Raw genomic sequence first — 57671 nt, forward strand, 5'->3', positions numbered from 1 at the left:
CCGCCGCCCCCCCCCCCCCCCCCCCCCCCCCCGGTGGGGGGGGGGGGGCCCCCCCACCCCGGGGCCCCCCCCCCGCCGTCTCAGTTCGCGCCCCGAAAGCCCGTGAAGGCGTCCCGTACCGCCGCGTATTCGCGGGTCCACCACACCGCGAGGGCCGCGGAGGCCGGGAACTGCGGGTCGGTGCGGCGGTCGCCGAGGCGGTAGCGCCAGGTGAGCATCCAGAAGTCGTTCAGCCGCTCCCACCAGACGCGGTGCACGGCCGCGGCGAGCTCGTCGGCGCCCGCCCCGCAGGCGCTGCGGTAGGCGCCCGCGTATGCCGCCACCTTGGCGAGGTCGAGGGTGCCGCAGGGCCGGACGAAGAAGATCGCGGCGGCGCGTACCGCCTCCTCGGCGCGCGGCTGGACGCCCAGCCGGTCCCAGTCGACGATCGCGGCGGGCTCCGCGCCGCGGTAGAGGACGTTCAGCGGGTGGAAGTCGCCGTGCACCCAGCCCGCCGCGGGTTCGGCGCCCGGGGCGGGGCGCCGGTGGGCCTGCCGTTCCAGGAGGGCGCGGCGCTCCAGCAGCCGGTGTTCGGCGAGCTCGTCGAAGCTGGTGCGGGGGTGGGTGACGCGGGCCAGCGCGAGCAGCTCGTCGATCATCTCGAAGGTCTGCTCGGGGTCGGCGGCGGCGTCGGTGTGCGGGGGGCGCGGGGGGTGTACGGCGTCGGCCATGACCTGTTCCAGGGCGGTGTGCACCAGCCCGAGCAGGGCGCCGAGGCGGCGGGACTGGCCGTGGGTGAGCGCGGCGCCGCCGAGGTGCCGGCCCTCGACCCAGGGGTGCAGGGCGTAGCAGCGGCCGTCCAGGACGGTGACCGTGCGGCCGTCCGCGTCGGCGACCGGGGGCGCGACCGGCAGGCCGAGCGCGGCGAGCCGCAGGGTGGCGCGGTGCTGGCGGGCGAGGGCGGTGCGGTCGCCGTCGAGGTGGTGTTTGAGGAAGTAGCGGCCGTGGGTGGTGGCGAGGAAGTAGCCGTGGTTGAGCAGGCCCTCGGCGACCGGTTCGCAGGACAGTGGACGCCCGGCGCCGGTGTAGTGGCGCAGCAGGGAGGCGAGGGAGTGCCCGTCGGGCGTCGCCGCCATCCGGGCTACAGATGAGCGCAGCACGCGCCAGATGTTAGATCAACTGCGGGGGTCGAAGCGGGCTTACCGGAAGGAATTACGCAGAGTGCGCATACCGGAAGACCGGTACATCCGTGAGGTGGTGCCGTGTCACGAACTCGGGCTCGATGCGCAGGAACACCGCCTCGAACGGCACCCCGTCGGCCAGCCGCGGCGCGCGGCCGAACAGCTCGCGCTCGGCCGCGGTGGGCTCGATGACGCGGGCGGTGCCGGTGAACTGCACGGACCAGGCGTCGCTCTCGCCGCTGTTGATGTTGTCCGCCTCATACGCGACGACGCTGCCGTCCAGGGCCTGGTGGTAGCCGTAGCCGCGGTGCAGCCGCAGGACCAGCCGCCCGTCCAGCACGAGATGCCGGGTGATGGTGGTGAAGGGCAGCGCCCGCCGGCTGGCCGACACCCGTCCGTAGGGGGTGCGGCTCAGCAGCTCGATGGCGCGGTGGTCGTCGGTGGGCATGTGCTCACCCTGCCGGTGCGGCCCGTGGGGAAGTAGGGGCGGCGGCCCCGAGAAGAACGGGACGTTGGTCCCGGTCACCGAGCGTGCCAAGGGCGTGCCGAGCGTGCCGGTCAGCGCCTTTCGGCCTGCAGACGGGCGACGTACGCGGCGGCCTGGGAGCGGCGTTCCATGCCGAGCTTGGAGAGCAGGCTGGAGACGTAATTCTTGATCGTTTTCTCGGCGAGGTGGAGGCTTTCGCCGATGGCGCGGTTGGTCATGCCCTCGCCGATCAGGTCGAGGATCTTGCGCTCCTGCTCGGTGAGGTTCGCGAGCCGGTCGTCGCCCTTGGCGGCGTTCCCGTCGCGCAGCCGCTCCAGGACCCGGGCGGTGGCCACCGGGTCGAGCAGCGACTTGCCGGCCGCCACATCGCGTACGGCGGACAGCAGCTCATTGCCGCGAATGGCCTTGAGGACATAACCGGCCGCACCGGCCATGATGGCGTCGAAAAGGGCCTCGTCGTCCGCGTACGAGGTGAGCATCAGGCATTTGATGTCCTCGTTCTGCGAACGGATCTCGCGGCAGACCTCGACGCCGCTGCCGTCCGGTAGCCGGACATCGAGCACCGCTACGTCCGGATGCGTCGCCGGGATCCTGACCAGGGCGTCTGCGGCGGTGCCGGCCTCGCCGATCACCTCGATGTCCTCTTCGACCGACAGCATTTCGTGGACACCCCGCCGGACCACTTCATGGTCATCGAGCAGGAAAACCGTGATTTTTCCGTCTTCGCGCACCTCCCCACTCTTGCACACGAAGTCTTCCCGTGCTCCAGGTCAGCGATATAACGTGCCGTTGTCCCGGCGGCCTGCAACGCTGTGACCAGGAGTTGTTCCCAGCCCTCGCGATTTACTTGGAAATCCAATCAAAATCGCAGGTCAGCGCCGTTTCCACTTAAGCTTTGACAATGGGTAACGTGCAATGAAGCAGGCCACTGTCCGGGGCGCTTTGTTCCACCCGGATCCGGCCGCGTTCGCACACACCCCGTGCGCCGTATCGGATACCGGGTGAGCCGCAATACGGCCACCGGCGGACCCCGGGGGCCGGACAGACGGAGGAGCAGCACGTGACCGTGGAAGGCACTGCCCAGCGGAAAACCACCCGCGCCGGCAGCAAGCGCACCACCGCCAAAAAGGCGTCACCGGCGAAGTCGGCCGCGAAGACGTCATCGGCCGAGGCCACCGGCCTCGACGCCCCGGCGGAGCAGGATCAGCTCGTACAACTGCTGACCCCGGAGGGGAAGCGGGTCGAGCACCCGGATTACGCCATCGACCTGTCCCCCGAAGAGCTGCGCGGTCTCTACCGCGACATGGTGCTGACGCGGAAATTCGACGCCGAGGCGACGACTCTCCAGCGCCAGGGCGAGCTGGGCCTGTGGGCCTCGCTGCTGGGCCAGGAGGCGGCGCAGATCGGTTCGGGCCGCGCGCTGCGCGACGACGACTACGTCTTCCCGACCTACCGCGAGCACGGCGTGGCCTGGTGCCGCGGCGTCGACCCGACGAACCTGCTGGGCATGTTCCGCGGTGTCAACCACGGCGGCTGGGACCCCAACACCAACAACTTCCACCTCTACACGATCGTCATCGGCTCGCAGACGCTGCACGCGACCGGCTATGCGATGGGCGTGCAGAAGGACGGCGCGGATTCCGCGGTCATCGCGTATTTCGGTGACGGCGCCTCCAGCCAGGGAGATGTCGCGGAATCCTTCACCTTTTCCGCGGTCTACAACGCCCCGGTCGTGTTCTTCTGCCAGAACAACCAGTGGGCGATTTCGGAGCCCACCGAGAAGCAGACCCGGGTGCCGCTCTACCAGCGCGCCCGCGGCTACGGCTTCCCCGGTGTACGGGTCGACGGCAATGACGTCCTGGCCTGTCTCGCCGTGACCAAGGCGGCGCTGGAGCGGGCGCGCACCGGGCAGGGCCCGACCCTGGTCGAGGCGTTCACGTACCGCATGGGCGCGCACACCACCTCCGACGACCCGACGAAGTACCGGGCCGACGAGGAGACGCTGTCCTGGGAGGCCAAGGACCCGATCCTGCGGCTGCGGACGTACCTGGAGGCCGAGGGCATCGTCGACGACGCCTACCTCGCCTCGATCGACGAGGAGAGCGACGCCCTGGGCAAGCGGGTGCGCGATGTCGTGCGCTCGATGCCGGACCCGGACACCATGGCGATCTTCGAGAACGTCTATGCCGACGGGCATGCGCTCGTCGATGAGGAGCGCGCGCAGTTCGCCGCGTACCAGGCGTCGTTCGCCGACGCCGATGCCGCCGCGGAGGGGAACTGATCATGGCCGTCCACGAGAAGATCACCATCGCGAAGGCGATCAACGCCTCGCTGCGGGCCTCCATGGAGGCCGACCCGAAGGTCCTGATCATGGGTGAGGACGTCGGCAAGCTCGGCGGCGTCTTCCGCGTCACCGACGGGCTGCAGAAGGACTTCGGCGAGGACCGGGTGATCGACACCCCGCTGGCCGAGTCCGGCATCGTCGGCACCGCGATCGGTATGGCCCTGCGTGGCTACCGCCCGGTCGTGGAGATCCAGTTCGACGGGTTCGTCTTCCCCGCGTACGACCAGATCGTCACCCAGCTCGCGAAGATGCACGCCCGTGCGCTGGGCAAGGTCAAGGTGCCGGTCGTCATCCGCATCCCCTATGCGGGCGGCATCGGTGCGGTCGAGCACCACTCCGAGTCCCCCGAGGCGCTGTTCGCGCATGTCGCGGGCCTCAAGTGCGTCTCCCCCTCGAACTCCTCCGATGCCTACTGGATGCTTCAGCAGGCCATCGCGGGCGACGACCCGGTCATCTACTTCGAGCCCAAGCGGCGCTACCACGACAAGTCGCGGCTGGACACGGAGTCGATCCCGGATCCGCTGCACACGGCCCGGGTCGCGCACGCCGGCTCCGACCTCACGCTCGCCGCCTACGGGCCGATGGTGAAGGTCTGCCTGGACGTCGCGAAGGTCGCGGCCGAGGAGGGCAAGTCGATCGAGGTCGTCGACCTGCGCTCGCTCTCGCCGATCGACTTCGACACCGTGCAGGCCTCGGTGCAGAAGACTAGGCGGCTGGTCGTGGTCCACGAGGCCCCGGTCTTCCTCGGTACGGGCGCGGAGATCGCCGCCCGCATCACGGAGCGCTGCTTCTACCACCTGGAGGCCCCGGTCCTGCGGGTCGGCGGATTCCACTCGCCCTACCCGCCGTCCCGGCTGGAGGATGAGTACCTTCCGGGACTGGACCGGGTACTCGACGCCATTGACCGCGCGCTGGCGTACTGAGGGGTTTGAGGAGAGTCGTGACCATGACAGCTAGTACCGCCAACGACCAGCGCTTCCGCGAATTCAAGATGCCCGACGTGGGCGAGGGGCTCACCGAGGCCGAGATCCTCAAGTGGTACGTCCAGCCGGGTGACACCGTCAGCGACGGCCAGGTCGTCTGCGAGGTCGAGACCGCCAAGGCGGCCGTCGAGCTGCCCATTCCCTACGACGGGGTGGTGCACGAGCTGAACTTCGGCGAGGGCGTCACCGTCGACGTCGGCACCGTCATCATCTCGGTGGACACCGACCCCGGCGCCGGACCGGCATCCCCGGCCGCCGCCGCTCCGGCGGAGGCCGAGCCCGCGGCGCCCGCCGCCGAGGAGGACGCCGAGCCGCAGGGCCGCCAGGCCGTGCTCGTCGGCTACGGCGCCGCACCGTCCTCGACCAAGCGCCGCCCCCGCAAGGCCGCGAACGGTGTGCCGCCGCAGCAGGAGCCGGTGCGCGCGGGGCTCCAGGCGGAGCTGAACGGGCACCCTGCCCCGGTGGCTCCCGTGGCGGCCGCCCCGGCGGCGCCCGCGCCCGCCGTGACCGTCCCGTCGGCCGGCCGGCCGCTGGCCAAGCCGCCGGTGCGCAAGCTCGCCAAGGACCTCGGCATCGACCTCGCCTCGATCACCCCGACGGGTCCGGACGGGGTCATCACCCGCGACGATGTGCACGCGGCGGCCGCTCCGGCGGCGGCCCCGGCGCAGAGCGTGGCGGCGCCGTCCGTGCCCGCCGACCGGCCGGCCGCACCGGCCGCCGCCGAGGGCTTCGACCCGGTCACCCGCGAGCGTCGGGTGCCGGTCAAGGGCGTCCGCAAGGCCACCGCGCAGGCGATGGTGACCAGCGCCTTCACCGCGCCGCACGTCACGGAGTTCATCACCGTCGACGTGACGCGCACGATGAAGCTGGTCCAGGAGCTGAAGCAGGACCCGGACATGGCGGGCCTGCGCGTCAATCCGCTGCTGCTCGTCGCCAAGGCCTTCCTGGTCGCGATCAAGCGGCACCCGGAGGTCAACGCCGCCTGGGACGAGGCGAACCAGGAGATCGTCCACAAGGAGTACGTCAACCTCGGCATCGCGGCGGCGACCCCGCGCGGCCTGATCGTCCCGAACATCAAGGACGCCGGCGTGCGGACCCTGCCGCAGCTCGCCGCCGAACTGGGCGAGCTGGTCGCCACCGCACGGGAGGGCAAGACCTCCCCGGCGGCGATGTCCGGCGGCACGGTCACCATCACCAACGTCGGCGTCTTCGGCGTCGACACCGGCACCCCGATCCTCAACCCGGGGGAGTCGGCGATCCTCGCCTTCGGGGCCGTCAAGCTCCAGCCGTGGGTCCACAAGGGCAAGGTGAAGGCCCGCCAGGTCACCACCCTGGCGCTGTCCTTCGACCACCGCCTGATCGACGGCGAACTGGGCTCCAAGCTCCTCGCCGACATCGCGGCGGTGCTGGAGCGGCCCAAGCGGCTGATCACCTGGGGCTGAGCGGCCCGGCCGCTTCCGGCGGCACACGCGAAACACCGGTGGCCCGTCTGCGTCTCGCAGCCGGGCCACCGGTCGTCCGGGGTGGTCAGCCCCGGATGAGGTTCACCGCGCGGCTGAAGTGCGCCACCGGGCCGGTCGGAGTGGACTCGTCGGCGTGCGCGGCACCGCGGGCGAGGGCGGCGCCTGCCCACAGGGCGGTGACGATCAGGGCCACCACGGCGGCGTTCCGGGTGCGCCGGCCTGCGTTCGTCCTGGGCTGCATGGTCTTCTCCCCCTCGGCTGACGGCGCCTCCCCGGCACCGTGCCTCTATTGAGTCATGGCAATCGGGCCGATCCGTACGCGTCAGGTACGGACTCTCGTCAGCCTTGAGTCGTATGCGCCATCCCCCTTTGGGCAGAGGGCGGTTGGCCGCACCCCCCGGCCGGACGTGCCCGGAAAGCGTTTGCCGCTGCCGGGCGGGCTGTTTACGGTCGGCCGGGTGAGCGACGAAATGATCATCCGGCGGTATCGGTCGTCCGACGAGGACGCGGCGGTGGACCTCTGGTCCCGGGCGGCGCGGCAGGCGCACCCCTTCATCGAAGGGGAGGGCGTGGGCGAACGGGCCCGGGTGCTGCGCGAGGTGCATCTCGCCCGGGCGGAGAACTGGGTGGCCGAACGGGCCGGCACGGTCATCGGGCTGCTCGGCCTCCTCGGGGCCCGGCGGGGGTATGCGCAGGGGGCAGACACCGGCGGGCAGGCCGCGGAGATCGGCGGGCTGTTCGTGGCACCGGAGGCGCAAGGGGACGGTGTCGGGCGCGCGTTGGTGGAACATGCCGCGGCGTCCTGCGGCGCGCTCACGCTGGAGGTGTTCGAGCAGAACGCCCGCGCCCGCCGCTTCTACGACCGCCTCGGCTTCGCGGAGCGCGCACGGCGGGTGGACGAGGAGACCGGGCACGAGCTGATCGCCCTGGAGCGCGCCGCGCCGTTGCGGTCGGTGGCGTGGCTGCATGTGCGGGACGGCCGGCTGCTGAGCGTCCGGACGCGCGGCAACGACACCTTTTACCTGCCCGGTGGCAAGTACGAGCCGGGGGAGACCGCCGCCGAGGCGCTGTCGCGCGAGCTGTCCGAGGAGCTGGGCCTGGTGATCCCCGCCGGGCAGCTGTCCGAGGCGTTCGTGATCCATGACGTCGCCCACGGCAGGAACGGGCGGCGGCTGCACATGACCTGTTTCACCGGCGGCCCCCAGGACATCCTCCCGGTGCCCGGCCGGGAGATCGCCGCGTACGCGTGGTTCGGCCGCCAGGAGGCGCGCGAGCGCTGTGCGCCCGCCCACTCGCAGGTCGTGGACCGGTTGGTCGCCCAGGGGCGGATGGCGGCGGGCTGAGGGCCGGGCGGGCGGGTACCGGCCTGCCTCACCCGCGCCGTCGTCCGCATCGCGGAATGTCCTGACGGACGCATACCTGTTGTATCTATCCTGTGCGCATGCCACCCGTGCCGACCTCCACCGCCCCCGCCGATCACTCACCCGCCAAGCAGCCGCCGGCCGCCGAGCGGGTCTACGCCCACATCAAGGACGCCGTCCTGCAGCGCCGCTACGAGGGCGGCATGCTGCTCACCGAGGGTGAGCTGGCAGAGGCCGTGGGGGTCTCGCGCACTCCCGTACGCGAGGCGCTGCTGCGGCTGGAGGTCGAGGGCCTGATCAGGCTCTACCCGAAGAAGGGCGCCTTGGTGCTGCCGGTCTCCGCGCAGGAGATCGCCGACGTGGTCGAGACCCGGCTGCTGGTGGAGCAGCACGCGGCGGCCAAGGCCGTCCCCGCGACCGACGCCCTGGTCGCCGAGCTCACCGACCTGCTGGCGACCATGCAGGAACAGGCCGCGTCCGGCGACCTGGCCGCCGTCTCCGTGACCGACCGTGCCTTCCACGCCGCCATCGTGCGCAGTGCGGGCAACCAGATCCTGGACCGGCTCTACGAGCAGCTGCGCGACCGCCAGCTGCGGATGGGCGTCGCGGTGATGCACGCCCACCCGGACCGGATCGCCAAGAACATCACCGAGCACGCGGAGATCCTCGACGCACTGCGGGCCGGCGACGCGGACGCCGCCACCGCCGTCGTCCACCGGCACGTCAGTTGGGTCCGCCACCTCGCGCAGGGAGACGTGCGATGAGCGGCAGTACGGGTCCCGGAGGCGCCACCACCCACCTGCTGCCGTCGGACCCGCCCGGCGGCCGCAAGGCCATGGCGGTCTGGGGCATCGGCGTCGCGGTCTACTTCGTCGCGATCACCTACCGCACCAGCCTGGGCGTCGCCGGCCTGGACGCCGCCGAGCGCTTCCACATCAACGCCTCGGCGCTGTCCACCTTCTCGATCCTCCAGCTGCTCGTGTACGCGGGCATGCAGATACCCGTCGGCCTGATGGTCGACCGGCTCGGCGCGAAGAAGGTGCTGACCATCGGGGTGGTGCTCTACACCCTGGGCCAGTTCGGTTTCGCCCTCTCCGAGTCGTACGCCACCGCGCTCGGCTCACGCGCCCTGCTCGGCTGCGGCGACGCGATGACCTTCATCAGCGTGCTGCGGCTCGGCTCCCGGTGGTTCCCGGCCCGCCGCGGCCCGATGATCGCCCAGATCGCCGCACTCGTCGGTATGGCGGGCAACTTGATCTCCACCCTCGTGCTCGCCCGGCTGCTGCACAGCTTCGGCTGGACCCCGACATTCGCCGCCAGCGCGGTCGGCGGCATCGTCGTGCTGGCGCTGCTGCTGCTCTTCCTCAAGGACCACCCGAAGGGCTTCGAACCGCCGCCCCGGCCGGTCGAGCACACCGGGGCCGCGTTCATCCGGCGACAGATCGCGGACGCCTGGCGGGAGCCGGGCACCCGGCTGGGGATGTGGGTGCACTTCACCACGCAGTTCCCGGCGATGTTCTTCCTGCTGCTGTGGGGGCTGCCGTTCCTCGTCGAGGCGCAGGGCCTGTCCCGGGGCACCGCCGGTGAACTGCTCACCCTCGTGGTGCTCTCCAACATGGCCGTCGGCCTGGTCTACGGCCAGGTCATCGCCCGCCACCACGCGGCCCGCCTGCCGCTGGCGCTGGGCACCGCCGGCACCACCGCCCTGTTCTGGGCCCTGACGCTGGCCTGGCCGGCCCCGCACGCGCCCATGGGGCTGCTGATCACGCTGTGCCTGGTGCTGGGCGCCTGCGGCCCCGCGTCGATGATCGGCTTCGACTTCGCGCGGCCCGCGAACCCGCCGGAGCGGCAGGGCACCGCCTCCGGCATCGTCAACATGGGTGGCTTCACCGCCTCGATGACCACCCTGCTCGCCGTCGGCGTGCTGCTCGACGCGACCGGCGACAACTACCGGATCGCCTTCACCTCGGTCTTCGTCCTGGAGGCGGTCGGCGTCTCACAGATCCTGCGGCTGCGCCGCCGTGCGGTGCGCCGGGAGCGGGAGCGTCTGGTCGTGAGCCGGGTCGAGGCCGTGCACGTCCCCGTGTGAGTACGGAGTGACGGGTGACGGGTCTGCCTCGCCACCAACAGCCCGGCCGGGCCGCTGTTTCACGTGAAACAGCGGCCCGGCCGGATGCGTGAGTGATCCCGTACGCGCTCAGGGCGTGACGGCGAAGTGGTCCAGCACCGTCTCGGCGAGCTCGCGGTCGCCATCGATCTTGATCTGCCCGGCGACGGCCGCGGGGCGGGTCCGGCCGCAGGCCAGCCGCACGAAGACATCCCAGTCCAGTGCGATCGTCACGGTCGGGCCGAGCGAGACGCTGCCGTCGACCGTGCCCCTGCCCTCGGCGTCCACCCGGACCGTACGCATGAACTCCACCGGGCCGCTGACGTCGAAGACCACGGCGGAATCGGCGGGCGCCTGGGCCCTCTTGGCGACGATCGCGGGGAGCGCCTTCACCAGCAGATCGCGCGTCACCTGCGCACCCGGGGAGTCGAGATTGCCGGGCTTGTCGAGCACCCGGCGCAGGTCCTGCTCATGCACCCAGACGTCGAACGCCCGCTGCCGCAGCACGAATTCCAGCGTGCGTTCCTCGCCGAGCGGACTGCGCACGGGCGCGTCCGGCTCGCGGCTCTCGTTACGCAGCTGACGGGAGCGGCGGATGATGGTGTATTCGAGCTCGCTGAGCATCTCCGGCGCGGTGTGGTGCCGTCGGACGTCGACCTGCACCTCCATGCGGCGGGCGAACTCGCTGCGCACGTGGTAGAGATCGCGCGGAAGGGTGTGGATCGGCCGGGGATCGCCGAGCATCTCGCACTCCACGCCGATGATGTGCGAGACGACATCGCGGACGGACCACCCTGGCAGGTCGGTCGCCCTGCTCCACTCGCCTTCGACGAGCGGAGTCATCAGCTCGCCTATCGCTTCTATGGAGTGAGTCCAGGCATCGATGGCGGGCTGAAGGCTGGGATGGACGGTCACGGGACCCCTCGGACGGTTCGTACGCGGGCTGCTGTCTGGCAGTTAAGTTACGCTGCGCACGGGCACCCCGGCAGTGCTTTCGGGTGACCATCGTAGGCAGATGTTCGACGGCGGAACGGTTCAAAAGCTTAGGCGGTGGTACTGTGCGCGCCTCATTGATCCAGGTCTGTGTGGATCCGGCGGAACCGGTCAATTCCCGGCGGACGCGAGTCGCTTCGCTCGTCCGCGAGCAGGCGGACAGCGACCTCGTCGTCCTCCCCGAGCTGTGGCCGACCGGTGCTTTCGCCATCGATCTCTTCGCCGACGAGGCGGAGTCGGTGACCGGCCCGACGCATGACGCGATGGCGGCGGCCGCGCGGGACGCCGGGGTCTGGCTGCACGCCGGATCCGTCGTCGAGCGGGCCGCGGACGGCACCCTCTACAACACCTCGCTGGTCTTCTCCCCCGACGGACAGCTCGCCGCGACCTATCGCAAGATCCACCGCTTCGGCTTCGACCAGGGCGAGGCCGTTCTGATGGGCGCCGGCGACCGGCTCGTGACGGTCCCGCTGCCGCACACCACCCTCGGCCTGGCCACCTGCTACGACCTCCGCTTCCCGGAAATGTTCCGGCAGCTGGTCGCGGACGGCGCGCAGCTGCTGGTCGTCCCCGCCGGCTGGCCGGCCCGCCGCCGCGCGCACTGGTCGCTGCTGGCCCGCGCCCGCGCCGTGGAGAACCAGAGCTACGTCCTGGCCTGCGGCACCGCCGGTACCCACGCGGGCGTCGAGGAGGCCGGGTACAGCGTCGTCGTCGACCCCTGGGGCGAGGTGCTCGCGGAGGCCGGCCCGGACGAAGAGGTGCTGACCGTCGACCTCGACCCGTCGCGGGTCGCCAAGACCCGCGCGGAGTTCCCCGTCCTGCGTGACCGCGTCCTGGGCCTGGACCGGCCGTAGCACCGCCGCGCGCTCAGTCCTCGCCCCGCTCCCGCTCCGCCAGCCGGATCACGCACACCGCGATGGCGATCAGCAGCGGCGGATCGGCGTCGTCCCGTACGACATTGACCGCGTAGGTGTCGCGCACGGTCAGCCAGCGCCGGGAGATCTCGGCGAGGAGCTCCCCGTCGTACTCGATCGCGAACTCCCGGTCCAGGATCTTGCCGCTGACGTCCAGCTCCGTGCCGTCCACCAGCTCCACGCGGTAGTGGTTGCGCAGCAAAGACAGCCGCTTGCGCTTGATGGTGGCCAGCGTCTCGTCGTCCCGCTCGATGGTCATCGCGTCGCGCAGACTGAGCACCTTCTTGCGGATGGTGATCAGCACCCGCTTCTCGGTGTCCTTCAGCTCGAACGTCTCCCGCAGCCGCAGCGCCTTCCCGTCCACGAGGAAGACGTGGTGCCCGTGCTCGTCCTCGATCCAGTAGTCGTCACCGATGCCGAAGATCCGGTCGCGTACGAGATATTTCATGGCTGACGTGTTCCCCGGGGGCCCTGCGGAATGCGCATGCACCGGAGTGACGTTGCGCGGAACGCGCGTTCAGGCAGTCACCTCGGGCAGTCACCTCAGGCAGGTCACATCGGGCCGGTCAGATCAGTCCGGTGCGCAGGGCGTGGGAGACCGCGTGCGCCCGGTTGCGCAGGTTCAGACGCTTCATCAGGCCGTAGAGCACGTACTTCACGGTGCGCTCGGAATAGGCGAGCTGCTCCGCGATTTCCGACAGCTCCAGGCCCTCCGCGATGAGGCGCAGGACCTCCACCTCGCGGGGGCTGACACCGGAGGCGGTCAGCCCGCGCGGCGTGAGGACCTCGTGGTGGGTCCACTGGACCTGCCGCATGAGGGTGCCCTGGAGGGGCGGGGGGAAGCTGCCGCCGCCCCGTGCGACGGCCATCAGCGCCTGGGAGAAGGCCGCCGGGGTGAAGCTGTCGCGCCACAGCACGGCGCGTACCCCGCGGTCGACCGCGGCGAAGATGTCGGCCTGCCACTGCCGCCCGACGAGCAGCGCGAACCGCGTGCCGGCGGATGCGGACAGCGTGTGCAGCAGGCTGAGGGTGGAGGCGTCCGCGGTGTCCACCGCGACCACGGTCACGTCCGCCTGGTCCGCGGGTGTCTCGGAGAAGCGCCGGTCGAGCCGGAGGTGGCTGGTCAGGCCGGCGTGAGTGAGGGCGTCGTCGGCGTGGATCGCCACCCCCACTCTCTGCGTGGGCGTTTGCTGAGGCATGACACCTTCCGCGGACAAAGGAATTCGTTCTTCAGTCCGTCAAGACGCCGATCGTGTCACGTACGGTTCTGATCACCGCCGGGCGCGAACTGCTGATCACCAAAGGACAGGGAAACCTGGCACCAGCGACGATCGGCACTCGGCGGACACCGGGAAGCCGGATGGCACAGTTGGTTCAGCCGTCGACGAGGCCGGCCCCAGAGTTTCGGACCACCACCCGGCGATCACCTGCCGGGCCCGGAGTGAGGAGTCGTCGATGCAGCAGCGCAGTCTGTCTCTGCCGGGCAGGGAAGACGACGTCCGCGCGGTCGCCCGCGTGCTGGGCTCCACCGGCACCGCACGGACCGTGCTGGTCACCGGCGCGGCCGGAGTGGGCAAGACCAGTGTCGTGGAGTCCGGCCGCCTGGCGGCGGTGCGCGGCGGCGCCAAGGTGCTGCGGCTCGGGCTGTCGACGGCCGAGGGCGAGCCGGGCACGGCGGCGCTGGTCGACGCGGTCTGCCGGCTGCTGGGCAGGATCAACGACGGCCGGCTGCCGGTGCGCGTCACCGAGATCCGGCGGGTGGAGCGGCGGACCGCCGGCCGCGACGGGGGGCTCGCCCTGCTGTCCACGATCGGCGAGGTCCTCACCGACGCGGCGGAACATGTCCCGTTCTCCCTGGTGGCGGACGGCGTCGACGGCATACCGCCGGCCACCGCCTCCGCTCTGGGGCTACTGCTGCGCGTCTTCCGGCCTGCCGGCCTGCCCGTGGTGCTGGCGTCACGGCCGGCCGCGTCGGGACACGGCGGTGGGCATCTGCCGCTGGCCGCCGACGACGTGCTCGACCTGGGCCCGCTGGTGCCGGACGACGTGCGGGAACTGCTGTCGCGTCGGCTCGGCCATCCGGTCGAGCCCGACCTGGTGACGGCGGTGACCCACTCCCTCGGACCCCTCGGGGGCAACCCCGGCGCCCTGCTCTCGCTGGTCGCCGGCATCGAACAGGACGACGCGCTCGTCAAGTTGGACGGCCGCATCGCTCTCATCCAACCTGCGGGCGGCCTGCGCTTCGGCGGGGAGGCGGAGCAACTGTCCGCCCTCGGCTGGCCGGACCTCCCGCCGGACGCCGGACGCATCCGGATCGCGGCCGCGCTGGCCCGCCTGGTCGCCACCGCCGAGTTGCGCCTGGAGGACCTGCACCGCATGACGGTGCCGGACCCGGGGACCGGGCGCGACGCCGCCCGCGCGGTGGACCAGTTGCTCACCCAGGGCGTGCTGACCGCCGCCCCCGACGGACGGGTGGCCTTCGCCGTGCCGGCGCTGGCGGCGGCGCTGCGGACGCTGCCCGCCACCTGCGACGTGCGGGTGCTGCACGCCCGCATCGTGCGTGCGGTTCTCGACAAGCTCGACCCGGTGTCCGCGGGCACCGGCCACCCGCGGCTGGCCGGCCACGCGGTCGCCGTCGGGCCGGAGTTGGACGACACCGTCGCGGTGCCGCTGCTGCTGGCGGCGGCCCGCAGGTACGCGCGGTTCGCCGCGCCCCGGGCGGTCGGTGTCTACGGCGCGGCGCTGGACCGTATGCGGCCCGGACCGGAGGCGTCCGGCGTGCTGCGCCAGGCGCTGGGACTGGGCCTGCGCCACGCCGACCACGCGGGGGCGCTGGCGCTGGCGGGGCCGTTGTTCGCCTCCCTCGACGCCGCGCCCGCGGACGCCGGGGCGGACCTGGACTTCAGCGCCCGCGCCTGGTGCGTGGCGGCGCTGCACGAACACGGCCCCCGGCACAGCGAGGCGGAGGAGGTCCGGCGCTGCGCGGCGCTGCGGCGGATGCCGGCGGCGGCGGGGCTGGCGGCGCTGGGCGGTAGGTACGGGATCGGCCCGCTGATGCCCACGGTGCCGGACTGTGCGCCCGGGACGGACGAGCCCCCTCGCGGCCCGCTGCCCACGCCGGCGGAGGTCCGGCTGCTGGCGGCGGTGGTGGGCGGGCGGGCCGAGAGCGAACTGGCCCGGCGCGACCTGCCGGGGGCGGTCGAGGGAGCGGCCTGGGACCGGTTGCGCAATGCCGCCGCGTACGGCGACCTGGCCGGTGCTCTGGAGGCAGTGCTGGCGGACAGGTACGCCAAGGTCGGCGACAGCACCGCGGTGCGGTACCACGCGGTGGTCCGCGACTACCTCGCCGGCCGGTGGGACGAGGCACTGTCCGGGGCCCGCCGGATCGAACTGCGCGGCCGGTCCCGCGGTTCCTCCGGAGTCGCCCAGCTGGCCCGGGCCCTGGCGGGCGAGATCCACTGGATGCGCGGCGACAACGAGCGGGCCCGCGCATGGCTGGAGCTCATACCCGAAGACGCCTCCCACCCTCTGATCGGACGGGCATGGCTGGGCGTCCGCCACGCGTCGGGCGAGGCCGACGAGGCGTACGAGCGGGGGTGGCAGCAGGTCGAGGGCGCACGTAAGAGCGGCGTGCTCGCGGGCCTGGACCGGCTGCTGCTGCGGTTGGTCTCGTACGGCTCGCGGGACGGCCGGGAGCGGGACTGCGAACGGGCGCAGGCGGAACTGGAGTCCCTGCACCACGAGGTGGACTCCCCGATGACCCTGGAGTCGGTGCTCCTGGGGCGGGCGCTGCTCCACCGCGATGCCGACAGCGTGCGGACCGCCTTCCTTCTGGTGCGGCAGCGCGGTGACCGGCCGCTGGCGCTGCTCGCCCGGGAGTGCATGGTCCTGGTGGACGAAGACTCCCATGCCTGGTTGGACGAGGCCGTGCGGGAGGCGCAGTCACTCGGGGCGTCGACGTACCTGCGCACGATGCTCGCCGTCCGGGCGCGGCAGAAGGGCCTGAAGCTGAGTGTGCCCCGACGGCGGGCTGCGCCGGCCAGGCTGAGCGAGAGCGACATGCGCCTGATCGACCTGGTGAGCGACGGCGAGACCAACCGGCGGATAGCCGCCCTGATGGCGTGCAGCGAGAAGACCGTGGAGCAGCGGCTGACCCGGCTCTTCCAGCGCACCGGGTGCCGCAGCCGCGTGGAGTTGGCCGCGTCCCGGCTCGACGGGAGCCTGGCCCGGCTGGGCCTGCTGCCGGATGTTCCGGACCCGAGGGCCGACGCTCGTTCCGTGGCGCCGTCCGGCCACACGGATCCGCTGGGATGACGGAAGGGTGCGGCGCGGTGGCCGTCGAGTGAGGCCGGGGCGTCGCCCGGGACGCAGGCCGCCGGCCGCGAGGGCGAGGGTCCGTCCGGCTCATGAGCCGGACGGACCCCGCATCACACCGGGCGCTCGGGGAGCCCGGTGAACCTGGGGGAACTCACCAGGACCAGTCGGTGTCGGCCGGTCCGCAGGGCCGCAGTTCGAGGCGGGCGTCGGGGCCGGCGCCCGGCCCCCCGTTGACGCCCAGGCACAGGCCGCCGCTGCGGGAGTTGCGGAGCTGGTAGTGGTTGTCCTGCCCCGGTGCGAGGTACCAGGTCTGGTTGTCCCGGGTGCTGTTGTCGCACCGGAATTCGGAGACCCTGGTGCCCGCCGGCTTTCCGCCGAAGTCCGGCAGGTCCATGCACAGGCCGTCCTTGGTGTTGCCGATGACGAAGAGCCGCGCGCCGCCCGGCCCCTTGTCCTGGACCGTCTGGAGTTTCCACGTCTGGTTGTCGCTGTCCCCGGGCCGGCAGTGGAACTGGTTGACGGGACCGTTGGGGGACCCCTGCCCGAATTTCGGCAGGTCGGCGCAGAGGCCGGTGGCGCGGTTGTGCAGCAGCACCTGGGAAGCGCCCCCGAACAGCCGGGCGACGGTCGGTGCCTGCGAACCGCCTGAGCGCGTGCTCTTCGGCGAGGGCTGCTTCGTCGCGGTGCTGCCGGGCCCGGCCGAATGGCTGGTACCGGCCTTCGGCTTCGAGGTGTGGTGCCTCGCGGAGGCGGAGGGCGAGGGGGACGAGGCGGAGGAGGACGGCGCCGGGCTTCCGGGCGTGGTGTCCTGCGGAACGTCGGCCACGGCGACCTGACGGTCCGAGGACTTGCCGTGCGAACCCGACGTCATGAGCAGAAACGGCACCGACAGCAGGGCCGCGCTGCCGACCACTGCGGCGAGCAGTGTCCTGCGGGGATGGCGTTGCCGCGTCGGCGCCGGTGCGGGTGTCACCGGCTTCGACCCCGCTGCCCCCGTGGAGGCTGCCGCGCCTGCCGACGGGGTCGAACCCGCCGACGCTGTCGAGGGTTTCGGCTCCTCAGGTGGTGCCGTCGGTGTCGGTATCGGCGCTGGGGTGGGTGCGGCCTGTGCCGGTACTGCCGCCGACGAGGAGGTGGTGGGCGGTGACGCCGCCGGCGGTGCGGTCGACGGGGCGGCTTCCCCGTCCGCGCCCGGCGGCTTGCGGGTGCCCGGGTGCGGTTCCTCCGTGCGGGCCGCGTCCTGGTCCCAGAGCGCGGGCGAGCTGTCCGTGAGCGTCTGCAGACGCGCCGCGGCCCGCATGCGCTGCACCAGACGCCCCCGCAGCGGAGCGCCGGCCGCGCTCTTCGGGGCAGGGCTCGGCGAAGGGGGGCCGGAGGCGCCGGGGTCCGGCACCTCCGACTCGGCGGAGGGCGCCGGGGATCCCGGACTTTCCGCGTCACGGGGCTCCCGCCGCGAGGGGCGTGAGGACTGCGTAGCCAGGGCGTGCCTCCTTGACGGAGTGGCTGGGTGAGATGGGGGCCGGCGGTGGCCGGCCTCGCCTGCTCAGGATGCTAGTTGCTCTCCCGGAAGCCCCTCCCCCGCGTCCCCGCGGTTGGCGCGGACGTACAGGGGTGCGCGTACAAACGGGCAGTGCTGCGCGGGGCGTTGGGCGACCTGCGCGCGGCCGGGCGTGGTCTGTCGCACGCGGTCTGCCGTGTCATATCAGGGCTGCTCCGCCATCCAGCATCCCGCCGGCCGCCGTGGGCGCGGCCGGTCCGGTCGTGGGGCCGTGCGGGCCGGACCGTGGGGGAACGTAGCCTCGTTGTACGTGACACCTTGATGTGACGCCCGAGTCGTGAGTGACGACCGAGACCGCTCCGGACACCAGGCCCGTGCTCGTGCGGCGGGCCCGCCGAGCTGCCCGTTTCCGCCGACGGCGGCCCGGCAGGCGCACTCTGCTGGAGGAGACATGGGCAACCGAAGCGGACCGGCCGCGGCCGACTTCGCCGCGCAGCTGCCGCCCGCGGACCCGACGGCCGGCGCCGACCGGGACCCGGCGCAGCTGCCCGGACGTGAGCGGGCGCTCGATGACGCCAGGCAGCGTCTCTTCGCCTCCGACGGGCCGAACCTGCTGGTCGTCGAGGGGGAACGCGGCGCCGGCCGTTCCACGTTCGTCCACGCCCTCGCCACCGGGGCGCCTGCGCAGGGGATGGAGGTCTCGCTCCTGGTCTGCGGCTCCGAGGACGGCCCGCGCCCGCTGCTGCTGGCGTTGCGGCTGGTCAAGGCCCTCGAACGGCACCGGCAGGCCCCGCCCAGGTCGCGGTGGGCGGGCGGCGGGGCAGCGGACGCGCTGGCCGCCGTCGAGCGCGGGGATCGGGCCGCCATGGTCCAGGTGCTGACGGTCGCTCTGGCGCAGTCCGCCCCCCTGACCCTCGTGGTCGACGACGCCCAGAACGCCGACACCGAGTCGCTGGACCTGCTCGGCGGCGTCGACCTTGAGCGCGTCGCGCCCGATATACGGCTGGTCGTGTCGGCGGTCCGGCACGGCGGGGCTGCCGGACAGCACCCGCCCGGCGGTGGCCGGAGCGGCGGGGTGGAGCGCCTGGCGCACCGCCGCGGCGCGCACCGCACCGTCCTGCCGCGTCTTGAGCGGGCGGAGGTCGCCGCGGTCGTGAGCCGGCGGCTGCACGGGGTCGCGGACCCTGAACTGGTCCGCGAGATGTATGACTTGAGCGGGGGCGTGCCGGCGGCGGTCGACTTCCTGCTCACGGCGTGGGCCCGGGACGGCGCGATCCGGAGGATCGACAACCGCGTCCTGCTGATTCCGGGCTCGCCGCCGCCGGTGCTGCCGGACGAGGATCGGTTCGTCGCGGCCCTGCGCGCGCTGGGCGAGCCGAGCCGCACGGTGGCCGCGGCGCTGAGCGTCCTGTGGCCGCTGGGCCGGTCGGCTGCGGCACGCGCGGCGGAGGCGACCGGCTTGCCCGTGGCGCTTGTGGACGACGGCCTGCGCGCCCTGATCGCCGCGGGGGTCGTGGTGGAGCTGCCGGGGCCCGAGGGCGCTTCGGCGCGCGGTTGGACGTTCTCCGTCCCTCTGCTGGAGCACACGGTCCGTCACCGGCTGGGCCCCCTGGAACGCAACCGGCTCGCGGTCGCCGCGGTGCAGGCGGTCCGGGACGTGGCGGACGCGCGGACGGCGGGGGCGTGGGGGACGGTGCCGGAGCCCCTGGCCGAGTCCGCCTCCGACACCTACCTGCCGGACCGGCTCGCCGAGGTGGACTCCCGCTCCGATCACCGGCGTGCGGTGGCCGAGTTGGCGGCGGCGGCCGACCGGCTGCACCCCGACGCGGGCCGGCGCGGGATGCTGCGGTGGCTGCGGACCGCCGTCCGCTTCGCCGAGGAGCCGGAGGTGCGGGACGATCTGACCCGGCGGTACGTGGGGATGGCCTACACCGCGGGCGAGTACGAGGCCGCCCGGCCCGCCGCCGCCTCGATACTGCGCGATCCGGCCGGCTTCGGCGTCGTGGCGCTCCAGGAGACCGCGGCCCTGATGGTGGGGTCCACAGCGGCGGCCGGCGACCGGATGGGGCTGGACCGGCTGGCCTCGGGCCACTGGTGGCAGACGTTGCGGCTGCCCGTCGCGGCGGAGGTGACCGGGCGGGCCCTGGCGCTGTGCGGGCAGGGCCGGTGGGCGCAGGCGCTGGAGCTGCTCGCGGAGACCGAGCGGGAGTGGGGCGGCGCCCGGCCCACCCGGGTGCTCCCCGCGCTGTTCCGCGCCGTGGCCGAGCTCGTCACCGGCGAGCCGGAGCTGTTCGTCAGGTTCCTGACCTGGGCGGACGTGAACGAACTGTCGCGCTACGGACGCTATGCGGTGACCGTGGTGCAGGTGGACCAGCTGCTCGGCGCGGGGGACCTGCGGGAGGCCGGGGCGGTTCTGGCCCGCCGTGGGATGACCGAGAAGTCACTCCCTCCGTACAGCCTGTTTCTCTGGTACCACCTGGAGGGCCGGTGGGGTGAGGCGCTGGCGGTGGCGCGGCGGCTCCTGGTGAGCGGTCAGGCGGACCCGCCGGCGCCGGGGCACCACCTGCTGCCCGAGCGGGGGGCGGCGCTCCTGCTCGCCCGCGGCCGCACCAGGAGCGCCCAGCGTCTCCTCGACGATGCGCGCGGGCAGGCGACCGGGCCGGCCGAGTCCCTCCTGGACCGCGCCGAGGCGGAGCTGTTGCGGACGCTCGGCGACCTCTCCGGCGCCGAGCAGACGCTGCGGCGAGGCCTGAAGGCCGCCGAGGCCGGCGGATATGTCTACGGCACGGACGAGCTGTGGGCCGCGCTGGCCGACGTGTGCCTGGACACCGGGCAGGTCTCCTCGGCGGTGGAGTGCCTGCGGTCTCTGGAGCGGGTGGCCGAGCGGACCGGAGGGGCCCGCGCGCACCTGCTCCACCTGCGCGGCGCGGCCCGGCTCCCCGGGCAGGACACGACCGCGGTCCGGGACATCCTGCGGGAGGCGGTGAGCCTCGCCCGGTCCCGGAGCCAGCCGTTCGAGACCGCCGTGACGCTGCTGGACGCGGCGCCGACAAGCAGTGACCCGGCGCGCTCGCTGTACGAGGCGTACGAGTTGTTCGGCGAGGTCGGTGCGTCGCTGTGGCGGTTCCGCACCCGCGCCGCCATCCGGGAGAGCGGGAACCCGGTCCCCGGGCGCAAGCAGGCCACCGCGGAGAACGAGCAGCTGCTGGCCGTGCTGGTCGCCGAGGGACTGTCCAACCGTCAGATCTCCAGCGTCCTCAGACTCAGCGAGGACGCGGTGGCCAACCGGCTGACCCGGCTCTTCGCCCGCGCCGGCATGCGGTCGCGCGCGGAGATCGTGGCCGCGGTGCGCACCGGGCACCCCCTGGGCACCCTGGCGCGCTGAGCGGCGGTCCCCCACGCGTCGGCTCACCGCGAAGCGGCTCACTTCGCACGGAAGTCCTACCTGCCAGGTTTCCCCATGGCTTGCGCCGCGGGGCCACTTCGGGCGGTATGTCCCCTTCCGCCCGTGGCACGATCGCCCCGTTCGGTCCTCCGCACCGCATATCCCCAGGAGAGTGCGCGCATGCCGCAACAAATGCTCGTCGACACCGTGCGTGTGGCGATACACGCGCCCGAAGGCGTCGTCCGTGCCGGGCTGGTCAGCTACCTCCGGCACGACCGCGAACTGACCGAGGTACCCGTCAGCGACGTACGCGACGGCGACGTCGTGGTGGTGGCCACCGACGTCGCGGACGCCTCCGCGCTCGAATCCCTGCGCGGGCTCGGCGGTGGCGCGGACGTCCTGTTCGTCCTCGTGGTGGCCGGCAGACAGTGGCGCGCCGATGTCTCCTCGGCGGTCGACCTCGGGGTGCGGGCGGTGCTGTGGCACGACTCCTTCGCCCCGGCCGACTTCACCCGGACCCTGCTCACCGTCGCACAGGGCGGCGGCAGTTTCCCCGCCTCCCTCCAGGGGACGCTGATGGAGCAGGTCCAGGTCACCCAGCGCGAGGTCCTGGTGCCCCGGGGCCTGGCGGCCTTCGGGATCAGTTCCCGTGAGATGGACGTGCTGCGCCTCGTCGCCGAGGGGGAGGAGCTGTCGCAGATCGCCACGAGACTGTGCTACTCCGAGCGCACCATCAAGTACGTCCTGTACGGCGTGATGAAACGGCTTCAGCTGCGCAACCGCGCGCACGCCGTCTCCTACGCCATCCGCTCCGGCCTCATCTGACGGCGCGCCACGTCCCCCCGGACGGCTGCCACCGGGCGTCGGGACGGGCCCCGCACCACCGCGCGACCCGTCGCCGCGGGGACGGGCCGGGTAGCCGATGAACTGATAGGCAGAGTTCCGCTGTTCGGACGGACAACGTTCAACCGCTGGTTCCCGCCACCGCGCCGCCCCTCCCTAGTGTGGGGAAGGCAGCCGTGCTGCCACGCCGCGGCTCCGCCCGGGCCCACCACGATCCTGAAGGACAGACCGATGAGCACCGTGGTCGTCAAGCGCCCGCCTCGTGTCTCCGGCCCGGAGGCTCCGGAGGGACAGGTCGAGCTGGCCGAACCCCCCGCCCTCGGTGAACCGGCCTCCGTGGACTTCACCTCGGCACTGATCTACCTGCCGATGTTGCTGGGCGTGGGCGCCATGGCCATGATGTTCACCATGGGCGCGAGCTCGCCCACGACGTTCATGATGTCCGGAATGATGGGCACCGCGATGCTCAGCATGGCGGTCACCCAGATCGGCCGCCGCGGCGCCGAGCGCAAGCGCAAGATGCGCTCCGAGCGCCGCGACTACCTGCGCTACCTCGCCCAGCTGCGCCGCCAGGTGCGGCACGCGGCTGCCGAGCAGCGCGCCGCGGCCTACTGGAACAACCCGCACCCGCAGGACCTGTGGGCGATGGCATCCGGCCAGCGCCTGTGGGAGCGCAGGGGCGGGCACGAGGACTTCGCCGAGGTGCGCGTCGGCCTCGGCTCCCGCCGGGCGGGCCTGGTCCTGGCGCCGCCGGAGACCAAGCCGGTCGAGGACCTCGAACCGCTCTCTGCGATCTCGCTGCGGCGCTTCACCAAGGCGTACCAGAACGTCACCGGCCTGCCGGTCACGGTGCCGCTGCGCCGGTTCACCAGCGTGGAGCTGGCCGGCGACGGCGAGGCCGCGCTGGGACTGCTGCGTGCCCTGATCGGCCGGCTCGCGGTGGGGCACGCACCGGACGAGATGCGCATCGCCCTGCTCACCGACGCGGTGGGGCGCACCGAGTGGGACTGGCTGAAGTGGCTGCCCCACAACGCCCACCCGACCCTGGAGGACGAGACCGGCCCGCTGCGGCTGGCCTCCGACGACCACGACCTGCTGATGGACCTGCTCGGCCCCGAGGTGACCGAGCGCCCCGAGCACGACCCCGGCTCGTCGCCCCGTCCCGGCGAGCCCTTCGTCGTCGTGCTCGCCTACCGGGCATACCTGCCCGAGACCTCCCGGCTGCTGGCGGGCGGCCTGCGCAACGTCGTACTGCTGGACGCCACGGGCGCGATGACCGGCGGCCCCGACGTGCTGCGGCTGACCGCGCGGGACGGCGAGGTGGAGTTCCCCTCGGGGGACACCGTCGTCACCGCGCGCGCCGACACCCTGACTCCCTCGGCCGCCGAGGAACTCGCCCGCGTCCTGGCGCCGATGCGCACCGGCGGGGGCGGAGTCGAACTCGTCGAGCAGCCGCTGGAGACCGACTTCGACCTCGCCACGCTGCTCGGCGTCCGCGACCCGCGCTCCTTCGACGTGGCCTCCCTGTGGCGTACCCGGACGGCCCAGAGCACGCGACTGCGGGTGCCGATCGGCCTCACCGAGGACAACGAGGTTCTGGAGCTGGACCTCAAGGAGTCCGCCCAGGCCGGTATGGGCCCGCACGGCCTGCTGATCGGCGCGACCGGTTCCGGCAAGAGTGAACTGGTGCGCACCCTGGTCATCGGGCTCGCGGCGACGCACTCCTCGGACATCCTCAACTTCGTGCTGGTGGACTTCAAGGGCGGCGCGACCTTCCTCAACATGGACCGGTTGCCGCACACCTCAGCGGTGATCACCAACCTGGCCGACGAGCTCCATCTCGTGGACCGCATGCGCGACTCGCTCCAGGGCGAGATGACGCGCCGGCAGGAGCTCCTGCGGGAGAGCGGCCACTCCTCGCTGTACGACTACGAGAAGGCCCGGCTCGGCGGCGCGCCCCTGACACCCCTGCCGTCGCTGGTGATCGTCGTTGACGAGTTCTCCGAACTGCTGGCGAACAAGCCGGAGTTCGTGGACCTCTTCGTCTCCATCGGACGACTCGGCCGTTCGCTCGGCGTGCACCTGCTGCTGGCCTCCCAGCGTCTGGACGAGGGCCGCATCCACCGCGTCGAGGGCCACCTGTCGTACCGCATCGCGCTGCGCACCTTCTCCTCCATGGAGTCCCGCAGCGTCATCGGTGTCGGCTCCGCCTACGAGCTGCCGTCCGCACCGGGCAACGGCTTCCTGAAGGTCGACACCACCAACCTCGCCCGCTTCAAGGCCGCCTACGTCTCGGGCGCCGCACCGGAGTCGCCGGGCGTTTCCCGTCCGGCGGAGACGGCCGCCGGCTCGCAGGAGATCGTCGCCTTCGGCATGGAGCAGCGCCATCCGGTGGCGCTGGAGACAGCGGAGGGGGCTGAGCCCCAGGCCGCGCAGCAGACACCGCCGGCCGAGTCGGCCTCCGAGAACGAGAACGAGGAGAGCCTGCTGGAGGTCCTGGTGGACCGGCTGGAGGGCGCCGGCCCGCCGGCGCGCCAGGTGTGGCTGCCGCCGCTGGACCACTCGCCCAGCCTCGACCAGTTGCTGCCCGGCATCGTCCCCGACCCGGAGCGCGGCATGAGCGCCGCCGACTACCCGGCGCTCGGCGGCCTGCGCGTGCCGCTCGGCATGGTCGACCGGCCCTACGAGCAGCTGCGCGAACTGCTGGTCGCCGACCTGTCCGGCGCCGACGGGCACCTGGCCATCGCCGGCGCCCCGCAGAGCGGCAAGTCCACGACGCTGCGCACCCTGATGCTCGCCCTCGCCCTCACCCACACCCCCCGCGAGGTCCAGTTCTACTGCCTCGACTTCGGCGGCGGCGGCCTGCAGTCCACGGCGGGCCTGCCGCACGTCGGCTCGGTCGCCACCCGCATGGAGCGCGACCGGGTGACGCGCACCGTCGAGGAGCTCAGCCAGCTGCTGGAGACCCGCGAGCGCCGCTTCACCGAGAGCGGCCTGGAGTCGATGACGGCCTACCGGCAGATGCGGGACAGCGGTCAGATCGACGACCCCTACGGCGACGTGTTCCTCGTCATCGACAACTGGGGCACCCTCAAGCAGGACTTCGAGGACCTCGAACCGCGTATCACCGACCTCGCCGCCCGCGGCCTGTCCTTCGGCCTGCACGTGGTGGCCTCCGCGGTGCGCTGGTCGGAGATCCGGCCCCGCGCCCGCGACCTGTTCGGCACCAAGCTCGAACTCCGCCTCGGTGACACCGTGGAGTCCGAGCTCGGCTCCAAGCTCGCCGCGAGCGTGCCCCAGCAGCCGGGACGCGGCCTGACCAAGACCAAGTTCCACTTCCTGGCCGCGCTGCCCCGCCTGGACAGCTTCTCCGGGACCGATGACCTCACCGCGGCGACCAGGTCGGCCGTCGCCGAGATCGACACGTTCTGGACCGGACGGCAGGCCCCCGGCGTACGGATGCTGCCCGCGAAGCTGCCGCTGGACAAGCTCCCGGCGCCGGAGGGCGACCTGCGGGTCGCTCTCGGCTGGGACGAGCAACGACTCGCCCCCGTGTGGCACGACTTCGGGGTGGCCCCGCACCTGATGGTCTTCGGCGACGCCGAGACCGGCAAGACCAACGTCCTGCGCCTGACGATCGACGCCATCACCCGCCGCTACCAGCCGGACGAGGCCCGCATCCTGCTGGCCGACACCCGGCGCGACCTGCTCAGCCTCGTCCCCGAGGAGTACCGGGTGGGGTTCGCGGTGGACGGCGAGAGCCTCACCCAACTCGCGGGCAGTGCCGCGGTGTCCGTCGGCAAGCGCGTCCCCGGCCCCGACATCGCCCCCGAGCGCCTGCCCCGGCGCGACTGGTGGACCGGGCCGCAACTCTTCATGCTCATCGACGACTACGACCTCTACGGCGGTGGGCCGGGCAGTGGTTCGCCGCTCAACGCGCTCGCCCCGATGCTCGCCCACTCCGTGAACATCGGCCTGCACCTGGTGATCTCGCGTTCCACCTCCGGCGCCGGCCGCGCCATGATGGACCCGGTGATACGCCGGATCTGGGAACTGGGCAACCCGGCGCTGCTGCACTCCTACCCCAAGGAGGAAGGCAAGTTCATCGGTGAGGCCAGGCCGCGGACCCTGCCCCCCGGTCGTGCGCAGCTAGTCACCCGCCGCGGCGTACGTCTGATGCAGGTCGGTTACGCGGGCCCCTGACGTGAGGCCCGCCCCCGACCTTCAGGCCGCCGCGAACCCCCGCCCTCCAGGAGCACCATGACCACCGCCATCACCGCCCCCCGCACCCCGGGAGCGGTCAGTAACGAGGTGTGCCGGCTGACCATTGCCGGGCCGGCCGGCCGCGCAGACCTTGGCGTCCCCGTCACCACCTCCGTATCCGCCCTGCTGCCGGTGCTGTTGCGGCGGGTCTCCACCGACCCCGACAGGCCGGCCCTCACCTGGACCCTGCAACGCCTGGGTGATCCGCCCCTCGACCTGGACGCCACGCCGGAGACCGCGGGCCTGCGCCACGGCGACGTCCTCTATCTGCGGCCCGCCGACGACCCGATGCCGGAGCTGGAGTACGACGACGTCTCCGACGGCGTGAGCCAGGCCGTCGGCGCGCACACCGACCGGTGGCGCCCGGAGCTGACCCGCCGTCTCTTCCTCGGCCTGGCCTGCCTCGTGCTGACCACGCTGGCCGCGGCCGTCCCGGTGCTCGGGGACGGAGTGCTGGTCCCCGTGCTGTACGCCCTGTCCGCCCTGGTGCTCGGCACCGGCTGCTCGTTGGGCCATCAGTGGTCCGACGACCGCGGGATCGTGCTGGTCGCCGGCGTCGGCGCGTGCGTCAACGCGGCGCTGGCCGGTCTGACGGTTTTCGGCTCCACCGCCGCCCTGGCCGCTCCGAAACCCGGTGACGTCCTGCTCGGCGGGGCCGCCGCGGCCCTCGTGGCCGCCGTCGTCCTGGTGCCCATCCCCCGGGTACCGCTCGCGGTCACCGGCACCGTGCTCTCCACCGCGGTCCTCGTCGCGATCACCGCGGGGGTGGACATCCTGTTCGACTGGGACACGGCGCGCAGCGCAGGCACGGTGGCGGTCGTCGCGTTCTTCTTCGGGCACCTCGCGCCCCGTGCGTCGCTGCGGCTGGCCCGGCTGCGTGTGCCGCAACTGCCGCACAACGCCGAAGAGCTCCAGGAGGACCTCGACCCCCTGTCCGAGGACCAGGTCAAGCGCAGGACCAGCGTCGCCGACGCGTTCCTGACCGTGGTCACCGGCGCCACCGCCGCGCTCTGCTCGGGTGCCTTCGTGCTGATGGCGCAGGCCGACGGATGGATCGGCTGGGTCCTCCCGCTGGTGTTCGCCACCGCGGTGCTGCTGCGCTCCAAGCACTTCAACGCGACGTGGCAGCGGATACCGGCCGTCCTGTGCGGGGTGCTCGGCATGCTCGCCGGGGTGCTCGCCTGGACCGCGTCGCTCTCCTCCTCCGCCGGTCGCTGCGCGCTGCTGGTCGGACTGCTGCTCGGCGCACTGCTGGTGCTGGTCGGCGCGTGGCGGCTGCCCACCGCGCGCCTGCTGCCGGTGTGGGGGCGCATGGCGGACATCCTGGAGATGCTGACGGCGCTCGCCCTGCTGCCGCTGCTGCTGCAACTCCTCCACGTCTACGGGCACGTGCGTGCCGCGGTCAGTTGAGGAGGACCTGTGCAAACCCGTCGTGACCACCTGCACGCCTACCAGTTCGCCACGGGGCGACTGGCCTCCGCGCTGGTCTCCGGTGACTCCGGCAACGGCGAAGCGCCCATGCACAGCGCGGGGCTGGGCGCCATGTTCGGCGCCATGCTCGCCGCCGTGCTGGTGCTCGGCGCCGTTGTCTTCGGCTACCTCAAGCCCGCCGAGGACACTTCCTGGAAGCACAACGGTGCCCTGGTCGTACAGAAGGAGACCGGCACCCGCTACCTCTACGTCAAGGGCGAGCTCCACCCGACGCTGAACTACGCCTCCGCGCTCCTGGCAGCCGGCAGCAGTGCCCCTGTCACCGAGGTGTCCCGCGCGTCGCTGTCCCACCTGCGGCGCGGCTCGACCATCGGTATCGCCGGCGCCCCCGACGACATCGCGCAGCCGGGCTCCCTGCTGACCGGCGCCTGGGCCGACTGCCTGCGGCCCGGTCCGCGCGCCGTCGAGCGGCTGGACTTCGCCCCGAAGTCCGCCCGGCCCGTCCCGGACGACACCCGGGTACTGGTCGCGGGCGCGAAGGGCAGCCGCTACGTGGTGTGGAAGGACACCAAGTACCCCATCCAGGGGCGGTCCTCGCTGCTGGCCCTCGGCCTCGACACCGAGCGGCCGATCCAGTCCACCCCACAGTGGCTGAACGCGCTGCCCACCGGCGCCGCCGTCGGCCCCGCCACGATCCCCGGCGCGGGCCAGGGCGGCCGGACGGTGGCCGGCGTTCAGGCCCCCGTGGGCAGCCTCTTCCGTACCGTCGTCGGCAGCACCGACCACTACTACGTGCTCCGCAACGACGGTATGTCCCCGCTCAACCAGACCGAGGCCGCGCTCCTCGCCGCCCAGCCGGGCGGCCGGCAGCCGGTGCGGGTGAGCCCCACGGACATCGCCGCCGCCCCGTCCTCCGCCGACTCCTCCCTCCTGCACCGCCTCCCCGACCTGCTCGCCGGCAAGGACACGAGCTCGGACAGCGACGGCGCGCTGTGCCTGCGGCGGTCCACGTCCCACAACAAGGTGCGCAGCACCGTGGTGCGGCTGAGCGGCAGGGTCATGACGGCGGGGACGGCGGCCGTGCTCCCCACGGAGCACGCGGTGCTCGCCGCGCCGCCCAAGCAGCCCGGCGCCACCAAGGACCCGACCCCGTTCCTGATCACCGACCGGGGCGTGAAGTACGAGCTGGTCGGACAGGCCGTCCAGGCGCTCGGCTTCGGCAGCGCCACCCCCCGGACGCTGCCTGCGACCACACTCGACCAGATCCCCAACGGCCCGAAGCTCAGTCGCTCCCGGGCCGTCACGGTGGCGGGAGCCGGCTGACGATGGCACGTGCCTTCGAGGAGAACTCCGCGGCCCGCCGCGATCTCAGCCATCGGCTCTCCACCCGGCTGGCGCGGGCCGCGCTGCGCGCCGTCGGCCCGACGCTGGAGTCCCGGAGCATCGGCAACGTGCTCCTGATCCATCCGCGCGGTTTCGTCGACAACCGCGCGCTGGCCTTCTCCCAGCGTCTGGCCGCCGACCCGCAGCACACCCTGGTCGTGCTCGACCTGCCGGCCCGGCCGGAGGAAGACGTGTGGGAGAACGTGGCCCGCGCCCTGGACCGCGAGGGCCACAGTTTCCGCCTCGTCCCCGGCCGCGGCACCCGCGAGGACGTCCAACACGCCGCCCAGTGGCTCGCCGACCGTCTGCAACGCATGGTGCTGGCCCCCGACGGGCCGCTGATCCCCGCGGCCGGCGGCGCGCTGTTCGTGCCCGCCCACCACGGTCCGGGCTGGCTGCGCTACCGGCCCAACATGCCCTCCGCTCCGGACTCGCGGCGGTTCCCCAAGCCGCAGTGGGAGTACTCCGTCCCCGACCAGCCGTGGCAGACCGGCACCGGCGGGACGGCCGAACCGCTGCCCGGTGGCGTGTGGATACGGGGCTCCTGGGAGGACGCCGCCACCCCCGACCACCGTCGGCGCCTGATCGACCTGCTCGCCACCGATCCGGCGCTGCTCGGCGTCGCGCTCGGCACCCCGGGCGCCTCCGCCGCGCTGCCGCTGCAGGAGGTCGCCGCGTTCTGGGACACCCTGCCCAGCAGCGCGCGTCACCTCGTGCAGTTCGTCCCCTACGGCCCGGTGGACGTCCCGGACGGGGCCCCGCTGGGGCAGGCGCTCGCCGACCTGCTCGGCCGGCGCGTCGCCGTCTACGCCGGCCTGCCTTCGGCCGGCGCGGAGGCCGGGACCGGGGAGGTCCGCACGCTCCATGCCGACGGGACGCAGGGGTGGCGCCCGTACGCCGACGCGTTCGGCTTCGCTCCGCGCGGGCCGAACGGCGAACCGGCCGTGCCACCGGTGCCGTTGAACACCCGGGTGCCGGCCGGCGGCGCCGCCCCGATCGCACCCGGCGTCTACCGGCACGCGCCCGATGTGCTGCTGGAGGTCGTGCAGAGCGGTCTGTGGGTACGGCCGACGACCGAGCCGTACGACGGCCACGTGGTGCGCTCCGTCCCCGCCGACCCCGCGTTCCCGGCCCTCCTGTACGACCAGACCGACCCGGTCACCGCCGACCGCATGCGGACCGTCGCCTACGAGCTGCTGCCCGCGCTGGAGCCGGCGTTCCGCGACCGCACCCGCGTGTTGCCCTCCACCGAGGCGGGACGGCTTGCGCTGGGCGGCTACCCGCCGCCGGCGATCCAGGTGCCGCCGGGGACGGCGGAGCACGCGCCCACCGCCTCCGGACGGCCCGAAGGCTGGATGCTGGAGGGCGGGAACGGGGCGCAGGCGCCGCTGCCCGTCCCGCGACAGCCCGCCGACTGGACCGACCAGGCACCCGCGGCCGGGCCCGGCACGGTGAGTCCGCCGGCCGCCTCCGGTCCGGCTTCCGCCGCCCAGAGCCCCGCCGCTCCCCCGCTGCGCGGGCGCCTGGACGCGGGTCCGGTGCCGGCCGGGTCGCCCCCGGCGCCGACACCGTCCACCCGCCCGGTCGGGGCGCCGGAGAGGTCCGGGCCGCCCGCCGCGCCCGTGGAGAGGACGACGGCCACCGGCCCGGGTCCGGCGACCCCCGCCACCCCATCGACGCCCCCGGCGGGGCCCGTCGCCCCGCCGGTTCCACCCACACCGGAATGGACGGAGGACGAGGAGCCCGCCCCCACGCCGCCCGCTCCCACGCCGCCCGCTCCCACGCCGCCCGCCCCCACGCCCCCGCCCGCCGCCCCGCCGTCGGACGTGCGCCCCGCCGCACCGGCCGAGCCCGCGGCGCCCGAACCGGTGGCACCGGCGGCGCCCGAGCCCGCCGCGCCCCAGGCCCCGCCCCCGCCCCCGGCCCCCGCCTCGCCGGGGACCGGCATGCCGAGCATCCGTCTGGAGTCCTCGCCCTCACAGCCGCCGCCCGCGACACCGCCCGCGACACCGCCCGCGACACCGCCCTCGGCCCTCCGCCGGGACGACACACCGCCGCCGGCCCCGCAGCCGCCTCCGGCGCCCGAGCCGTCGCCGGCCGCCGGGCCGCCGCCACCCGCCGAGGACACGGGCCCGGCGCACGATGCCGGTGCGCCGCCGCCACCGCTCGCCGGCGGGGGCCCGGGGACCGTCCGGGTCCAGCCCGAGCCCTCGGCCGCCGCCGGCGTGGTGCCGTCCTCCAAGGGCGTCGGCAAGGAACGAGACTGGGTGCGCCGGAGCCTCGGCGGGCGCTACGACACCGCGGCGGCCCTCGTCGCCCGCGTCCTGTCGCAGTCGCCCGGACTGGCCGGCGGCCCGCGCGGCTCCGCCGGCGAGGCGCTCACCGACCTCGCGGCCATGCGGCTCTACCTGTCGGGCTCCACGCCGGACATCGACGACGCCATCCGGTCCGCCACCGCCGGGCCGCACGTCCCGCTGGCGCGCTGCGCCACAGCCGGGATGCGCCGGCTGCCGTCCTACCGGGGCGGCGCGATCCTGCGGGCCACGCTCAGCGACGCCGAACGCGCCTGGTACGAAGTGGGGAAGCCGGTCGTGGAGCACTCGTTCCTGTCCGCCCTGTCCTCCATCCGCCGGGGCCTGCGCGGCAACACCGACATGCTGTTCTGGTCGCTGACGGCGCGGCGGACCGGGCTGCTGGTGCCGGAGGTCCCCGACCGCTTGGTGTTCACGCCCGGCACCCGGTTCAAGGTGCTGCGCGTGGTGGAGGGCGACCGCCCCGCCGTGCTGCTGCGGGAGCTGGCCGCGCCCGAGGTGGACGAGGCGGGTAACCTGCGGGAGGAGCGCGTCCCACTCGACGAGATCGCCCTCACCGGACTCGACCAGCTCCACGCCTTCTTGAAGCAGGCCGAGTCGGACCCCGAGTTCCCGGCGAACGATCCCCTTCCTGACGAGTACGCGGATGCCTTCTGCTCCGCTCCCGGGTTGTTGCAGTCCCGCCCGGGCAGGACAGCCGGGTCGCGGCCGCCCGCTGCCTCGAACGCAGGGTCGCCGAGAGGGCGGAACCAGTGAATCGTCAGGTCCTGAGGGTCTCGGCGACCGAAAATGGCGCCTATCGCACGGTTTCCCAGGCATTGGCAGCGGCGGCCGAGGGCGCGCTGATCGCCATCGCGCCGGGCACCTACACCGAGTCGCTCACACTCAGCCGGGCGGTGACACTGTCCGCCGAGGGTGACCCGGGCACCGTGCGGCTGGAGTCGCCGGTCGGCTCCACCGTCGTGGTGGACGCCGACGCGGTACAGCTCACCGGTCTCACCCTCGCCGGTTCCGACGCCAACGCCGCCGTGCTGGACGTGCGCCGCGGCCAGGCGGCGCTCGACGGCTGCACGGTGTCCGGCAACCAGGCGTGGGCCGCGGTGATCTCCTGGCAGGCCGGTCAACTGGCCGCGCGGGACTGCCGGGTGACCAACCCCGGCGGCGCCGGCATCGTGGTGACCGCCGACAGCGACAACACCGTGGAACGCACCACCGTCACCGAACTCGGCTCCTCCGCCGTCGTCATCGCCGACAAGGGACGCCTGACGTTGCGCGACTGCGCCCTGGAGCGCGTCGGCGGCAACGGCATCTGCGTGAACGGGGAGGGCGGCGTCACCGTCGAGACCACCACCGTGACCGGCAGTCAGAAGCCGGCGCTGGTCGTGGAGCAGCAGGCCAGGGCGGAGCTGATGCGGGTCACCGTCACCGAGTCCGCCAGCCTCGACGCGTACCTGACCAGCACCGGCCTCACCACTCTCACCGACTGCACCCTGAGCGGCTCGGGCGAACAGTCCGTGCACGTCAGTGGGGGAGCGGAGCCCCTGCTGCGCGGCTGCCACCTCACCGGGGCGAAGGCCAGCGGCCTTCAGATCACCGGGGGTTCCGCCTCGCGCCTTGAGGACTGCCGGATCAGCGGCACACCGATGGCCGTCCTCGTCGAGGAGGCGAGCAAGGCGGAGTTCCACCGGCTGCGCGTCCAGGACGCCAAGCGGACCACGGCCCAGCTCCGCGGCGAGTCCCGCGCCGAGTTCCGGGACCTGTCGGTCACCGAGGATTGCGCGGGGCTGCGGGTGTCCGGCTCCTCCCGCGTCGAACTGCGCCACGCCGACCTCGTCGTCGACCACGGCGTCGGCGTCGAGCTGTCCGAGAACGCCACCGCCGTCTTCGAGGACGTCCGGCTGCGCGCGGCGGGCGAATGGGGGCTGGCGGTGTCCGGCGGGGCGCGTGCCGAGGTGGAGTCCTCCACCGTCGACGGCGCCGGCGTGCTCGTCGGCACGGACGGCGAGGCGGTGCTGCGCGGCAGCGAACTGGCCGGCTCGTCCGGCGACGGCGCCCGGGTTCTGGGCGGTGGCGCGCTCACCGCGACCGGCTGCCGGGTGCACGACTCGAAGGGCCACGGCATCAACGTCCAGGCGTCCGGCCGGGCCGACGTCAGCGACTGCATCATCACCGGCAACGTCGGCGACGGAGTCCGCAGCAACTCCGAGGAGCCCGTCACCGTCCAGCGCTGCGAGGTCGCCGACAACGGCGGCACAGGTTTCAACCGGCTGCGCGGGGACGAGGAGGAGCAGCGGCCCAAGCCGGCGGCGGGCGAGCCGGCCTGGGCCGGGGCGGGCGCGGGCACACGGGACAAGAGCGCCGGCGCCCGGACGGGCGCCGAGCAGCGCGCCGCCGCCTCCAGTGACAACGGACCGCTGGCCGAACTGGAGGGCCTGGTCGGTCTGGAGAGCGTGAAGCGCGAGGTCACCGGCCTCATCAACGTCAACAAGATGGCCCAGCGGCGCCTGGAACTCGGCCTGCCCATGCCGCCGATGAACGGGCACCTGGTCTTCGCCGGGCCGCCCGGAACCGGCAAGACGACGGTCGCCCGGCTCTACGGCGCGGTCCTCGCCGAACTCGGCATCCTCAAGCAGGGCCACATTGTCGAGGTCTCCCGGTCCGGGCTGGTGGCACAGATCATCGGCGGCACGGCGATCAAGACCACCGAGGTCTTCGAGAAGGCGGTCGGCGGCGTCCTCTTCATCGACGAGGCGTACACCCTCACCAACCAGTCGGGCGGCAGCGGACCGGACTTCGGCCAGGAGGCCGTCGAGACGCTGATGAAGCTCATGGAGGACCACCGCGACGAGATCGTGGTGATCGTCGCCGGATACTCCCAGCAGATGAACCAGTTCCTGGAGTCCAACCCCGGTATGGCCTCCCGCTTCGCCCGCACGGTGGAGTTCCCGAACTACGAGGTCTCCGAGCTCATCACCATCGTCCAGGGCCTGTGCGCCAAGCACTACTACGAGCTTGAGGACTCCGCGCTGGAGGCCCTCACCAGGTACTTCGAGGACATCTCCAAGGGGCCCACGTTCGGCAACGGCCGTGTCGCCCGGTCGATCTTCGAGACCATGATCAGCAATCAGGCGTCCCGGCTGGCCACCTCTTCCGGCGACAACGAGGCGCTGAACCGGCTTGAGGCCGGGGACGTCGGCCCACTGCCGGAGTCCGAGAGCGAGGGAAAGAACCAGCCGCCGGAGGAGATACCCCGGGAGACGTTCCCTGCGCCGGCCCCCGAGCCGGAGCAGGCGCAGGCCGCTGCCCCCCGGGCCCCGGCCGAACCACCCCCGGCCATGCGGCGGTTGGCCGCACTGTGCGGACTGCGCGAGGTCCGCGCGGCCCTGCTCCGACGCACCAACGAGCTGGTGGCCGCGACCCAGCGGGGTGAGGCGCCCGCCCCGGCGGCGAACGTCGTGCTCGCCGGTGAGCAGGGCAGCGGGCGCCGCGCGGTGGCCACGCTGTACGCCAAGTGCCTCGCCGAGACAGGTGTGTTGCGCAACGGCGCGGTGCACCGGGTGGCGTTGTCGCAGGTGCACGCCGGGCGCCCGGAGGAGGCCCACGCCTTCGCGGCCTGGCTGTTCGGCGAGGCCGACGGCGGGGTGCTGGACCTGGAACTCGACGCGGCCTTCGCCGCGCGGTCCGAGGCGGAGCGCGGCGTGGTGTGGGAGGCCGTGGTCGCGTCCGCGGTCCGCAACCCGCAGACGGTGCTGGTGCTGCGCGGCAGCCACACCAGGCTCAGCGCGGCGTTGCGCGAACGCCCCGATATGGCACGGTGTTTCGTCGAGTACCTGCGCTTCCCCGAGTACACGGCGGAGGAGCTGGCCGGGCTGATGTGCCGGCGGCTCGCCGCCCGCGGCCACACCGTCGACGAGGCGACGCACGCCGCGCTGAGCGGGCGCATCGAGGGCCAGATGCCCAGCGACGGCGCGCGCGGCGCCCACCGGCTCGCGGACCGCATCGCGGACAGGACGCGCACCGCGGCCCGTTCGGCTCCGGAACCGCCCGCCGCTTCGCACAACTAGACACCGGCGCCTGTATCGGAAGGCAACAACCCCCGCCTGCGGTTCCTCGTGGGTGAGGGCGCGGGACAGAATCGAGACCGACACGGTGCCACGGCTGACGGCACGACGGAATCACCTGAGCGAAGGAGAACCCCATGGCTGGGCAGACGAATGTTGATATTCCGGGAATGCGGTCGGCGATGCCGCACTTCGAGCAGGGGCTGACGGAGACGCGGCAGGCCGGTTCGAGCATGCAGGACCAGCTGAGCACCCTGCGCGGGGGCTGGACGGGCGATGCGGCCGTGGGCTTCGAGCAGGCGGTGACGAGCTGGATCGAGAACTGCAACAAGGTCCACGCCGCGCTCAACGTCGTCTTCGAGAAGCTCCAGCAGACCGCCGGGAAGTACGACAACGTCCACAGCGAGACCAGCGACGCGGCCGCCTCGCTGCAGGGTGCCATGGCCCAAGGGCTGCCCGGTCTGTAATCCGCTGTTCCGTGGAGCCCCGGGGCTCCGTGAGCTGTCCGACGATGCCCGGCGACAGGCGCCGGCACAAGCCAAGAGAGGGCAACATGACGACATACCAGGTAGCTCTTGAGCAGATGTCCTTCGTCGAAGGCGAGATGCAGGCCATCGCTCAGAAGATCCAGACGACCCTGTCCGAACTGGACGCCAACGCCAAGAAGTCCCTGGCGAACTGGGACAGTGCGGCCAAGCAGGCGTACTACGAGCAGCAGGCCAAGTGGAACGCCGCGGCGGAGGCCATGCAGCAGCAGGCGGCGCAGACCGCCAGGAGCCTGAACACCATCGGCCAGAACTACAACGACGGTGAGAAGTACGGCGTCGGCCTCTGGGAAGGCTGACCGATGCCCACGAGCAACACGACTGCCGCGGTGGGGAGGTGACGCGCGATGGTCAGTGCCGGTGACACCAACTACGGCATGAACAACAACGCGTCGTCCAGCTCGTCGTCGGACGACACCTCTACCGATAGCTCGACCGGGGAAGGCGTCTACGACGGCGCCGACTTCAACCCCAACAGCAAGGGCACGGTCGACACCGGTCAGCCGATGCCGGACATGCCGGACGGCCTGCAGACCGGCTCGGGCAACGGCGGCGACGTATCCGTCGACACCAAGGTGCTCAAGCAGTTCGCCGACAACCTGGAGACCATCGGCGAGGGGGTCAAGAAGGCATGGGATCGCGCCGACCAGATCCAACCGATCAAGCCCGGTCTCTTCACCGAAGCGCTGGATCTCAAGGGGAAGATCAACGGCAGCTCGGGTAGCGGAGGGCTGCAGCAGAACCTCGCACTCTCGCTGGACAGCCTGCAAACAGCGCTGACGCACACCGCCGAGGGGATCCGGACGTTGGCCAACAAGTACTCCACGATGGAGGAGGTCAACGCCAAGGCGGGCACCGAGCTGCACAGCCTCATGAGCCAGGCGAGTACTGACCTGCAGCAGTTCCAGCAGCACAGCTCGGCCGCGGGACAGAGCTTGGAGTCCGACACCTCGGCAGCCGGGGCCGGCGGGTCGAGTGGCTCGACCGGGTCGGACACCACTTCAGACGCGTAGCTGTCGTGGCGGCCGCCGTGGTCCGCCCGCGTCAAGAACCACTGCTGGAGCGGACGAGAACGCCAAGACCGCGATGGCCCGGTGAACACCTACCGGACCACGCGGTCTTGCCGGTGGTCGTGACAGCCCGTTGGGGTCAGGTAAGAACGAACGCCCCGAGATGCGATGGGGGCTTGATACGAAGACGAAGGCGCAGCGCCCCCGAGGGGCGGTGCGCCTTGTGGGCATGGGGCGGAGGGTCTACCAGCAATGACCGAGAGCAGTACCTCATACAACACCGGCACCGGCGACAACGGCGGATACACCTATGAGGCCGCGCCGACGGGTTATGACTCCGGGTACGGGCCGGGCGGGACGGGTTATGACACCGGGTACGGCTCGGGCGGGACCGGTTATGACACCGGGTACGGGCCGGGCGGGACCGGTTATGACACCGGGTCCGGGTCGGGGTCCACGGGTTATGACACCGGCTACGGCTCGGGGTCGACGGGTTATGACTCCGGGTACGGGCCGGGCGGGACGGGTTATGACACCGGGTACGGGTCGGGCGGGACGGGTTATGACACCGGGTACGGCTCGGGCGGGACCGGTTACGACACCGGAACGACCGGTACAGGAACGACCGACACCGGAACGACCGGCACTGATTCGAGCTCCAGCTCCTCCAGTTCGGAAACGGAGTCCTCCGACTCGGATTCGGACTCTGATTCCGATTCTGATTCCGACTCGGACTCGAACTTCGGCAGCGCCGGAAACTACGACGACTGGACCTGGAAGCAGGTCATGGCGCACGTCACGGGTTACGACCCCGACAACACCAGTGTGGACGGTACTCAGTCCTCCAAGCCGCAGACGCTGCAAGACGCCGCAGACGGCTTCTGGTATGTGACGGAGGTGCTGAAGGAGGCGCGTGAGAGCTTCGAGCAGCAGGTCAAGGCCCTGACCGGCGAAAACGGTTCGTGGAAGGGGCCGGCGGCCCAGAGCTTCGGCAACCTGATGCAGAACGTGTCCCAGCAGATGTCGGAGCTGACCGACATGTTGTCCGGTGGCGTCACCGGTAACTACAACATCGCCCAGCAGCTCGCTAACAACGCCCAGCACCTGCGGGACGCGATCAACACGCTGATCGACATGGACAACTGGTACGCCAAGGAAGCCGTCAGGTGGTATGCGGCGAACCGTGACCCGTGGAAGGACGAGCCCGACATCATCATGGAGGACACCGGCCAGGTTGCGATAAGCAAGGCCCCGCCGGTGGTCGACCAGATGACCAACGACATGCGCGGGGTCCTGAAAAGCCTGGCGGAGCACTACCAGGTCACGACCAACAGCGTGCCCCATACCTCCTTCCGCAACCCGGTGACCAACAGTGGCGGCGGGAAGCCGCTGGCGCCGACGGCCTCTTACACGAACCCGAGTGTGTCTGTGGCGTCGGGGGTGACGGGCCGGCAGTTGCAGCCGGGGAGGTTGGAGCGGGAGGCGCCGGCTGCGCCTGTTGAGGTTTCCCCACAGCAGGTGCAGCCGGTGACGTTGCATCGGGCGGAGGCGGCGGTGCCTGTGGGGGATTCGGCGCGGCAGGTGGAGCCGGTGACGTTGCGTCCGGCGGAGGCGGCGGTGCCTGCTGGGGGTTCCCCGCAGGAGTCGCAGTCGAGGTTGTTGCATCGGGAGGTGTCGGCGGTGCCTGCTGGGGATTCGGCGCGGCAGGTGCAGCCGGTGACGTTGCGTCCGGCGGAGGCGGCGGTGCCTGCTGGGGATTCGGCGCAGGAGCCGCAGCCGAGGTTGTTGCATCGGGCGGAGGCGGCAGTGCCTGTGGGGGATTCCCCGCAGGAGTCGCAGTCGAGGTTGTTGCATCGGGAGGCGTCGGCGGTGCCTGTGGGGGATTCGGCGCGGCAGGTGGAGCCGGTGACGTTGCGTCGGGCGGAGGCGGCGGTGCCTGTGGGGGATTCGGCGCGGCAGGTGGAGCCGGTGACGTTGCGTCCGGCGGAGGCGGCGGTGCCTGTGGGGGATTCGGCGCAGGACACACCGGCCCGCTCCGAGGACATGCCGGCGGAGACCATGCCGCAGCAGCAGCATCCCGTTGATCAGGCGCTGCTGCAACGTGTCGAGCCGGGATCGTGGGCGGCGCAGCCCGGGGCGACACATGAGCTGAAAGCGACGACCAGTGACCCGGCCGAGGGGCTGCCCGGCTTCTGATCCGTTGCGGCTGGGGGCACGGTCCCGCCCCTGACGTCGAGGGCCCGGCGAGCGTGCCGGGCCCCGCTCGAAAGGGCCAACGCGGCGGTCACCTAGGGGCGTTGTGAACAGTGCGTGTTCGTCAGGTTGCGTAACTCAGCAGTAGCGGCCGCGAAGGGAACGAGTTTGTCTCAACGCCGTGACAGTCTGCTGGTGGCGCCGCCTGCAAGGCTTAGTCTGGGTGGCCGGCCCCTTGCGAAGGAACACGACGGCGGGGGCCGCAGGTTGGCAAGGCAGTCCCGGTCGGGACTGGGTGCCCCGTCGCCGGGCGCGGACCACGCGCGGCACCACGGCATCGCGTCATTGAGGCTCGGGGGGAGGGGAGTGAAGCGGCATGTCCGATATTGATCCCAAGGACGATCAAGGGGATTACTCCGGGTGGGGCTGGAAGGCGATCATCAAAAACGTCACCGGGAGCGACCCGGACAACCCCAGCGGGGACCCCAAGCAGATCTCGGACCCGCAGACCCTCCAGGACGCGGCCGACAGCCTCTGGTACGTGGAGCAGGTGATCAAGGATTCCGCCGAGAGCCTCACCCAGCAGACGAACCAGCTGGTCGGTGAAAACGGTTCGTGGAAGGGCCCTGCGGCACAGTCGTTCCACCAGGTGATGAGCAAGCTGTCCGAGCAGGTGCATGACCTGGGTCAGACGCTGTCCGGCGGTGCCACCGGGAACTACAACGTCCCGCAGCAGCTCGCGAACAATGCCCAGCACCTGGTTGACGCCGGCCGAATACTCATCGACATGGACAACTTCTATGCCCAGGAGGCCATCAACTGGTATGCGGCGAACCGTAAGATAACGGACGAGGCCGACATCATCATGGATGACACCGGCCAGGTCGCGATCAGCAAGGCCCCGCCGGTGGTCGACCGGATGACCTCGTCGATGCAGGGTGTCATCACGTCCCTGGGCACGCACTACCAGCTCACCGCGAACAACATCCCCAAGCCGAACACGGTGAACAACCCGGGGGGGAGCGGGAGCGGCGGTCCGAACACCGGGCCCGGCGCGGGCGGCGTGCCCAACCCGTACAACGGCATCGGCGGATACTCGCCGAACGCACCGGGTGGTTACGGGGGCCCGAAATTCAACCCCCACAACCTTTCCAACTGGAACCCCACCGGCAAGCCCGGCACCGGCGGCGGTGACTCGTACACATCCCCTGGCGGCAACGCGTCGGCGATGCCGGACCCCACCGCCGGCGGGGGCACGGGCGGGGGGAACCTCCCGAACTCGCTCAAGTCCCCGAACCTCAGCACCAACGGACCGGGTACCGGCAGCCCCACCCCCTACGCGGGTACCGGCCTGGGCGGCACCGACGCGCCGGGCGCCCTCGGGGGGAGCCCCTCCTCCTACGGCGGCGACACCTCACTCGGGGGCGCCGACGGGCAGCTCAGCCCCAACGCCGCCGGCAGCCCCATGCTCTCCCCCAACGGCCTCAGCGCCGGCCCCACTCCGTACCCGAAGTCGAGCCGGGGCTCCGCGGGCGCCAACATGCCCCACAGCAGCGCCCTCAACCCCTCGATGGACGCCGCGCTGAACCCGGGCATGGCGAACATGCCGAACCTGCGCTCCTCCTCCCCGGACACCAGGGCGGGCTACACGCCGAAGCAGTACGGGGGCAACCTCGGTCTGGACGACGCCGGGAAGCTCGGGGGCGGTGCCGGGGCGGGCCCCAGCACCGACAGCCTCTCCCCGTACTCGTCGAAGAACATGCCCAACCTGGACACCTCCGGGACCCCGGCACCCGGCTCGTACTCGCCCGCCAGTTACCCGGACACCAGCCTGTCCAGCGCGGACCCCTCCGGGGCGTCCGCTTCGGGCGGGGGCGGTGGCCTCTCCAGCTACCCGGGCTCCGGTCTGTCCGATCCCTCATCGGGCACGAGCCTGGATTCCGCCGGGTCTCCCGAAGGGTCCGCGATGTCCCCGGGGGCCGGTGGCGGGGCGAACACGCGGGGCCAGGGCGGCGGTTCCGGTATGCCGATGATGCCGATGGGCGGTATGGGCGGCGGTATGGGCGCCGGCGGGGGCGGTGCGGAGGGTGCGCCGTCCGACTCCTCCGGTCTGTTGCACGGCGACGCGACGCCGTGGCGCGGTTCGAGCCTGCTGGACGACGCCGGCCACCTGAACGGCGGCGCCGCCCCCGGTGGCGAGGGGCTGGACTTCTCGCCGCGTGGGCTGGACGGTTCCGGTGCCGGGCTGCCGTCCGACGGGCTGCCGTCGGGCATCGGCGACAGGGCGCCGTCTGACGGGCTGTCGCTGGACAGTGCGGGAGGGGCCTCGGACTCCTACGGCGAGGGACTGTCCTCGGGCGCCTCCGGCGGGTCGGAGGCACCGGGCCAGGGCGGCGGTGCCGGTATGCCGATGATGCCGATGGGCGGCATGGGCGGCGGTATGGGCGCCGGCGGGGGCGGTGCGGAGGGTGCGCCGTCCGACTCCTCCGGTCTGCTGCACGGCGACGCGACGCCGTGGCGCGGTGCGGGGCTGGACGCCACGCCGGAGGCGACCGGCGGGGCCGGGGCCGGCGGTGCGGGGCTGGACTTCTCGCCGCGTGGGCTGTCCTCCGACGGGCTGCCGGCGAACGGCTCCGGTGGTTCGGAGCAGCCGGCGAGCGGCATGCCCATGATGCCCATGATGCCGATGGGCGGTACGGGTGCCGGGGCCGGGAGCGGCGGGACCCAGGGCGGGCCTTCGGACGCCTCCGGTCTGCTGCACGGCTCCACCGAGGGCTGGTCGGATGCCCCCGCGCGGGGCGAGGCCCCCGTCGGGGCCTCCGCCGGTGCGCCGCAGGGCGGCGACGCCCTCAGCCTGGGCGACTCCGGCTCCTCCGTTCAGCCCGCAGGCGCGCCGGCGGCGGCCGAGACGGACCCGGCCACCACGAGCACCGAGGCGTTCGGCGCCGGCGTGCTGAACGACGCGCCGTTCCTCGGGGCGGCGTGGGGAGCGGACTCCGCCGGGCACGCCGCGTCGGCCCTCAACTCCTGGGGTGTTGCGGGGCATTCGGCTCCGTCGACGCCGCAGACGGGCGCCGCGAACGGCACCCACGCCACCTTCGCCACCGGCCCGGCAACGGCATCGCCCGCCGCTGCCGCCACACCCCGGGCCGAGCCGAGCGCGGCTCCTGCGGCGCAGGCGACTCCGGCGCCCCGGACCGCGCCGAGCGCTCACGTGCCGCAGGCGGCACCGCAGGCCGCCCCCGCACCCCAAGCGGTGCCGAGCGCGGCTCCCGCGGCCCAGGCAACTCCCGCGCCGCAGGCGGCCCCCGCCGCGCAGGCCGCGGCGAGCCACGCCGTACCGGCGACGCAGAGCCTGCCGGCCCAGGCGCTGACGAGTCGCGAGGCACCGGCGGCCGTCCAGCAGCCGGTGTCCACCACGGCCGCCGCGCCCGCTCAGCAGGCGCCGGCCTCCGCCCCGGTCCAGCAGGCACCGGCCGTCGCGGTCGCCGGGCAGGCGTCGGCGGCACCGGCGACCGCCGCGTCCCCCGCCCCGCAGAACGTGGCTCAGTCGACGCCGGCCGCCTCCCCCGCTCCGGTGCCCAGCACCGCTCCGGCGACGGCCTCCGCCATGTCGGCTCCGGCGCCGGCCACGACGCCTTCGGTGTCGCCGGTCCCGGCCCCGGCGTCGGCCGCGTCCGCACCGGCCACGGCGTCCGCGTCCGCACCGGCGACGGCGTCCGCAAACGCGTCGGCGGCGCACGCCTCGTCGGTGCCGGCTGCGGCGAAGGCGCGCCCGTCAACGCCTGAGGCGGAAGCACAGAGTGCGCCCGCCGCCGCCCAGGCGGCCGAGGCCGACGACGCCGAGTCGTGGGACGCCTCCCTCCTTCCGCTGTTCGGGGGGAAGGGCGGTCGGTCCGGCGGGGTGTCGGGCGCGAACACCGACCTCCGGGGCGAGGAGGCGCTGGGTACCGCCGGTGTGGTCGGCGCGAGCGCGTACATGGTCGCCCGTAATTCCGGTGCGGAGCAGGAGTTCGCCGAGCCCGCCCGGCCGTCGTGGCGCCCCAAGCCGGCGGCGGAGGGGGCCGAGCCGCGTAGTCAGTTCGCCTGCTCGGGAGCCACACCGCCGAAGCGGCGCCCGGCCCCCTCGGACGACGACTCCGAGAAGGACGACGCCGCGGGTCAGGGCAAGGCCAAGAAGCGCGACGCGGAAGGCAAGAGCAGCGTCGCCGACCTGCTGCGCCAGAGCGACGACATCTGGGGAGGCCGCGGCCTCAACTGAGGCCGGGGCGTGGCAGGACCGGGCGGGTTGTGGTCAAGCAGGCAGACCGGACTGTCCGTTCGGTCAAGATCACCTGCTCTGACGATGGTTCGGCGCGCCCCTCACGGTTGACTGTGCAGTACCGGCCGACGGCGCACAGCACACGACGTTGAGGGGAACGGAATGCCGACTCCATACGATCAGCAGATCGAGGATCTGCTGGCCGAGTACCGCGACGCGCGTGAGAAGACCGTGGAAACGCACCAGCAGATCTCCGAGATCCAGGGCACGGCGGTCGCGCCCCGGCAGGTGGTGAAGGTGAGCGTGGGCGGCCAGGGCCAGGTGACCGCGCTGGACTTCCCCACCGGCGCCTACCGCAACATGGCGCCGAAGGACCTGTCCCGGGTCATCCTCGCCACCCTCGAAGAGGCCAGGGGCAAGGCTCTGGCGCAGGCGATGGAGGTGGGCATGGGCGGCCTTCCCGAGGGGATGACGCCGGCCGACATGCTCTCCGGCAACTTCGACCCACGTGATCTGCTGCCGAAGGACATGAAACTTCCGGAGGCCGTACGGGAGTACATCGAGCGCGGGATCGGTCCGGTCAAGCGTGGGGACGGCCGGGCATGAGCGGATCGAACGAGCCGATCAAGGTCGACACCGAAATGCTGAAGCAAGCCGCGTACAACCTGTTGCAGGTGCAGCAGCACGTGCAGTCGGCGGCCGGGAGGTTGCGCCAGGAGTGCAACCACAACAGTGACGCCATCGGTGACGACAAGACCGGCAAGGAATTCCACGAGAAGTACGACGACAACCAGGAAGCCCTGATCGATTCCGCGTTCCAGAGTGCCGACCTCGTGGAGAAGACCTCGGACGAGGTTCGGAACCTGATCCATGCTCTGGGGAACGTCGAGCAGAACTCGATCGACGCCGGCCGGCGGCTGACGTCGGAAAACCACAACGGGTAGGCGATGATCAGCGCATCCGAGGAGCCGGGGGACGCACCACCCGCCGCCTCTACGGCCATTCCCATGGTGCCGGTCACGGCGGAGGACAGGGAGTCCGCCGCGGCGCTCGGGCGCCGGACGTCCGGGGACGTCCGTGGTGCGTCCACTGACGGCCAGGCTGATGGCACGAGCACGGACGGCACGAGCACGGACGGCATGCCTCCGGTGCCGGACCACGTGCGGGAGGCAGCCCGGTCGGCTCCGGAGCACTGGCTGGGCCTGATCGACCCGACCTGGTCCGGTGACGGTCCGCCGCCGGTGTGGGCTCTGGTCGGTCAGTGGCGTTCGGACCTTGAGGGCGAGGTCGTCGAGTGGCGTGAGAACGAGGACTACCGGCCTTCGCCCGCCGCGTTGGGCTGGCCCGACCCCAAGGACCCGGTGGACGCCGCGCTGCAGTTGGCGGCGACCGGTTACGGTCCGGCCGACGCGGTGACGCGGGAGCTGGCGGGCGCGGAGGTGGCGGTGTTCATCGCTCCGGGGGGCGCTCTGCTGTCCGCGATGGCGCCGGACGACGAGACCGCCATCGTGCCGGTCTTCACCTCTCCGGACTACCTGCACGTCGCCGGTCGGCTGTCCTTCCAGACCGTGCGGGCCGCCGAGTTGCTCGACCGGCTGCCCGAGGACCACGTGGTCTACCTCAACGCCTCCGGCCCGGTGAGCATGACCGTCGAGCCGGGGTCGCTGCGCGAGGCGGTCGAGGCCGCCGCCGCGGTGAACGAGGAGGACGACTGGCTGGGGGCGCTGGACGACATCCTGCCCGCCGCGCGACCGGCTCAGCCGGCGGCCTCGTCCGACGGCGTGACGACGCAGGATGCCGTGGAGAGGCTTTCCTGAACATGTTCGGTCCCCGCCTGACGCCCTCTGGGCTTGTGTCTCTGCGTGCCGTGACGCCGGGAGATGCGTCGGCATGAGCTTGGAGATGCCGGACGCGCTGAAATGGGTCGCCGCCCTTGTCGGTGGTGAGTGGCCCGAGGCGGACGAGGACAAGCTCTGGGATCTCGCCCAGAAGCACCGGGACTTCCGCGACGACATGAATGCGGCCGCGGACCAGCTCGAGACCGTGCTGCAGCAATTCCGACAGGGTGTCACGGGTGCCACGGCCGAGCAGTTCGCGGCGATGCTGGGCAAGCAGATCAAGAACAACAGGAATCTTGCGTCTGCGGCTGAGAGCCTGGCCGGTCAGCTTGACGACTACGCCACGAACATCGAGTACGCGAAGTACATGATCATCTCGATGATGGCCATGGTCGCGGTCGAGATTCCCCTCCTGATGTATTTCACCTTCGGGTCGGGGGTGGCGCCCCTCCTCGCCGGGGTTCGCATGGCGATCTGGGCGATCCTGCGGAACGTGCTGATCGGTGCCGCGGTCGGCGCGGGTGTCGGTGCCGCGTTGTCGGCGATTCTTCAGCAGATCCAGGTGGACCAGGGGCACCGCGCCAAGATCGACGGGTCGCTGGTGGGGATCGCTGCGGGGTCGGGTGCGATCAGCGGTGGGATCACCGGTGGTGTGTTCGGGGGCGCCGGTCTCAGCGCGGCCGGGCGCAGGATCATGAGCACGCTGCTGGGGAAGATGGCCCTGGGCGGTATCGGTGGCGCGGCGGGGATGGCGGCCAGCGATGCGGCGTTCAACATGGACGGCAATATCGGGCTGGGTTTCCTGGCGGGTGCGGTAGGTGGCGCGATCGCCCACATCCCGTCGGTGATATCGCCCAAGTTCAATTCCAAGTTCGACGAATCCTCGGTGAATACCAGGATCCCCAAGCTCGTCAATCCGCCGAAACTTGATTTCCCTGACTGGGGGGCCGGGTCGGGTAAGGGAGATTTCAAGGGCGGTATTTCGCCGGCGAACGACGGGCCCCTGACGGGCGGTGGCAGCCGGTCGCCGGGTGGCGGGAGTGGTGCGTCGACCAACGACTCGTCGGCGTTCGGCTCCAGCGGTTCTCCGTCGGTGGCCCCGGGCTCCGGCAACCGCCTCTCCGTGGACGCGCCCGCCTCGGGCACCGCGGGCGCGGGCATGCCGACGGGGTATCCGGCCTCGGAGGGGTTCGTTTCGGCGCCGGGCGGGGCGTCTGCCACGGCGGGTGAGGGTGCCGGTCGGGCGGCGACGGGCGGGTCCTCTGCCACGGGGAGCCGGGGGGCGCCGTCGGTGTCGTCGGCCGGTGCGGACCGGATGAGCGGGTCGGGCGTGTCGAGTCTTCGAAGTGGTGCGGGGGCGTCCGCGCGGGGGGATGTCTCCAGCGTCGGCAGCGACGAGGTGGCGCCGAACACCCGGCGGGTGTCCGAGACGTCCGGCGAGGGTCCTGCGGAGGAGTCGCCGTTCACGAAGGCTCTGAAGGGGGTCGCTGCGCCCGGCAGCAGCCGCGTGGAGTCGTGGCTGGACGGGCAGGGCGCCCCGGAGTCCCTGCGGAGCTCCGGCCCGCACGTGGAGGCCTCGCAGGGTGAGCGCCCCGCCGCTCTGCCGGGTTTCGAGGAGTCGAGGCCGCCGGCGGTCGGCCGGCAGGATCCGACTGCGCTCGGCGGGCCTTCGGAGCACGCGTCCTCGCCGGGGCAGAACGTTGCCACGGGCGATGGCCAGGGCACCGGGGCTTCGCCGCCTTCGCACGGGGTGAGTCAGCAGGGCCACGACGGGGCGCAGAGTGTCACGCCGGGGCGCACGGACCACGGGCCGGACCAGAGCGTGGTGGACGCGGGGCCGTCCTCCCACCAGGGCACGCCGGCCGAGCCGCAGGCGCCGGGGCAGCACGCGCCGGTCGAAGGAGCGCCCCAGGCACCGGGGCAGCATGCGGGCACGCCGGTGGAGGCTGCGCCGCAGGCGCCGCACCAGAACGCGCCGGTGGAGGCCGCGCCCCAGGGGCCGGGGCAGCACGCGCCGGTCGGGGGTGGGCCGCAGAGTGCGCGGCCGGTCGACGGCCCGGCCCAGAGCGCGCCGCAGGGTGCGGGTCACACCGGGCCCGACCTGGGCTCGCGACCGGTCCACGATGCGCCGGTGGCGGACCGGCCCGCGCGGCCGACGGATCAGGGCGGCGGCCCGGCCCAGAGCGTGACGGACCAGCCGGCGCGCTCCGCGGACCAGGGCGGTGCGGCGCACACCGGGACGGACCGGCCGGGGAGCCCGGAGCTGGGCGTCCCGAACCAGCCGTCGGGCTCTTCGGACCACACTGCGCCCGCGGGCGCACGGACGGACCAGGAGGCGCCGGGCCGGCCGCAGGCTCCGGACCGCGGCGTCCAGGAGCCGTCCTCGCAGTCCGTGGACCACGTCGGCTCGGACCGGCCCCCGTCGCAGGGCACGCACCAGGAGGAAGGCGGCGTGCCCGTCGGGCTCGCGGGCGGGGCGCCCGCCGGCCCCGGGGCACGGTCCGCCGAGCCGCCCGCGAGGGGGGCCGGAGCGACCACCCGGGACGGCGGGCCCGAGGACACCACCCACGCGAACAGCAGCCACGAGGTCCGTCCCTACCCCGGCTTCGGGCGGTCGGGCGGCCCGTCAGGGTCGGTGGAGGGGAGCGGCCGCCTCTCGGCGACCAGGCCGGCTGTCCGGCCCGCGGAGGGGCCGGCTGCGCCTGTGGGCGATCGGCCCGTGGACGGCACTCAGGTTCCGGGCCCGGCCCCGGTGCGGGGGGCGTCCGCGGGTGCGGGTGCGTCGCGTCCGGTGACCGGGTCCGGGGCTCCCCGACTCTCGGGAGACCGGCCGTCGGTGAGTGGCGAGGGTCCGACGCCGGGCACCACGAGGACGAGTGCGCCCGAGACGGGCGCGGTCGACTCCGCCGGTCAGCGGGGGCCGGCCCCCGAGACGCCGGCCACCACGAACGCGCCGGGCGGCGCGGCCGGGGCACGGCAGAGCGGCGACCACGAGGCAGGCGCCGACGGGGCGGCGACTCCCCGCGCCACGGCCGACAACCGGCCGGCCGGGGGCGCCCCGCACGAGGCGTCCCACGAGAGGCCGCAGGGGGCGTCGCACGAGTCGACGGATCTTGTCGTGGATCCGTTGGCGGAGAGCATCGCACGGGGGGAGCGCTGGCGGGCCTTCCAGACCGACCGGGATGAACGCACCGCGCGGTTGCTGGAGTTCGAGCGCGACAACAATCGTGCTCGTGCTCTGGACTCCGGTTACCAGAACTTCGCGCACAAGGACCTGTTCGGTGGCCGGGGGCTGCCGAAGGACAGTGTCGGTTACGCCCAGGCCGAGCGGGACTTCCACACGGCGGTCCTGGAGAGGTTCAAGAACGAGTGGAACGCCAGGGGCGAGGGCGGCCTCGACCGGGCGGACTGGGAGCGCAGCTACCAGGAGATCGCCGACCGCTCCGACCAGTACTTCGCCACCGCCGCCGCGCGTCATCGTGAACTGACGATCATGGACCAGGAGTTGGACCGTGCGGTCCAGGCGTTCAGGGAGCGCGACGACCTCGGTGACGAAGACTTCCTGCGCGAGTCCGAGGACGTTTCCACGAACATCGAGCACTACGAGACGGAGCATTTCAAGGATCCGACGTACGACGCGGACAACGGTCGCCCACGCCCCGGTGACGACGGGTATGTGCCCACCTCGCTGTCGCACCTGCGTGCGGACCACTTCGCGAAGGTGCGGGGGATCGTCGACCGTGCGCACGAGGCGTTCCCGGATGACGTGGAGGCTCGTGGCCGCCTGATCGAAAGACAGGCCGGCGCGCTGGTCGAGGATCTGCCGAAGCGGTTGGCGTCGCTGTGGGACGCCACCGGTGAGGTGGAGAAGATCAACGGGCTGGTCGACTGGAGGCTGGCGCCGGAGAACGAGATCGACGACGCCTACGGCGCTCCCACCGACATCGCGACGCGTGGCGTCGGGCACTTCGCCGACCGCGACCCGGTACACGGCGGGGAGCTGGATGGCGACGGACCGCAGGGCACGGCGACGGGGCCGGACACTGCCCCGGCTCCCGCGCCGGCACGGCCCGAGGGCGAGGCGAGGCAGGCGCCGGCCGAGGAGCCCGCGAACCTGCCGACGGACAAGGTCTCCTCGATCCTGGACGAGGCGAACCAGGCGCGGATGCGCCAGGAGCTGAACGAGGACCTGCACCGGTACTACCAGACCGGGCGTGCGCGGGCCGATGTCGACGGTGGCATCGATCCGGCGGCCCTGCGCAGGGCGGCGACGTTCGGGCGGGAGTGGCGCGAGCACGTCGACATGCAGATGCGGGCCCTGGAGGCCCGCGTCGGGCACGCGGAGTTCCGCCAGATCACCAACGCGCGGCTGCAGGAGCGCCTCCAGGAGGAGTTCCAGAAGTACGAGGACGATGCCTTCGGCTTCCGCGACCTGCCGGAGGACGCCCGGGAGCGGCTGTCCACGGAGCTGCGGGGCCTCAATGAGAAGGCGGTGGAAGAGCACTTCTTCCAGAACACCGCGGGCCACGGCTTCCGGGGTCCGGACTTTCGCGGGATCAAGCTCGACCGGTGGGACGGCGACGCGTCGCGTCCCGCGCGGCCCTATGACGAGCACCTCGCGAAGATCAACGACACGCTGGAGGCGCGCTTCGACCACGAGGTCGCGTTGCGGGAGCAACTGGAGCGCGCCGCCGAGGCCTACCACCCGCTGCGGCACGACTGGGAGCCCGAGCGCCCGCTGGACGAGAAGGTCGCCGAGTTCACCGGCGACGACTACCGCGCGGGGACGATCGAGGAATACGACCGCCTGTTCAAGCCGTACGAGCAAGAGCACAACATCAAGGCGTGGCTGGAGCACGAGAAGGCCGGCGGCGACGCGTTCGGCTCCACGCTGGAGTCGCTGCCCACCCCCGAGCAGCGGCCCTCGGGCGGCGCGGACGCGGGCCCGGCGACCGGCGACACCCCCGCCCCGCCGCGCGAGCCGGAGTCGGGGCGGACCCCGGCACCGGAGAGCGGCGCGGAGGGCGTCGACGCACCCATGGGCGAGGGGCCTCAGGTCGCTCCGGCGGCCGGCGACCGTCCCACGGCCACGGGCGGCGGGGAGCGCTCGGGCCAGGACGCCCCGGAGGGCGGTCTGCAGGCGCAGCAGCTGCAGGAGCGCCCCGCGGCGCCGCCCCGGACCACGGCGGTCACCCACGGCGAGAGTGTGCGGGCCTCGCGCGGCCCCGAGGAGGGGCAGCGCCCCGAGCCCCGGCCCGAGCAGGACTCCGCCCTGGAGGAGGCTGCTGCCGAGCAGGGTTCCGCCCCCGCGCCGGTTCAGGAGCAGGAGACGGTCGCCGCACCGCAGTTGAGCGAGACCGAGAGGGGGATCGTCGAGCGGTCGGGTACGTCGGGTACGGCGGAGGAGCGGGTCCAGGCGTGGCAGGAGTACCGGCAGGCTTCGGAGGACAACCCGAGGAAGGTCCAGCTTTTCCAGGAAGAGGTCCGGCGGCAGGGGGATGCGGCGGCGGCGTGGCAGCGCACGCGCGCGGCGTTCCTGCCGCATCTGGCGGCCAACGAGCTGAGGGACGCTGAGCAGAAGCTCCAGGGGTTCGGTGTCGATCCGGCGCAGGTGACGCGGCAGCTGGAGCAGGCGCAGGAGGCCGCGTTCGGGGGGATGCGGGAGCCCGCGCCGGAGTCGGAGGGCGCCGGCACGGTGATCGACGCGTTGCTGGAGGCGCCGCTCCAGGAGGAGCAGGCGGAGCACGGTTACCGGCCGCCGACGGTCGAGGACGTGCTCGAAGAAGAGATACCGGCCCCCGCGTCCCCGGACACGGAGGTGTTGCTGACCGACGGGCCCCGTCCCGAGCAGCCCGCCCAGGCCGCGCAGCAGCAGGAGACCCTGCAGCCTGTCGAGGCCGCGCAGCAGCAGGAGCCGCCGTCCGCCGCCCGGACCGAGACCACTGCCGCGCTGAGCGGCATGCGTACCGAGGCCGGTCAACGCGACGCCGCTTACCAGGAGTTCGAGGAGCGTCTGAGCGCTCACCCCGGCCTCGCCGGCGCCCCCCAGGTGGCCGGGGTCCGCGAGTGGTACGCCACGGCGCGGACGAGCGAGGAGCAGGGCGGCGTCCCCGGCGACCTGGTCGAGCAGCTCGACAACCGGCTGGGGGACGCACAGCGGGAGCACTCCGCTCACGCGGTGGCACAGAAGGGCTTCGAGCAGGTCGCCTCCGCGGTGCAGCAGAAGACCTCCTTCCGCGGGTGGTGGTTCCAGGGGACCCCGCAGGCCCAGCAGCTGGAGGCCGATTTCACGGCCGCCGCGGTGCCGTTGGTCGCCACGGCCCAGGGACAGCAGGACGCCGGGACCGGCCCGCTGGACGGGCTCGTCGAGGACTTCCGGGCGCGCTACGAGCAGGCGTACCAGGACTGGCGCACCGACGAGGCGGCGCACGCGGTGTTCGAGGCGGCCATCATGCCGTTCGGCAGTGACGGTGCCTCGGACATCGCCCTGGGGAGCAGGATCGGGGACCACGACGCGGTCGCCTGGTACGGGGACCACGTGCGCCCGCTGAAGCAGGACTTCGTCGAGCGCTGGAGGGCGGCGGGGCAGGACACCGCCGGCCGGCCCACCCCCGACCTGGCCCAGGCCCAGGGACAGCGCGACGCCGCGCATCGGCCCCAGGGCGAGCGGGACGCCCTCCGGCGGGACCTGCGCCGCAACGCCCTCGACCTCATGGCGCGGGCCAGGGCGGGCGGCCGCCTCGACCACGACCTGCAGGAGATCGCCGAGCGCCACACCGCGTTGCCCGCCTGGCACCCGAGGACGGCCGACTGGTACCAGCGGGAGCGCCGGGGGCTCCTCCGGGAGTTCACCGACGGGCTGCGCCGGCAGGGGCCGGGCGCCCGCGAGGTTCTGGCCTCGGACTTCCGACGGCAGCTCGACGCGATGTACCGGACCGGTGCGGAACGCGACCTCGCCCACCGGGAGTTCGACCGACTCGCGGCCGTCCAGGAGCCGGGTGGGACGGCCCCGGCCCGGCCCGAGACGCGGTCCTGGACGGCGGCTCGCACGAACGAGCTGCGCCGCGCCTATGTGCAGTCCCGGCTGGCAGAGCAGGCCGCCGCGCAGGCGGAGGCCTGGCGGAGCGAGGACACCACCGGGCGCCGGCCCGAGCTGGTACCGGCCCCGTCACACGTCGACGCCGACGACTGGCGCCAGGCGGCCTGGCAGTCCGAGCAGATCCGGCTCTACCGGAAGTACGACACCGAACTGGGCAGGGCAGCCGACGAGTTCGCCGCCGAAGAGGCGTCCCTCGCCCAGGTCTCCGCCGAGCACGGCACGATCGGGGAGCCGGCACCGTCGGAGAACCCGTACGTGCCCTCCGAGGACGAGCAGCACGCCGTCGACACCGCCTTCGCCACCTGGTCGCAGGGGGAGGAAGGGCGGCAGGTCCCCGAGCACCTGCACGACCAGGTGCGCGAGGGCGTTCTCCGCGACCCCGCCGGAGAGGTGTTCAGCGAGGCCGGGAACGCCCAGAACTCGCTGGGGAGGCTGGCCGACGCGTTCACCCGTGAGGGCGTGCGCCAGACGGTTCTGGACCGCGGGCGGCAGGCCCTCGACCGGATCGGCGCGTCCGGGCACGGCGCGGCGCAGGACCCGGCCGTCGCGGCCGCGGCGGCTCATGTGTGGCCCCTGCTCCAGCAGCGCCTCACGGCCGCCGTGGACGAGGCGCTGCCCGCCGGCGCCGGCCTCCGCGCCGACCCGCAGGAGACGGTGCGGCTCGGTACCCGGCTGTGGCGCGAGGCGTTCGGGCGGGCGAAGAGCGAGCTGGCCGCGCGCGTCCCCTTCGAAGAGGCCCGGCTCCTCCTCGACGAGCGCCTCACCGACATCGCGGCACAGCCGCAGGAGCACCTCGACGCCGGTGCCCACGCCCTGTTCGCCGCGTTCGAGGACACGGCACCGCGGAATCCGGAGGCCGGAGCCGACGCGGTGCGGCGTCCGCGGTTCGGTCCGGGCGACCTCCAGCTCTCCCCGCAGGGCTGGGAGTTGCTGCGGTCCTCGGCGCAGTCCGCGCTCGACGTGGCGTTCCGCGACACCTTCGACGGCGTCTCGCCGCACGACACCCGGCAGACGCAGACCGACCGCCTGGGCGACTGGCGGCAGAAGGCCGACACGGTGCTCGGCGGGCTGCCGGAGCGCGTCGCCCACCAGGCGCTCCGCGAACGTCTCGCGCAGGAGGCTCTCGTCCGGTCCGGCGAGGCGCTGGACGCCTGGCAGCCGCAGCACTCCCTGGGCCGGGACCTCGCTTTCGGCGACCTCGCCGACGCCCCCCTGACCGCCGACGGCCGCGCCGCGGTGCAGGGGAGCCTCGTCCGCGACACCCTCGACCTGTACGACGAGCACTTCCCCGGCGACACGGCCGGCACCGAGGACCTGAAGGACCGGATGGGGCCCTTCCACGAGGCCCTCGGGAAGCTGACCGGGCAGCAGGAGCTGGACCACCGCATCCTCCGCGTGGCCACCTGGGAGGCGGGCCGGGAGCAGGGCGGCCGTGTCTTCGCCGAAGCGCTGGACGCCTGGCAGGCGGACCACCCGCAGCACCCCCTCACCCCGGAGCAGGTCGCGCGGGTCCGCGCGGACCACGACGCGCGCGTACGGACCGCCTTCGGCTCGCTCGTCGGTCCCGCCCTCTCCCGGCCGCAGGGCCTGTCGGCCAAGTCCGGGCCGTGGCGCGCCGAACTGCGCGACATGGCCTCCGTCCTCCCCGACCACTTCGCCTTCGAGGTGGCGGAGGGCGCCGCGCTGCGCAGCGCGGGCGGGGCGTTCGCGACACTGCACGGCGACCGGCCGATCGCAGCGAACCGGCAGGAGCAGATGGCCGGGGACTTCCGCCGCGACTGGGTGACCGCCCGCAAGCTGGGAGCGCCCCGCACCCTCTCCGACTCGTGGGGCGCGAAGGAGGCGGCGACCAGCGACGCGTTCGGGGCGGGCCGGACCGCCGCGCGGCAGGAGCTGGAGCTCTTGATGCCGGAGGTCCGCAAGGAGCTGGCTCGGTTGGGGGGGAAGGGCGGGTACCGGCCGTCGCGGGACGAGGTCGCGCGGTTGAATGCCGGGCTGCCGGGCGATATCCGTGGGCGTTCGGTGCGTGTGCGGGGTGAGGCGATCGCGCAGACGATCGTGGACGGTGCCCCGACGAGGACGCGTGGTGGTGCGCCGGCGGGTGGTGGGTATGCGCCGTGGGGCGAGGGTCTGTTCGATTCGTCGGGTGCGGGTCCGTCGGGGGTGCCGGGGCGTCCTGAGTTTTCGCGTCCGCCGTCGGTGTCGAGTGAGTGGTATTCGTCGGATGATGAGAATCAGACGGATGAGGTGGCGTTCGGGGAGGCGTATCGGCGGTTTGCGCGGGAGACCACTTTCACTCCGCAGCCGATGGTGGGTTTCGGTGAGAGCGTGTATGGGCCGCGGCCGGAGGAGCTTCCGCTCGCGCGAATAGGTGAGCTTGCGGGTGGGTCGTTCCGGGTTGCTTATCGTGCGGATGTGGAGCCGTTGTTCCGGTGGGATGACCGTCCGCCGGAGGTGATTTTCGGTGAGGGGTTCCGTTCGCATAACGGTAAGCGTCCGATCAGTCTGCGCTTCTATCAGGTGGATCGTATTGAGACGGCGTTGGTCAGTACGACGCGTGATGGCACGTTCGCGGAGGAGGGCGCTCGTCCTGATTGGGTGACGGCGAACGGTGTTGCGTATCGGTACACGATCAATGCTCCGGGGGGCTACGATTTCCTGGGCAGCCTTCCGAAGCATGCGTATCCGAATCAGCAGGAAGTTGCTTTCTGGAAGGGTGTTCGGCCGGAGTTTGTTTCCAAGGTGACCGTCTTCGACGGTGACGGGAATGTGCTGGATATTCAGTGGAATCCGAATGCGGATGCGGCGGCTCAGGTCGAGGCGGCGAGGTGGCAGCGGGACCTTCAGCTGGGAGGTTTTGGTTCGGGTCCGTCGGTTGCGCCGACGGGTGAGCTGAGCCGGCAGGATCTTGAGTTCTTGATGCCGGATGTCCGGCGGGAGCTGGGTCGGTTGTTGCCGGGCGGGCAGTATGCGCCGTCGCGGGATCAGGTGGTGCGGTTGCATGCCGGGTTGCCGGCGTGGATTCTTCAGCAGCCGACGCGTGTTCAGGGCGAGGCGATCGCGCAGACGATCGTGGACGGTGCCCCGACGAGGACGCGTGGTGGCGCGCCGGCCCGTGGTGGGTACAGGCCGTGGGGCGAGGGTCTGTTCGGCCCGTCCGGTGCGGGTCCGTCCGGGGTGTCGGGTCGCCCTGCGTTTTCGCGTTCTCCGTCGGTATCGAGTGAGTACTACGACGAGGCGTCGGATGAGGAGCCGGCGGGTGAGGAGTATTTCCGGGACGAGTACACGCGGTTCGCGCGGGAGACCACTTTCACTCCGCAGCCCACGGTTGGTTTCGGTAGCAGTGCGTATGGTCCGCGGCCGGATCAGATTGTTGTTGCGCGCAGTGGTCCACTTGCGGGCGGGTCGTTCCGGGTTGCTTATCGTGCGGATTTGGAGCCGTTGTTCCGGTGGGACAGGCGTTCGCCGGAGGCGATCTTTGCTGAGGGGTTCCGACCGCACAACAACAGGCGCCCGACGAGCCTCCAGTTCTACCAGTCGGAGCTTATTGACACGGCGTTGGTGAGTGCGACACGTGACGGCACGTTCGAGGAGGACGGCGCTCGTCCTGCGTGGGCGACGGCGAACGGTGTCACGTATCGGTACACGATCAATGCTCCGGGTGGCTACGATTTCCTGGGCAGTCTTCCGCGGCATGCGTATGCGAATCAGCAGGAGATTGCCTTCTGGAAGGGTGTTCGGCCGGAGTTTGTTTCCAAGGTGACCGTCTTCGACGGTGACGGGAATGTGCTGGCTGTTCAGTGGAATCCGAATGCGGGTGCGGCGGCTCAGGTCGAGGCGGCGAGGTGGCAGCGGGACAGCCGCTACCTGGCTCCGGGTTCGCGTGTGTCGCCGGCGGGTCGGCTGAGCCGGCAGGATCTTGAGTTCTTGATGCCGGATGTCCGGCGGGAGCTGGGTCGGTTGTTGCCGGGCGGGCAGTATGCGCCGTCGCGGGATCAGGTGGTGCGGTTGCACGCCGGGTTGCCGGTGTGGATTCTTCAGCAGCCGACGCGTGTTCAGGGCGAGGCGATCGCGCAGACGATCGTGGACGGTGCCCCGACGAGGACGCGTGGTGGCGCGCCGGCGGGGCAGCTCGGCAGTCGCACCGAGATCCACGTGAGCGGTGGGCATGACGGCGAGCAGGCCGGGCGCCTCGTCGTCACGCAGACGTCGGCCTCCCGGTCCGAGGATCCGCAGGCGTCGTCGTCCTCCCGGCCGGCAGCGCAGACGTACGAGATCGACGCCGAGGGCGCCGTCACGCGTCCCGATGGACAGGTGCTGTACGCACACGGGTGGATGCGGTCCGGGAACGACTTCGTCCACGACCGGGGCGGCATGCTGCACGCGGGCAACGGGGTGTTCGACTTCTCCGTGCCTCCGGTGTCGGAGGACCCGGTGCCGGTGGACCCCACCGCGCCGACGTACACGCTGCGCGTGCTGCCGCCGCGCTACGGGCAGCTCAACGGCGGCGTCCAGCAGGCGGGTTTGGAGATGGTTCCGGAGGAGTCGGCCTCCGGAGCGCCCCCGGTCAAGATTCCGTGGCGCGTCGTGTGGGACGTACCGATCGACGATCCGGGTACGGAGAGGGGCGCCTCCGGCGGTCTCTCGGAAGCCGTTGCGGAGATCTTCTCGGAGGCCCCCGACGAGGGCGTGTCCACGAGCGGAACGTCGACGGCTGAGGCCGCCGGCCGGCCCCCGCGCGAGGAGCTGGATGAGCTGCTCCGCCTCACGCTTGCCGCGGAGGAGGCGCTTGCGACCGAGGCGGCATCGAGCAAGGCGGACAGTCAGACCCCGCAGACCTCGGACATCGGGGAGCAGTTCGACCTCGCCGTGGCCGAGGAGGGCGCGCCCGCGGCCGAGGCTGCGTCGGTCGAGACGGCAGCGGAGACCGACGAGGGTGTGGCTTCCACGCGGTCCCCGTCGGACGAAGCGGTCGGTCAGCCGTTGCGGGAGGAGCCGAGCCTCGACGAGCTGCTCCGCCTCACACTGGACGCGGAGAGCGCGCTTGCGGACGAGGCTGCGTCGGACGAGGCGGTCGGGCAGACCCCGCGGGGGGCGCGGTTCACCGGGAGCCTCGACCCGATTCCCGAGGAGGACGAGTCCGCGGCCGAGATCCCGTCGGACCGGGCGGGCAGCCAGACTTCGCGGACGTCGCGGTTCAGGGAGGACTTCGACGCCACGATGCCGGTCGAGGACGTCCCCGCCGCGCCGGTCCTGTCGGTGGACAGCGCCACCCCGCGCGGGTCCAAGTGGGCGTCGCGGCTGCGGCGACTGTTCCGCTTCCCGAAGTCCACCCGCCCCGCCCCGGACCTCGCGCTCGACATCACCCCCCGGCGGATCGAGGAGGCGCTGCCGGGCCTCCGCAACAGCGTCGTCGCCCC

At 72.5% G+C, this 57671-nt stretch carries 31 protein-coding genes and 1 pseudogene (1 of these 32 only partly in view); 24 read left to right on the forward strand and 8 right to left on the reverse strand.

Features of this window, described 5'->3' with window-relative positions:
- Positions 1-80: 80 nt before the first annotated feature.
- The 3 genes from ACIRQ7_RS18800 to ACIRQ7_RS18810 form a co-directional block, all read right to left on the reverse strand.
- A complete protein-coding gene (locus tag ACIRQ7_RS18800; RefSeq protein ID WP_404263636.1) occupies positions 81-1139 on the reverse strand; it encodes a phosphotransferase in 1059 nt (352 codons plus the stop codon).
- 52 nt (positions 1140-1191) lie between these two features.
- Entirely contained in the window at positions 1192-1608 is a 417-nt protein-coding gene (locus ACIRQ7_RS18805) for a pyridoxamine 5'-phosphate oxidase family protein (RefSeq protein ID WP_404263638.1), read from the reverse strand.
- Between the two features lie 110 nt (positions 1609-1718).
- Entirely contained in the window at positions 1719-2378 is a 660-nt protein-coding gene (locus ACIRQ7_RS18810; RefSeq protein ID WP_404263639.1) for a response regulator, read from the reverse strand.
- A gap of 329 nt (positions 2379-2707) precedes the next feature.
- Between ACIRQ7_RS18810 and pdhA the strand changes: the two genes are divergently transcribed.
- From pdhA to ACIRQ7_RS18825, 3 genes are read left to right on the forward strand one after another with little or no spacing between them, the layout of a single operon-like run.
- Positions 2708-3928: a pyruvate dehydrogenase (acetyl-transferring) E1 component subunit alpha gene (gene pdhA / locus ACIRQ7_RS18815; RefSeq protein WP_401464183.1), complete on the forward strand. Its 1221-nt coding sequence runs from the start codon at positions 2708-2710 to the stop codon at positions 3926-3928.
- A gap of 2 nt (positions 3929-3930) precedes the next feature.
- Positions 3931-4914 (forward strand): alpha-ketoacid dehydrogenase subunit beta, encoded by a 984-nt coding sequence (locus ACIRQ7_RS18820; RefSeq protein ID WP_404263641.1) that lies wholly within the window; start codon positions 3931-3933, stop codon positions 4912-4914.
- Positions 4915-4937: 23 nt separating this feature from the next.
- Positions 4938-6416: a dihydrolipoamide acetyltransferase family protein gene (locus ACIRQ7_RS18825; RefSeq protein ID WP_404263643.1), complete on the forward strand. Its 1479-nt coding sequence runs from the start codon at positions 4938-4940 to the stop codon at positions 6414-6416.
- A gap of 85 nt (positions 6417-6501) precedes the next feature.
- Here ACIRQ7_RS18825 and ACIRQ7_RS18830 read toward each other — a convergent pair whose 3' ends face one another.
- On the reverse strand, positions 6502-6678 hold the full coding sequence (locus tag ACIRQ7_RS18830) for a hypothetical protein (protein WP_401464177.1): 177 nt from the start codon (positions 6676-6678) through the stop codon (positions 6502-6504).
- Between the two features lie 217 nt (positions 6679-6895).
- On the opposite strand from ACIRQ7_RS18830, the gene ACIRQ7_RS18835 reads away from it, so the two are divergent.
- The 3 genes from ACIRQ7_RS18835 (at position 6896) to ACIRQ7_RS18845 (ending at position 9887) form a co-directional block, all read left to right on the forward strand.
- Entirely contained in the window at positions 6896-7780 is an 885-nt protein-coding gene (locus tag ACIRQ7_RS18835; protein ID WP_404263645.1) for a GNAT family N-acetyltransferase, read from the forward strand.
- Positions 7781-7878: 98 nt separating this feature from the next.
- Entirely contained in the window at positions 7879-8562 is a 684-nt protein-coding gene (locus ACIRQ7_RS18840) for a GntR family transcriptional regulator (RefSeq protein ID WP_404263646.1), read from the forward strand.
- Positions 8559-9887: a nitrate/nitrite transporter gene (locus ACIRQ7_RS18845; protein ID WP_404263648.1), complete on the forward strand. Its 1329-nt coding sequence runs from the start codon at positions 8559-8561 to the stop codon at positions 9885-9887. Before ACIRQ7_RS18840 ends, ACIRQ7_RS18845 begins: the two co-directional genes overlap by 4 nt.
- Before the next feature lie 108 nt (positions 9888-9995).
- On the opposite strand, the gene ACIRQ7_RS18850 is transcribed toward ACIRQ7_RS18845, so the two are convergent.
- Complete coding sequence (locus tag ACIRQ7_RS18850) at positions 9996-10820, reverse strand: maleylpyruvate isomerase family mycothiol-dependent enzyme (protein WP_401464169.1); 825 nt, start codon at positions 10818-10820, stop codon at positions 9996-9998.
- Between the two features lie 143 nt (positions 10821-10963).
- On the opposite strand from ACIRQ7_RS18850, the gene ACIRQ7_RS18855 reads away from it, so the two are divergent.
- On the forward strand, positions 10964-11752 hold the full coding sequence (locus tag ACIRQ7_RS18855) for a carbon-nitrogen family hydrolase (protein ID WP_404263650.1): 789 nt from the start codon (positions 10964-10966) through the stop codon (positions 11750-11752).
- Between the two features lie 13 nt (positions 11753-11765).
- Here the strand turns inward: ACIRQ7_RS18855 and ACIRQ7_RS18860 are convergent, their stop codons facing one another.
- Positions 11766-12260 (reverse strand): LURP-one-related/scramblase family protein, encoded by a 495-nt coding sequence (locus ACIRQ7_RS18860; protein ID WP_401464165.1) that lies wholly within the window; start codon positions 12258-12260, stop codon positions 11766-11768.
- Between the two features lie 118 nt (positions 12261-12378).
- A complete protein-coding gene (locus ACIRQ7_RS18865) occupies positions 12379-13011 on the reverse strand; it encodes a response regulator transcription factor (RefSeq protein WP_404263652.1) in 633 nt (210 codons plus the stop codon).
- A gap of 256 nt (positions 13012-13267) precedes the next feature.
- Here ACIRQ7_RS18865 and ACIRQ7_RS18870 point away from each other — a divergent pair, with 256 nt between their 5' ends.
- On the forward strand, positions 13268-16126 hold the full coding sequence (locus tag ACIRQ7_RS18870) for an AAA family ATPase (RefSeq protein ID WP_404263653.1): 2859 nt from the start codon (positions 13268-13270) through the stop codon (positions 16124-16126).
- A 154-nt stretch (positions 16127-16280) separates the two neighbouring features.
- Here the strand turns inward: ACIRQ7_RS18870 and ACIRQ7_RS18875 are convergent, their stop codons facing one another.
- Complete coding sequence (locus ACIRQ7_RS18875; protein WP_404263655.1) at positions 16281-17102, reverse strand: RICIN domain-containing protein; 822 nt, start codon at positions 17100-17102, stop codon at positions 16281-16283.
- Between the two features lie 976 nt (positions 17103-18078).
- On the opposite strand from ACIRQ7_RS18875, the gene ACIRQ7_RS18880 reads away from it, so the two are divergent.
- The 16 genes and pseudogenes from ACIRQ7_RS18880 to ACIRQ7_RS18955 form a co-directional block, all read left to right on the forward strand.
- Complete coding sequence (locus tag ACIRQ7_RS18880) at positions 18079-21012, forward strand: AAA family ATPase (RefSeq protein WP_404263657.1); 2934 nt, start codon at positions 18079-18081, stop codon at positions 21010-21012.
- A gap of 180 nt (positions 21013-21192) precedes the next feature.
- Positions 21193-21837, forward strand: coding sequence for a response regulator transcription factor (locus ACIRQ7_RS18885; RefSeq protein ID WP_404263659.1), 645 nt, complete (start codon positions 21193-21195; stop codon positions 21835-21837).
- Between the two features lie 249 nt (positions 21838-22086).
- The gene (gene eccCa, locus ACIRQ7_RS18890; protein WP_404263661.1) at positions 22087-26058 is read left to right on the forward strand and encodes a type VII secretion protein EccCa; all 3972 of its coding nucleotides are present in this window, start codon (positions 22087-22089) and stop codon (positions 26056-26058) included.
- A gap of 57 nt (positions 26059-26115) precedes the next feature.
- Positions 26116-27528, forward strand: coding sequence for a type VII secretion integral membrane protein EccD (gene eccD / locus ACIRQ7_RS18895; protein WP_404263662.1), 1413 nt, complete (start codon positions 26116-26118; stop codon positions 27526-27528).
- Positions 27529-27537: 9 nt separating this feature from the next.
- Positions 27538-28872: a type VII secretion protein EccB gene (eccB, locus tag ACIRQ7_RS18900; RefSeq protein WP_404263664.1), complete on the forward strand. Its 1335-nt coding sequence runs from the start codon at positions 27538-27540 to the stop codon at positions 28870-28872.
- 2 nt (positions 28873-28874) lie between these two features.
- Positions 28875-32000, forward strand: coding sequence for a hypothetical protein (locus tag ACIRQ7_RS18905; protein WP_404263665.1), 3126 nt, complete (start codon positions 28875-28877; stop codon positions 31998-32000).
- Complete coding sequence (locus tag ACIRQ7_RS18910) at positions 31997-35308, forward strand: right-handed parallel beta-helix repeat-containing protein (RefSeq protein WP_404263667.1); 3312 nt, start codon at positions 31997-31999, stop codon at positions 35306-35308. Before ACIRQ7_RS18905 ends, ACIRQ7_RS18910 begins: the two co-directional genes overlap by 4 nt.
- A gap of 134 nt (positions 35309-35442) precedes the next feature.
- Positions 35443-35772 (forward strand): WXG100 family type VII secretion target, encoded by a 330-nt coding sequence (locus tag ACIRQ7_RS18915; RefSeq protein ID WP_404263669.1) that lies wholly within the window; start codon positions 35443-35445, stop codon positions 35770-35772.
- 86 nt (positions 35773-35858) lie between these two features.
- Positions 35859-36149 (forward strand): WXG100 family type VII secretion target, encoded by a 291-nt coding sequence (locus ACIRQ7_RS18920; RefSeq protein WP_404263670.1) that lies wholly within the window; start codon positions 35859-35861, stop codon positions 36147-36149.
- Between the two features lie 48 nt (positions 36150-36197).
- Positions 36198-36863: a hypothetical protein gene (locus ACIRQ7_RS18925; protein WP_404263672.1), complete on the forward strand. Its 666-nt coding sequence runs from the start codon at positions 36198-36200 to the stop codon at positions 36861-36863.
- Positions 36864-37112: 249 nt separating this feature from the next.
- Positions 37113-39056, forward strand: coding sequence for a hypothetical protein (locus ACIRQ7_RS18930; RefSeq protein ID WP_404263674.1), 1944 nt, complete (start codon positions 37113-37115; stop codon positions 39054-39056).
- 373 nt (positions 39057-39429) lie between these two features.
- Positions 39430-43314, forward strand: a complete 3885-nt coding sequence (locus ACIRQ7_RS18935) for a hypothetical protein (RefSeq protein ID WP_404263675.1) — start codon at positions 39430-39432, stop codon at positions 43312-43314.
- 162 nt (positions 43315-43476) lie between these two features.
- Positions 43477-43920 carry a YbaB/EbfC family nucleoid-associated protein gene (locus ACIRQ7_RS18940; protein ID WP_404263677.1) on the forward strand — a complete coding sequence of 148 codons (444 nt, stop codon included), beginning with the start codon at positions 43477-43479 and terminating at the stop codon, positions 43918-43920.
- Positions 43917-44258 carry a hypothetical protein gene (locus ACIRQ7_RS18945; protein ID WP_404263678.1) on the forward strand — a complete coding sequence of 114 codons (342 nt, stop codon included), beginning with the start codon at positions 43917-43919 and terminating at the stop codon, positions 44256-44258. The genes ACIRQ7_RS18940 and ACIRQ7_RS18945 overlap by 4 nt, the downstream gene beginning before the upstream one ends.
- A 63-nt stretch (positions 44259-44321) precedes the next feature.
- Positions 44322-45131, forward strand: a complete 810-nt coding sequence (locus ACIRQ7_RS18950) for a type VII secretion system-associated protein (protein WP_404263680.1) — start codon at positions 44322-44324, stop codon at positions 45129-45131.
- A 73-nt stretch (positions 45132-45204) separates the two neighbouring features.
- A pseudogene (locus tag ACIRQ7_RS18955) lies at positions 45205-57671 on the forward strand (hypothetical protein) (its annotated part continues 39827 nt past the right edge of the window); the annotation flags it as partial.

The organism is Streptomyces sp. NPDC101393 (assembly GCF_044767385.1).
In the GTDB taxonomy this organism is placed as follows: Bacteria; Actinomycetota; Actinomycetes; order Streptomycetales; family Streptomycetaceae; genus Streptomyces.

What these genes read in the sequence shown, in the direction of transcription:
- ACIRQ7_RS18805 (WP_404263638.1), bottom strand. Translation starts at nt 1,608, where the DNA reads ATGCCCACCGACGACCACCGCGCCATCGAGCTGCTGAGCCGCACCCCC.
- ACIRQ7_RS18820 (WP_404263641.1), top strand. Translation starts at nt 3,931, where the DNA reads ATGGCCGTCCACGAGAAGATCACCATCGCGAAGGCGATCAACGCCTCG.
- ACIRQ7_RS18825 (WP_404263643.1), top strand. Translation starts at nt 4,938, where the DNA reads ATGACAGCTAGTACCGCCAACGACCAGCGCTTCCGCGAATTCAAGATG.
- ACIRQ7_RS18830 (WP_401464177.1), bottom strand. Translation starts at nt 6,678, where the DNA reads ATGCAGCCCAGGACGAACGCAGGCCGGCGCACCCGGAACGCCGCCGTG.
- ACIRQ7_RS18840 (WP_404263646.1), top strand. Translation starts at nt 7,879, where the DNA reads ATGCCACCCGTGCCGACCTCCACCGCCCCCGCCGATCACTCACCCGCC.
- ACIRQ7_RS18845 (WP_404263648.1), top strand. Translation starts at nt 8,559, where the DNA reads ATGAGCGGCAGTACGGGTCCCGGAGGCGCCACCACCCACCTGCTGCCG.
- ACIRQ7_RS18860 (WP_401464165.1), bottom strand. Translation starts at nt 12,260, where the DNA reads ATGAAATATCTCGTACGCGACCGGATCTTCGGCATCGGTGACGACTAC.
- ACIRQ7_RS18865 (WP_404263652.1), bottom strand. Translation starts at nt 13,011, where the DNA reads ATGCCTCAGCAAACGCCCACGCAGAGAGTGGGGGTGGCGATCCACGCC.
- ACIRQ7_RS18870 (WP_404263653.1), top strand. Translation starts at nt 13,268, where the DNA reads ATGCAGCAGCGCAGTCTGTCTCTGCCGGGCAGGGAAGACGACGTCCGC.
- ACIRQ7_RS18880 (WP_404263657.1), top strand. Translation starts at nt 18,079, where the DNA reads ATGGGCAACCGAAGCGGACCGGCCGCGGCCGACTTCGCCGCGCAGCTG.
- ACIRQ7_RS18885 (WP_404263659.1), top strand. Translation starts at nt 21,193, where the DNA reads ATGCCGCAACAAATGCTCGTCGACACCGTGCGTGTGGCGATACACGCG.
- eccCa (WP_404263661.1), top strand. Translation starts at nt 22,087, where the DNA reads ATGAGCACCGTGGTCGTCAAGCGCCCGCCTCGTGTCTCCGGCCCGGAG.
- eccD (WP_404263662.1), top strand. Translation starts at nt 26,116, where the DNA reads ATGACCACCGCCATCACCGCCCCCCGCACCCCGGGAGCGGTCAGTAAC.
- ACIRQ7_RS18905 (WP_404263665.1), top strand. Translation starts at nt 28,875, where the DNA reads ATGGCACGTGCCTTCGAGGAGAACTCCGCGGCCCGCCGCGATCTCAGC.
- ACIRQ7_RS18915 (WP_404263669.1), top strand. Translation starts at nt 35,443, where the DNA reads ATGGCTGGGCAGACGAATGTTGATATTCCGGGAATGCGGTCGGCGATG.
- ACIRQ7_RS18920 (WP_404263670.1), top strand. Translation starts at nt 35,859, where the DNA reads ATGACGACATACCAGGTAGCTCTTGAGCAGATGTCCTTCGTCGAAGGC.
- ACIRQ7_RS18925 (WP_404263672.1), top strand. Translation starts at nt 36,198, where the DNA reads ATGGTCAGTGCCGGTGACACCAACTACGGCATGAACAACAACGCGTCG.
- ACIRQ7_RS18930 (WP_404263674.1), top strand. Translation starts at nt 37,113, where the DNA reads ATGACCGAGAGCAGTACCTCATACAACACCGGCACCGGCGACAACGGC.
- ACIRQ7_RS18935 (WP_404263675.1), top strand. Translation starts at nt 39,430, where the DNA reads ATGTCCGATATTGATCCCAAGGACGATCAAGGGGATTACTCCGGGTGG.
- ACIRQ7_RS18940 (WP_404263677.1), top strand. Translation starts at nt 43,477, where the DNA reads ATGCCGACTCCATACGATCAGCAGATCGAGGATCTGCTGGCCGAGTAC.
- ACIRQ7_RS18945 (WP_404263678.1), top strand. Translation starts at nt 43,917, where the DNA reads ATGAGCGGATCGAACGAGCCGATCAAGGTCGACACCGAAATGCTGAAG.
- ACIRQ7_RS18950 (WP_404263680.1), top strand. Translation starts at nt 44,322, where the DNA reads ATGGTGCCGGTCACGGCGGAGGACAGGGAGTCCGCCGCGGCGCTCGGG.